Below are 54685 nucleotides of genomic sequence, written 5' to 3' on the forward strand. Positions count from 1 at the left end.
TCGATAAGAATAAATCCGTTGCCAATCAGGCGCTTGCCCCGTTAACGGCGGTTTCCTTCTCCCGCTTTATCCACACCCATCATCCTTCCCGCATAATCCGTCTCAGCAGCTTGCCAGCGGGAACGGGTGTGCACACTCGAGCATCCAGGCAAGTGTGGCGCCGGGTGTGTTATCCGTAACAGTGAACGGAACCGCCCGGCCCGAACCGGACCTGNCGTTGCTCGCGCCCGCAAATGGGCGATGGGCCGGGAAAGGCAAGGGTAGAAACGCCGGCGGGCGCGGACAACCGTGCCATATCATTAAACTTAGGAGGTACGGCCCCGCGCCCGCTTCCCGACCTTTCAGCCAGAAAGGTCCGTTCTTTGAAAGAGCCAGACGGCATTTGCCGGGCGTGGCAATGAATAAGTGCGACCTCAAGCCGGCGTCTGGCCATACCGGGGTCCCCGCCAGCGACGAGCGACAGCGAGCGAGCTTAAGGGCGGGGCAAAAGACAAGCAGGGCCGAAAGGCAGCGTGGCAACGGTGAAGTGCGCGCCGGTGCTATTCGATCAGCGCGCCCAGCCCTGCCATCAGCCCCATGAATTCAGGGAAGGAGGTGGCGATCATGTTGGCGTCGTCCACCGTCACCGGCTTTTCCGCAGCCAGGCCCATAATCAGAAAACTCATGGCGATGCGATGATCGAGATGGGTGGCGACGGTTCCTCCTCCCAGCCCCTTGCCGCCGGGCCGGCCGCGCACGGCAAGCGCCGCCTCGCCTTCGGTGCAATCGACGCCATTGGCTTCAAGCCCGCGCGCCACCGCCGCCAACCGGTCGCTTTCCTTGACGCGCAGTTCCTCAAGGCCCTGCATCAGCGTCTCGCCCTCGGCGAAGCAAGCCGCCACGGCCAGCACCGGATATTCATCGATCATCGAAGGCGCGCGCTCCGGCGGCACGGCGACACCCTTGAGGTCGGAGGCGCGCACGCGCAGATCGGCGACGTCCTCGCCGCCCTCGTTGCGCGGGTTCAGCACCTCGATATTGCCGCCCATTTCCTGCAAGGTGAGCAACAGGCCGGTGCGGGTCGGGTTCATCAGAACGTTCTCGATGGTGATGTCGGAGCCGGGCACGACGAGCGCCGCCACCAGCGGGAAGGCAGCCGAGGACGGATCGCCCGGCACGGCGATGACCTGGCCGGTGAGCTTGCCCTGCCCATCGATGAAGATGTGGCGCACGCCGCGCTCGTCCGTCTCCACATGGATATTGGCGCCAAAACCCTTCAGCATCTTTTCGGTGTGGTCGCGCGTCATCACCGGCTCGACCACCGTGGTGATGCCCGGCGTATTAAGACCGGCCAGAAGCACAGCCGACTTGACCTGCGCCGAAGCCATCGGCACCCGGTAGGCGATGGGCGTGGCCTGCCTCGGTCCGCGCAGGGTGAGCGGCATGCGGTCGCCCGCGGCGCTCTTGAGAACCTGCACGCCCATCTGGCGCAGCGGATCGAGCACGCGGCCCATCGGCCTGCCGGACAGCGAAGCGTCGCCGACAAAGGTGGTTTCCATGTCATAGGTGCCGACCAGCCCCATGGTCAGGCGCGAGCCGGTGCCGGCATTGCCGAAATCGAGCGGCGCTTCGGGCTGGAGCAACGCGCCGTTTCCGGTGCCGCGTATGATCCACTCGCCGCCATGCTTTTCGATATGGGCGCCCATCGCCTTCATGGCGGCACCGGTGCGCAGCACGTCCTCGCCTTCGAGCAGGCCGGTGATGCGGGTTTCGCCGGAGGCCAGGCCGCCGAACATGAAGGAGCGGTGCGAGATCGACTTGTCGCCGGGCACGCGCGCAACGCCCGAAAGCGCGTTGGACCGGCGCGCGGTGGCGGGTTGCGGGGCAGCGTCGTGCGACATGATGTTTCCTTTATGCGAAAAGCCGGGAGCCGCCATTGGCTCTGCCGACGGGGCGTCTCCTATCACGCCGCACGAGCACGGTCATCCCCGGATAGCAGCCTGAGCGGCCGCCCGGCCGGTCTTCGCGGAGGCTTTTGAGACACAGCTTTTTGCCCCGGATTTGGCTTTGACAGAGCACCAAACAGCGGTTAAGGGGACGCGACTTTTCCATACGAGGCTTGCCGTGGCGAAATCCGACCTAGGTACAAAACGCATCGACCCGGAAACGGGCCGCAAGTTCTACGATCTGAACAAGGATCCGATCGTCTCTCCCTATACGGGCAAAAGCTATCCGCTCTCCTATTTCGAGGACAGCAAGAGCGCGCGCGAGGAAGAAGAGGAAGTCGACGAGAAGGAAATCGACTCGGAAGACGAAGGCGCCGAAGTCGTGTCTTTGGAAGAGGCTGACGACGAAGCCAAGGGCGACAGTGACAAACTTCCCGACCTCGGCGACGATGATGACGACGATGTCGATCTCGGTGACGACGACGACACTTTCCTGGCCGACGACGAGGAAGACGACGACGACGTCTCCGACATGATCGGCCATGGCGACGACGACGACGACAACTGATAAGGCAGGCCGGTCTCCGGCCTCGGCCGCGGCATTTGCCGCCGATCGAAAAAAGCGACGGACGCGGCTTGATATTGCAGGAATGCGGCGCTAGAAGCCGCCTGCACAGACGGTGGGAACCCAAGCCCGCCGACATGCCGGAAACGGCGCCGGCATTCGCCGGATGTGGGGCCATAGCTCAGTTGGGAGAGCGCTTGAATGGCATTCAAGAGGTCGTCGGTTCGATTCCGATTGGCTCCACCATTACCTTCCGGCAAGCAGTTGAAATGCTTGTCGTTTTTCTAAATGGCAAAATCCTTCCCCACTTCTTTCCCCACTTTGTCATCTTGTGACTGCCCTTTCAGAGCGGCAAAGTCCATGAAATAGGTTTTCGGTGAAATGGAGCATCGCGGGATGGGTTTTCGCGTCCACCTGGCTGCGGGGCAGGTCAATCAGAATGAAGAGCACCATCATCTCGATATTCTAAGACTGCAACAAAAAGCCTTGCTGCCCCTTGGATATCTGTCTGCACCTGCTCACGAAGCGGCAGGCTGGCCCATCTTTCCAATGGTTGGATAAGACTGGCACTGATTCGGCTGATTGGAAACGCTCTCACGGATAGGCCATCGAGGCTCAGGGTAAGAACGCCGATTTCGCTGTTCGTGTATCTGATGCCGGCAATCCGCTGATAATGTGGATCATCATCAAGCCGAATGTCGAACAGCATGCGCCCCGATATTTGGCGAGCTATCTCGTTGGCTTTTCCCGCGAATCCCAACGGAAGTCCCTGAACACTGTTCGCGGCCATTTCGAACAACACCGCTTCCAGTTCCACCGCCGCTCCTCATTATACCAACCCAGGCAGAGGGAGGCCTCAGACATGTTCGACTGGAATAACTGGCCGTGAAGGTGCCGCCCGAGCATGGTGCGGATGCGGCAATTGCCTGAGCCCGGCCGTGTCAGAGAGAAGGTTGCCCCCATCCCCCGCCAAGACCATGCCGCATCCATAGGCAGAAATACATTTACCGCCTGCAATATGAAGTCGAGGGGCCATCAAACATTGTGACGGCCCTGTTACGCTTATCCCAGACAGCGAAAGCCATGGACGGGGAACCAACCCGAATGGATTGAGGTTGATATCTCAAAGGGAGATCTAGCGATGCCCGACCCGCGCAAGCGAAATCCAGACGAAGATGTGCCGGTGCCAGGACGTGAGCCTGAACCGATTGAGGAACCTGACCCAGATCGGCTGCCCGACGAGGAACCAAATCCCAACCCTGATGAGACGAGAAATCCACCGCTGCACGGCATGAGGATGGTGCGAAACCGACGCGAGAAGGACGAGGCCGATAGGTCATAGGCCTTGCCCGCCATCGATAAAGCCCGGACTGTCATATTCGGCGGCGGCGTGCTCTAGCTCGTCCTGGGTGCCGATAGATGGTTCAAAATCATTATCAATCTCGCGGTCATCCATGAGCCGATGATCGAAGCCGGCAAGATCCGGCTCCACGTTCTCGTCACCATCGATTTCATCGAGCAGAAGAAGCAAATCCTCGATGACGTTCTCGATCAGGCCGCGCATGGCCGGTGTCACGGTGATAAATTCGAGGGGCTTGAGATGAGCGTTCATCCGTTTCGCCCTTCGCCTGTCATGCGGGTTGGCGCTTCCGACCCTCGGTTCCGGATCGAGTGGTAATGCGTGTCGGTGGCTACGCTGATCCGCTCGGAGAAATCCCGCGCAACCCGCAACATCGAGGCGACGCGGTCAAGCTCATCGTCACGCTTGCCGTCACGCTCGTACGGCATCTCATGAATGATATCGTAGGTGGTGATCAGAAGCCGATGAAGATCCCAAACATCTATCTGGAGGTCGTCCAGGGTGTAGGCCGCGCTCATGCTGCACCGCCTTTCGCATAGCGCAGAATTGATGCGGCCAACTGGCTGTGCCATTCACGCCCAATTGCTAGGCGATCACCCCATCGTGTTCCGACGCGATCCCATTCGGCCAACGCCTGGGCCTTGATGATGATGCCCTCCATGGTGAAATCGGGTTCGTCCATAATGGCGCTGACGTGCTTTTCCAGTGCATCACGTAGGGCAGTCTTCGGCCGGCTGGCCTTTTCATGCCAAGCATGTGCCTGCGCTTTGATATCCCTAAATTTCCGCTCGTAGGCGTTCGCAGTCGCATAGAGCTTTTTCAGCCGCTTGATCTCCGCCTCTGCATCCATGAAGTCGGCTAGGTTGCCGGCCTTTTTGGCAGCACGCTTCTTCCTGCGAAGGCCAGTGATCTGCCAATCCACCTCCCAAGCCCTCAGGATTATCCTGCGCGGATAATTATCCCCCACCCGCCAGAGATATCCACCCAAGGCTTTCATCTCAGGTTCGCCCGGCTGTTTGGGAGCGTTTTCCTCGTATGGCCACGCAATTCCCCGGAGGGTAAGCTCATCGGGTGCCCAGGGTGTCTTCGCATCCCAAGCCTTGTACTCGGCCTCGTAGACGTCGTTGACCTCATGAAAGGCGGCGGCAACAGCCGGAAGTTCTTCGAACAGCGCAATCAGCTTCGGATTTTCTGTCGGTGTCGCTGCCTTCGCCTCGATACTGATCGTTGCCGTAGCGGCGGCTGTGGAAGCCGCAGCAAGCCCGAGGAGCATCCGGCGGCGGTTAATTCCAGGCAAAGCTTCAGCGGTCGCCCGCGTGGCGTCGTTCGTCATGATGGTTTCTCCTATCGTTGATAATTGAGGGGTTAGGCCGCCAGGCTGGCCAGTTCGGTTTCGAGACGGCGGCGGATCGGAATGATGTCGTAGCGGGCCGGCTTGTATTTCAGGCTGTCGATTTCAGCCCTGATGGAAGCTGCCAGTGCTGCGTTCGGCCCATTAGCGAGACGCCGCTCCTTTTCGGCCTTGGCGGCTTCTTCCTTCGCCAAGCGCCACGCGATGCGCAGAGCCGTGGCAAACGATGCGTCAAAGATGCCCTCGGCAATCTGCCAATCGGCATAACGGGCGCGGATAGAGCGATAACGGCTCCACGCCGCCTTCATGATTTCACTGAGATTGAACTTGGCTTTCGGCAAAGCTTCGCCGGTCGCCGGAACGATGATGTTCGGCATGGTGTTTCCTCAGAAATGCGATTACGATACCTCAGGTATTAAGCATGGCTATTGCATAGCTGTCAATACCTGAGGTATTATATAGTTCCTGAGGGTCTAAATTTTCATGTCGATTTCGAGCGAACAGATACGAGCCGCCAGGGCCCTGCTGAGGTGGGAACAGAAGGATTTGGCGACGGCGTCAAAGGTGTCGCTGCCGTCCGTGAAGCGGCTGGAATCCCAGCCAGGGCAACTGGCCGCTCAACCTCGAACTATCGATGCTCTGGTGGCTGCACTGGAAGAAGGCGGCGTGGTTTTCGTGGCGGAGAATGGCGAAGGACCGGGGGTTCGTTTGAAGAAGCGATGACGGTGTTTCCTAATCGGAATAGTCCCGCTTCTCCCATTCGAGGTCAGTCAGCAATTCGGCTTCCACAGTCGTATAATCATTGAATTTTGGGGCATGCTCCGCGAGCAGGCGGCGAACAACCAACACTGCATCATCACGGCTGCCACATTTCTCGAAATGGCGTTCTGCTGCCTCGCCTACGCCGTCACGCCACAGCATCACCTCGACCATCCCGTACCAAACGCCCTTTCCGGTGCGCTTTCGCTTTTGAACTTCAAGATACCAATCGGACATGTCGGCGATTGCACGATACAGGTGTCCAAAGTCGGGGTCCGTATGCGCACGCTCGCGTGCCTCGCATCCAAATGATTTTTGGCTCGGCTCCTTCAAGCGTTCAATGGCCATCGGTATTTTCCAGAAACTTGCTGAAACCTCATCAAGGGCCTGTCGAGCATCCCAAGTTAGTGCGGGCTTCCGCTTAGCGACACCGGTTACCGACTTCAGCCGATCTGCCTTCTTCTTGGGCCAGATGTCAGCAATGATAAGATCGATGTCAGATTTTTGCGGCTCCCATCGATACTCTTTCTCGAGCTTCTTTTTTTTCGTATGTGGCCGCAATTCTACGACAGTGTCATCAGTCTGAGGCGTGGGCATCAACTCCATCGCAAGTGCTAAGGCCTGATGTAGCCCTTCCCGAATGCCTCCTCTTTGGTCAAATTCCCAGATTGATGCTTCGGTTCTCCAAATTCGCGTCGGCTTGCCTGCATCAAGCTCCAGCATCGCCGAAAGCACACGTTGTCGAGTTCCGGCATATTGCGGCAGCGAGTCCTTACCAAATATCAGCCCCTCGACTAGTCGGCGGGACATGCGAAGTGGCTCGCCCTCATCAGGGAACAGGTAGTGTCGTGATGACATGTCGATTGGCCTCCCCAGGGTCCAATATCAAAACCGACAAATAGCCCGTGTGCAATCTTCTTGGTTGCTCGTACGCCATTTCCTAGATGCCGGAATTGCGAGCCCACGTTGCATGTTTTCTTTCCATGAACTTGGCCAAACGCCCAAACTCTGCGGTTTGAACGTTTAGATGAGGATATTTTGTCCACGTGGTTTCGCCCCGAACGATAATGCCTCAATCACGATTGGAGGCTTCCATGATACCGGTTCAGATTATTTTCTTCATCACCGTCTGTCTGACCATCGTCAGCGGATTGGCAGCAACGACGATTGTCATGTTTGGCGATACGCGCCGGAATGCCGGGCAACGCACGGTTGCCGAAAAGCTAGCTCAAATCGCACTGATCGGAGCGATGGCAATCACCGCGATGCTGGCTTCTTCATGAGGACCGGCCCCATCCCTGTCGCTCTGGCATACGAATGTTCAGCTTGCCGATCCGCGAAGATCGAGGCTTACTGGCGACGGGCAGTGCAGAAAATGGCTTGGGTAATGAAATTTGCGAGTTGGGCGGCGCGATCCGTCATCACCATATTAGGCGTTCTTGCGGCAACAATGCTGGCGGCCGGGGCGGCTCCTTCTGATGTTTCCAGTTCGGGAACAGGCTTCTTCGTCAATGCGCAGGGTTGGATCGTCACCAATGCCCATGTCGTGGAAGGCTGTACGAGTATCAGCGTCCCACGATTGGGGACCGGTACTGACCTGGCCATCGACAAGCAGAATGATCTGGCCGCGTTCAAACTCTACGACGGCGCAGGAAAGCCACATCTGCCCTTGCGTCGATCCCAGCCGAGACTGGGAGAAGATATTGCGGCCTACGGCTTTCCTCTCAACGGGCTGCTCTCCGATTCCATCAAGGTCACCACCGGCAACATCAACTCGCTTGTCGGAATGGACAACGATACCCGATATCTTCAAGTCTCGACGCCTCTCCAGCCGGGAAATTCAGGCGGCCCTGTCGTAGATCAATGGGGATCGATAGTGGGCGTCTCTACTGCCGTGCTCGGCTCAAAGTTCACCGACGCAACAGGCATCGCGGCGCAGAACGTCAATTTCGCGATCCGGTCAAACGTGGTCGAACTGTTCTTACAAAGCCGGAACATCCAGTTCGACACCGCCGATCCGGCACATGATGACAAACCGCTGTCCACGGCCGATCTGTCGGACAAAGCCGTTCCGGCCGTCGTGCAAGTTCTCTGTCACGGTGCGCCCGCAACCGTGGCCGATACCGAGACGCCTACGAAACCGACAATGTCGAGCACAATGCCTCGTCCGTCTTTTCGCTCGTTCACCCCCGCCAATAGCTACGATGTCATGGGTTTCGATTATGCGACCCTGAAGAACGTTTCCGAAGTCGAATGCGAGAACGCATGCCAGGGCGATCTATCGTGCAAGGCTACGACCTATAACAGGAAGGCCCATTTCTGCTTCCTGAAGAGCGACGCGAAGATCCTCGTCCGCAATGTCGATGCCGTAGCGAGCGTCCAAAGCAACCTTACGGGCAGCCTCATCTTTTCGACGTTCGTTATCAGGTCGGGCCGTGACATGGCCGGCGGCGATTATAGCCGGATTCGGAACACCAATTTCATCGCCTGCTATGCGGCTTGTGAGGTGGACTATCAGTGCCGGGCCTTCGCGTACGTTCGCAAGAAAAACGAATGCTGGCTGAAAAACCAGATCGGCTACGTCAGCACCAAGAGCGGCGTCGATCTGGGGCTTAAGTAAAGGGTTTTCAGAGAATTGTGGTGTGCGCCCGACACGGCCTTTACCTCCACGAAGCATAGCGGGTACCTTTTCATCCGGTTCAGCAGCGTGGTTGCAAAGCGGGCAATTTGATCTGACAGAACCGGGTCAGTAACGGCGGGTGGCAAGAGAGAGGAACACACAATGAGGGCTGCTGCCTTGCTTTTATCCGTCGCTCTGTCGATCCCGGCCGGTTCGGCTTCCGCTGCCCTCTCGGGCTATTGGGACAGTACCAAAATCATCCATGCGGTCTTGGGTCGGAGCGAGGTCGGTGACGCACTGAAGCAACAGCCCATTGAATCCATCGTGGAAACGGACTCAGGTTACCGAGTCAAAAGCCGCGATTGTACGGTAGATGTACGGGTTGACCGCCATAACGCATCAAAGCCGGGGCCGGGCTCATTCAAGCTCCATGTCGGTCAGGGACGCTGCCATTGACATGAGGAAAGCACTGGCAACGGCATTGCTGATCCTGTTGGGCAGCGTGTCGGCATCTCCAGCATCCGAACGGTTGTGCGGCTGGCTTGAAGCTACGTCGTTCGGGCCGAACTGGAAAAACAACTATGTTCGCCTGTTCTTGAGCGACCGCGATGGGCATCATTCGGTCGAAGAAGCCGGCGGCACGCTTCCAGACCTGTCAAACCCATCCGTGCACCATGGTGAGATTATTAGAGATCGATCTGTCGAGTATTTGTACGGTGAAGGATGGAGCGGCAATTTTTGCGCCTGCATGACCGCCCGTATGGATGGACGAACGATTGTTGAGTTCCGAAATTTCAAGATTCAGAATATTGCGATTTGCCGTGCGGATCCGGATATTCAACGGTACGCGCCACGGTAACCAATGCCAGGCGAAGCCCATCACGAGGGATATTCACTCATGCAGCATCGGAGACTGGTTACGTCAGGGTCGCCCCTTGAACCCGAAATAGGGTTCAGCCGCGCCGTAAGGGTCGGATCATTTCTTGCGGTATCCGGAACTGCCCCAATCGGATCAGATGGCCACGCCGCTCATCTGGGCGATGTTTATGCGCAAACCAAGCTATGTTTGGATATCGCGCGCCGCGCAATCGAAGATGCGGGCGGCACACTGGAACAAGTAATTCGCACGCGCATCATGTTGACCAACATCGAGCAATGGCGGGATGCTGCGCGTGCCCACGGCGAGGTGTTTGGGTCGATACGGCCAGCCTGCACATTCGTGCAGGTTTCGCGCTTCATTGACCCGGATTGGCTGGTCGAAATCGAAGCCGATTGCGTCGTAAATGACGCCGGAACCTAGTCAGCATCGCAACAGGGCTTTCCCTGGCGTGACAGCCCGCCTTGCAAAAGCCTCAATCGCGCGCTAGTGCTTACGCATCGATTTTGCTTGTCGAGCTTGTTTCTGCGCTTTGGCGCTCAACCGACCTTCCTCTCAATTTCGACGACTGCGGCGCATGGCATTCAGCCACGCGACGACCTCTTGTGCCGATTTGAAAGGAAAATCGCCATGACCACTGGAACAGTAAAGTTCTTCAATTCTACCAAGGGCTTCGGCTTCATCGCTCCAGAAGATGGGAGCACGGATGTATTCGTGCACATCTCAGCTGTGGAACGCGCCGGCATGCACACCATCGTCGAGGGCCAGAAGCTCTCGTTCGACGTCGTGAAGGATCAAAGCAGGGGCAAGTCCTCTGCCGAGAACCTCCAGACTGCCTAAGGATATCGCTTCTGGTTTTTGACCACGGATGTACTGGCACTGACCATTGAGGCGATCAGAAGAAGGCTGGGCATTGTCCTGGCCTTTTTCATTTTTGGAAGGAGGAAAGATGCAGAATATTCCTGACGGCGTTTTCAAGCCGAAGCCCACCAGCGCAGAAAATAAGAATGCCACCACCACGCATGTGGCGCGCTCAATCATCGAAGGTGAAGCCACCAAGCGCGCTGCCAAAACTGAGCGCTTGCGCAACGCTAGGCTCGCAAAAGAGGCGCAGGAAGTTACTACTCCGATGAAGCTAAAGCCTGCTAAGCGAAGCCCAAAATCACGAGGTCGCCATGAAACTGCCTAGCTTGGTGAAGTCCTCTACACAAAAAAGCATCACACCGATCCCGCCAAGGGCACTGCTCAAACCTCGCTTTAATGAGGCCCTTCGCCGGATTGCCAATGATTGCGTTGGGGTTAGGCGGCGTGCTGAAGAAGCAAGGCAGAGGCATCGGCTGATCTGATCGGACACGTAGCCGCCTCCCTACCACTTCGTCTGTGCCGCTTCCAGCTTCTCAAGGCCCTCTAAAACCACAAGGAGCCCTATAACCGGGCAATCTGCTCTTTCGCCACTCGTACCAAGGCAGAGATAATGCGCCGCTGCTGCACAGCCTCGCATGTGAATTTTCCGTGGCGATAACGACCGTGGGCAGTTCCCTTGGGTGCGCCACCTCTGGCCCCGTGAAAGCGGCAGACGGACCACCCCTTCATTGCCGGAGCTTGGCAAGGCATCCCTGTCCGCTTCGATGTCGCATGGCAGCGGGGGGCTTGGTTCATGCGGTTAACGCGGGGATCGCTCATGCCCCCTCCCCATGAGAGACGTTGCCGACAACGGCCTGCCCACCTTCCCGTACATCGACGCGCTCGACATAAACACGCTGTTCGCCCTTGCTGCGATGGCGCTTCAGAGCTTCGATCTGAGCGGTGAACGTGCGGGCAAGCCGGTTCATCGCCTTTTCGTAGCTTTCCAGTTGCGGGAGGTTATCCGCCATGTTCACCCTGCGTGCATAGGTGATCGTCGCCATGTGGATAGCCGCCATTTGCGTTGCGAGCATGGTTTCGACCTGATCGCGCGGCTCCATGCCGGTGATGATGGATCTCGCGAAATTCACATCGGCTTCGCGCGGCAAGCCTCTCTGCGGAGAGAGATTGTAAATCTGAGCCAGGATGCCGGCGGCAAAGTCTGCATCGGATGTTGCCATGGCCTCCATGAGCAAGGTGTATGCAGCCGTGCCATCATGGTGCTCGAACGAGATTTCCTGTTTCCCCTCGTTGGAAACCTTCAGCGCCGGAGCGGGCTTGGCCTTCTTCCGGCGCTCATGTTGCTGGACCAGCGCCGCCATCTCCCGTTCGTTGACCGGCTGGTAAACCTCACCCAGCTTGCGTTCGACGGTTTTCCGAGGTGTTTCGGCCTGAGCCTTCTGTTTCAGCGGTACGACGCTCAATGCCGGGTCTCCCCAAGATGCTCGATACCCGACACGGCTAGTCTGCCGATCAGCCTGACAGCTTCCTCAAGCATGATCTGCCCGAAATAGTGAAAGCAGAGCGCCGTACCGTCGTCGTCACGCGCGCGGCGCTCCTCGGCAACCGTGTGGCACCCGCGAGCGAAAGCGATCAGCTTGAATAGATCATCTGCGGTTGACGGCGAAGTATCGAGAAGCCGGTCAACCTCTGCCCTAAGGTCGGCCGGGATATCGGCCCCGTCGGCACGTTCGGTCATCCACTGTTCGATACCGTGCATGAGATCTGGGAGCGTGGGAATGGTGATCTGCTGATCTGTCATCTTCCGTTTCTCCTGCATTTCCGATAATGTGCACCGCAATGAGCTATGACCATTTCAAACCGCCGGAGCATTTTTCGCCCACTGCGAAATTTACCTACCGCGCTGTGCTTACCGTGCTGTTCGTGGCCATCATGATTGCTTTCATCTATTTCGTAGCACCGCTGATTGATCGATATGCCGGCGCTCCATTTGCCGACTGGTTTACCAATCTGATCTTCGGCCCTAAGGGCGCTTAAATACCGAAACCTTCCCCTTGTTCTGATCGACCAGCATCGGCAGTGCGCCGCCCCTGAGAACAGCACCTCCGACGCCGCTGGAATTGGCTGGCACGGGCATGCGCACTGCGGCACTGGCGCGAGACGCATTTGCCAGCCCAGAGAGGCCCCGCAGAGAGGTTGTGGCTATTGCACCGACGCCGGAAGCTTCCAGCGGCCCCAAGCCGCCATACAGGGCACCCCCTGCTGATAGCGCGCCCATGATGCCACTCGCATATTTCCTCAAAGTCGGCATGAGCCTGTTTGCCGTGTTCGAGCCGTTCAATCCGGCTTTGGCAGGAGACAACACGCGCATGACGTTGGAATAGGCAGTCATCATCTTGCGCTCCGCTTCCGAGAACAGGACGTCGGCCACGCCCTTGCCATCGCCTTTCAGAAAACCATGGAGGTTTTTGGCAATCTGCGAAGGATTCATCTCCTGATCGCCGGCTCGCGTTGCCCTGAGCCAGAAGGATTGCCGGATTGCATTCCATTGCGGGCTGTCAGGTCCAAGAACCTTGCGAAGCTCCAGCGCGGTCATGTGAGCGCTGGCCTTCGGGGATGCAACGGACGTGCCCCACAGGATCTTGCCGATTTCCTCCGGGCTCATGTCCTTGTCCATGATGGAGCGAACCCGCGCCTGAGCCTCGTATCGAGGATTGAGACGATTGCCGATTTTGGAACGCGGCTCCGACATGCCCTTGTATTCCGACCATTTGGAGCGGGCTGTTTTCAACTTCTGCAAGACATCATCCGAACCGCTGACAAGCCCGCGCTCGAAAACATCGTCGGTCCAGTCGTCTATCGCGCTGGAAATAGCCTTGAGGCCCGGCGCGTCCTGCCCAACAGGTGGGAAATTCTTGCGAAGCCCGGCCCGAAGGTTCTCGATCCACCGCAACTGCGCATCAACCGATTTCACTTCGCCGGCAGGGCCAGAAAGCATGGGCGTGGCACTATCGGAAGATTTGGCGGCGGTGGGGAGGCGGGCAAGGTAATCGTTCACGAACCTGAGCGCGCGTGCGGCCCCGGTATGGTACATCGGATCAATCAGGATGTTGTCGGCATCAAGCTTGCCACGAATGAAATCCGGCAGGGAACGAACCGCTTCACCATCGACCAGAACATTCGGGTTGTTCACCGATGCCTCGTAGGCGTCCTGGCTGGCGGCTTTCAGCGCATCTCGCTTTCGGCGAAGGGAAGATGCCACATCATCATAAGGTGCGGCCTGACCCGAAATAGCTGGCGCGCCATTGGCAAGTCTCGACTGCACATCGTCAACTGACTGCCCCACGGCCCGGCGCTGGGCATCGTCAAAGCCCTGCATGGCTCCCTGACTGCGCAACTGGTTCTCGATATTGGCCTGGGGAACGGAGCGCGTTGCCTGGGCGCGCGACAGCGGAATGCCGAATTGTTGGGCCTCGGCAACATTCGCGGCGAGATTTGCACCGGGAGCAACTTCACTGGAACCCCGAAACACACGACCCGCGAGATTGCCAAGGCCTGTTGCAACACCTTCTCCTACGGTGCCGAGGGCCATGCCTGTCGGAACGTTCCGAGCAGCATTCCAAACGCGGTTTCTTGCTCCATCTTCGCCCGACCCAAATCCGTGGGCTGCCATCGCGATGCCACCATCAGCCGCACCACCAAGCAGGCGGGCCATCCAGCCCTTGCCGGATTGGGCGGCGTTGGCTGCGAGTGACAGGCCGCCTTTGGCTAGTGCCACGCCGCTGCCTACGCCGCCGGCAAGTTGTCCGCCTAGCCGATAGGCGAACCGGTCTTTCGCGTCGGAGCGGTCAATATCGCGCTGTTCTGCAAGATTGCGGTCATAGCGCTCCGAAAAGCTGTCGCCGTCGTTACCGGTCCCGAAAACAGGATTGAACAGCGCATCGCCACCTGCAGAAATTTCGTCAGCTAGTCCGGCACTGAGAATGTCAGCAGCACCGCGCATTACGGTATCAACCTTGCCCATGGTCGAGTTTCGGTCCTCATGGGCATTTTCCGGCTGCATCATCTCAAAACCCGGAGGCGGTGGAGGCACGGAGCTATCAGAAGGCTGGTCTCCGTCGATGAGTTCAAAACCCGGAGGCGGAGGCGGAGCCGCCTGCAAGCGATCCCGTTTCGGCGCTGCACTGCTCATTGGACCGGCCTCCACTGGTTGCCATCCCATTCGACCGTTTCGCCGGTCTGCGGATTGCGAGCACGCTGGCGGCCCGTTGCACCACCGGACCCACGCGTGGCTCCCGATCCCTGTGGCTGCTCGGGGAACAACGGGTTGGCCTTGGCATAATTCCGAACGTCCTGATTAAATCCGGCGTCGAGTTTGCCGTGATCCTGCACATACTGATCGGCAAGTTGGGCAATCTCGATCTTGCGCTGCTCCATTGCCCGATAGGCTTCCAGCATCTTCCGATTGCCTTCCGGGGAGCGGTCAAGGCCGATCTGTGCATCCTTGAGGAATTTGATATCCCTGTCGGAAAGTGCACCGGGCATGCCCATGCCGCCGCTGGGAGAGCGCATCAGGAGCGCCATGCGGTTCTGGATGGAGCGGATCAGTTCCCCACCCGCAAGCTTATCCGGGTCGGTATCGATGCCCATGGATGCGCCAAGCTGGCGCAGGTTCAGTTCCGTCTCGGCACCGAAACCTGTCCTGACACCGCTGGTGAGGGCCTGCTCCGCCAGGTCGTACATGCTGAGCATGTCCTGCGCATTTCCCGCCTGCCGGGAGATATCGTCGTAGCGCTTGGCCTGAAGTTTAGCGCTTTCCTTGTTCCAGGCACTATCACCGGAATTGACATTCACGCTCGTTGCGCCGGCCCGCTTCATGTCCAGCATGTAATTCTGGAACGAGCCGTTATAGCCTTGATCGCGGGCAAGCTCATATTCGCGCATGTCGTCGGTGGGCTTAACCTGCGGATTGCGCAATTGGTTCAGCTTCTCGACGGCTGTCTGGTATTCAACCCGCTTCATCGGGTCGTTCTGGTCCTGAAGGGCTGCACGACGTGACTTTGCGGCCTCGATTGCATAGGGGCGCGTGATGGGGTTGGCGAACAGCTTTCGCATCGTTTCGCCATCAGGCAGGGAGGGGACGGTCCCCACAGGCATACCGTCCTGCGGGTACATCGATCCGCTGGCATCAGCGACCCGTACAGGGCCACCAGAGCCCATCGGCATGGATTGACCAACCGCAAGCCCTTCGAGCCCTTGCTGGGAAGGCGAACCGCCGAACTGCTGCGCATAGGAATTGGCTGAGGCCATCCGTTCCGCCGTCTCTCCGCCGGGCTGATCGTATCCGGCATAGCGCCAGGCATTGTTCATCAACTGCTGGGCCTCCTCCGGGCTGCGAGCCTGTTGCAGCTTCTGGATAAGGCCAGGGTCTTCGGCCAACAGGAATTTCCCCTGCGTCTGAGGAGACGGCGCGTTCGGATTGTCGCCATTCTGCTTTGCGAAAGCCTGCAATGCCTGCAAGCGAGGTCCGCGCCAGGACATGATGCCGCCTGCCGTTCCAGCCTGCCCGCTCTGCGAAGGGTCGGACCATGTGCCGGCGGCGTTCTTCGGGTCAAATCCGCTTTCAGCTTTCCCGGTGGCTGCAATCGCCGCGAGGGCATAGGGATTGGTCACGCCACCATCGCGAATGGCTTTGAGGAAGCGACCCGCAATCTGGTTGCTCGAAAGTGGCTGATTGCGACCCTGCCCCTGTGCGGCGAAAGCCTGCTCCACCCTTGCTGTTGCGGGGTCCATTGGAGCGGGCAAGGGCGAGCGCTGAATATTGCTCTGGGGTGGGTCCGTATCGAACTTGTCGCCCAAATCAGAGAGCATCAGCGGCTTGTTTGCCTGTTGGCCTCCGCCGAAGAGATTTGACAGCCCATCGGAGAGCCGGTCCATGAGGCTTGGCGGCTGTGGAGGCAAATTGATGCCGTACAGCTTTGCCAGCGTCTGCGGCGCTTCTTTCTCATTCCGCCAATTCCGACCGGCTTCATAGCCGTCGTTGGTCGCCTTCATGATGCCTTTGTAATCAACGGCATCGGGCAAGGTGGGATACCGGATCGGAATCATGGGACTACCTTTCGCATCGCGGACAACGCCGCCTTGTGGTCTGTCACGGCGAATCCGTATCCGCTTGGGAATGGCTCAACGCCTGGGAGCTTCCCGGCACGGGCATCCGCGACAATGCCGCCAACGCCTCGGCACTCGCGTTTATGGGACTGCCAAAGCCCCATCAGCGTCGCGGGAGGGGCGGCGATATCGGTCACGCGGCAATCTCCTGCGCCGCAGTGCTTGTTGCCTGTCGGATATATTCCGAGATTGTCATGCCCTGACGACGGGCAGCGCGGCGCAATGCGCCTTCCTGTTTTCGCGTCATGCGGACATGAATTAGCCCTTCAAGTCTTTCGGGTCTTTGCATCGGCCTGTCTCCAAATCGACACGCCGAATATAACATTCAATAAGGGAGATGTCACACAATAATGTAATTAAATCATATAGTTATGTATTCGACCGGTTCCGTCCGGCTCTGTCCCAATGCGTCCAGAATGCGAACCCGATTGGTTGCACGCAGCAAAGAAACATGCGTAATGTGAGTTGTTGCTCTGGGGAGGGCTTGGGAGGAAATCATGACGAAGGATCAGTTGCCGGTGGCTGTCTATAGCGGCACGCTACCGATTGGGGATATTGAGATTGACTGCGCTGTTTTGGAAGATGGCACGCGAGTTCTGTCAGAGCGGGCGGTTCATCGTGCCTTTGGCAGCAAACGCGGAGGGTCACACTGGCGGCGGGTGAAGGCGAACCCCAATGGCGCCAATTTGCCCTCTTTTCTATCCGCGACGAACCTTTCTGCTTTTATAGACAACGACTTAGCAGTGGCGCTAAGAATACCTTTATCCTATGTATCTGTTTCAGGCGGGGCGCCTGCCAATGGGATGAGGGCAGAGCTCTTGCCCGAAATTTGCGGAGTATACTTGGCCGCTCGACGCGCCGGTAAACTTCACCCTTCGCAAGATCATTTGGCTGAACAGGCCGAAGTCCTCATGCAAGCCTTCGCAAAGGTTGGCATTGTGGCGCTGGTTGACGAAGCAACCGGCTATCAGCGAGATAGAGCGCACGACGCACTGCGCCTATTGCTCTCAAAATATATCGCTGAGGGCCTTCAAAAGTGGCTCAAGACGTTTCCTGACACCTTCTTTGCCGAGCTCGATAGGCTTTACGACAACGCCAAAACCCACTCGAGAAACCGGCCGCAGTACTATGGCAAATTCATTAATCGATACGTCTACAACCCGCTTGAAAACGGCTACGTCAAGGCCGAACTAGACCGTCTGAACATTGACGACGGCGGGAAACGCAAAGCGCGCTTCCATCAATGGCTAAGCGACGAAGGTCGAAATATGCTAATACATCAGATAGGCCGCGTTCAAGGTTTGATGGAGATGTGTACCGATATCGAGTACTTTAAGAAAACCGCACAACGGCAGCGGAGCGTATCAATCGCTCCATACCTCTTCGATGACATGAATAAAATAATCGAATAGCATCAGCCGCCCACTCTCCCCAATCCCGCTCCGGCGGGGTTTTTTTTGTTGCGCTGATGCAGCAGCAATGGTGAGATGCTTGCGGGCAAACAGAGGGGTTTGGAATGGCATTGACGCAGCACGATGCTCGCATGGTCTTTGGAATGGTCGCGCGCGGCGACAAGCACCACGACGTAGCAGCTTACTTCGGAGAGAACCCGGCTCGCGTGGCCGAGGTCTTGTCTGGCGAAGCCTTTGGGTTCCTTGACGCCCTTCCGCCGGCCGAGTTGCCGCCGAAGGGATCGCCAGGCTTGAAGGGTCGTAAACTTCTGGCTTTCGTGGAAAAGGCCATTGGCCAGCTTGCAAACGGTGAGGCCAAAGATGCCGCCGAAACCTTGGCGGCGGGCGTAAAACGCTACAACCTCAGCGAGGGATAATCACCTTCTCGCTCCAGTCCTCGCCGGCATGGCGGAACCCACGCCAACCGGGGAGTTGCATCGCGGTCTAACTGCCACACGAACCAAGCGTAGCCGGTGGCCGTTGATGCCTTAGGATCAACGCGACCTTTCACCATGGGGACGCGCTCGCTGAACTGCGCGAAGACGGACGGCGGACACCTGCTGAAAATATTCTCGTAGCGCCCGACGCTTTCGAGGAAGACGGTGCGGGCAAGGATTGCCACCCCCTTTCGAGCAACGCCAAGGGCGCGCTCGACAAATTCCTCCGCAAGCCGGAACGGGGGGTTGGTAATCACCCAGTCGTGTGACTTCGCCTCATAAGGATAGGTCAGGAAGTCTCGAACCGGCGCATGGCCGTAGTGAAAGGCATCAGCGGCGTCCACCGTGCCGAAATATTCCGCCAGCGGCCTTGCCATGTAGCCGCGTCCGCAAGCCGGTTCCAAGCACGATAGACCGCGCACCTCATCAGCCCCAATCACCTGCTCGATAAGCGCCCTCGTCGCCCACGGCGGTGTCGGGAAGTCATCGGGGCTGTCGGCTGCCTCGTGCCGCTGCGCCATGACTGCATGTGACGTGTTTTGCATTTTGATCTCCCGCCTTCGGCGGGCAGCATACTCCGCTTCCCTTGAAAAAGATTCTCCTAATTTCGCAAACGGAAGCTGCCTGCTTCAGGATGATGGGGGTCTGACCGGCGTTCATATGCCACCTCCATTTCCCCAGCCCCGGTAAGATCGGTATGAAGGTAAGAAGCGCCGACCTTTCCATCGTCTACGCCGCAATGAGCGCGATGTGGGTTACGTCGGTAATCTACCGCATGGCAGCCGTGTCCAGCGCAACCGCTTGCTCGGCTGATCCGTCTCTCCCATTGCCTTTGAGGCTCTGCCCCCGAGATATAGAGGTAGTGATGGTTTCCGCACTATGGACAGTAGTGATGGTTTCCGCACCATAGATTTCGCCGTTGTGGTGCGGTTTCCGCACTGAGTTGTGGTGCGGTTTCCGGCACTGGTGTTTTGTTTTTCGTGCCTGATCCGCAATCGCTTCGGCCTCGGGTACGGTGCTGATTTTGCGCCATTCATCAGTCGGCTCCGTCAGCTTGGTGTGACGATATGTGAGACGGAACAATGTCGGCCGCCGCCATGCTGCATTGCCGGCACGGCCTGCCTCTGTGACCTCTACGAAGCCCAAGGCAACAGTTTCTCGGATTGCTGGTGCAATTGCGTGGCGGTGGATGCCGTACTCGGCAAAATGGTCAAACGTACAGGGCAGCTTTCCATTATCTTCGCCACCGTGGTGAGCATGTTCGATTTCCAAGCGAGCGAGTATGCGATGCGCCGACAAGGACAGCGCCCGGTAGGCGGGAGACTCCATCATCTCGACCAGCCGCCAGGCGAACTGGCCGGCGATCTGTGTCCGCTTTCCTTTGCGGGCTCTGCCGGTTTCATTCATGACCGACTCCTGAGCGCCCCGGCGAACACGACGCCGGGGCATTGATGATCATAGCAATGGGCATCAGTCGCACGCCTCCGCCTTAAGCCGACGGTGCTCGGCTTTGTGATGTAAACGGCAGAGCCATATAACATCAGCCGGTTTCGAATAATCGGGATGATGCGCCTCAGCGTCAGATGAACCGCACACCGCGCATGGCTGACGCTCCACTATGCCGCGTTTGACTGCCGACCGCAGGGCCGCCTGAGCCCATACCTTCATCGGGTTGCGGCCACGCCAGCGTGCCTGGCTTTGGTGCTTCGTGTCACTCATGCTGCACCCCGCGTCGAATAAGCGAGCGTGGCCACAAGTTTTGCCAGAGGATCCGAAAGTCCGTACCTGTGGCGGAGCCTCGCGACTTGCAGTGTGAGAACAGAATAGCTATTGTTGGAAACGTCAGATGCCGGGAAGCTTTTGACAATTTCCTTGGAAGGCTCAGCGTCGCTAGCGCTGGGCCTTTCTGCCTTCATGGGCATAATCACACCCCCTTTGCGGAGGGCAGTTTCTCGATATAGCGGCGAAGGTCGTCCGCCAAAATGATGGTACGCCGACCGGCCTTACGTGCCGTCAGATCGCCCTTCTTCATGGCTTCGTAGAGATGCGACCGCGTGAGCCCGCTCGCCTCGACCGCCTGCCTGACATTCAGGGAGAGTGTCATGTTTGCATCGTCCTTTCGTTTGGCGGCTGGTTTGATCCAGTTGCGCCGGTTGGAAACGATGCGAAGATGAGAGAGTGAAATTTCGCCGGCTAATTCTGCAATTTCGCGGCCGAAAGAAAATCGCTGAATTCGTCTAGTTCATTGTTTCTGTTTGGGTTACGTGCGCCTTGTGGGCCTGATCGGTGCGGCAATAGCGGAATAATCTCGCTGTCTCCGAAGACCCGCCGAATTTTCTCGCGGCTCGTACCCCCATAGACATGCTGGATGATCGAAACGAGTTCAGTTCGGCTTAGGGCCGCCAACCCGCGTTCATCTGCGAGCTTCTTACAAGCTACGATTGCTTTTTTGATAGCTGCGTCCGATGCCGGCCGCCTTGCAGGCGTTCGCGATGCTGCCTGCTGCTTTTCCGCCTCGGTTTCTGCGCCTGCAACTTCGCCGTGAAGGAGCGCGTGTAGGCTCGCAGCAGCGATATAAGGAAGGCCCGATATGACTGGAGGCCCTGTGTCTACAACTATTACGCGGCCCCTTCTGTGGCAGTACCCATTCATCTCCTTTCCCCACATCAGCGGCGGCACTTCAAGGTCGATTGCAGCGGCCCTTGCGCAGTGCCCTACGATCCTTCCGTCAACAAGTGCTTGTCGAACAACTCCCCAAGCCTCTTCTTTTAGGCCCTCTTGTTTATCAAGTTTCTTTCTTGCAGACGCCGTGATGCCATTTTCGAGGCTATTGGACCAAACCTCTGGTGGAAGTTCACTGTATCGAGGGGGCGCCGTCTGTTCGAATAGCTTGCTTTGGCTGTTGAGAGAGCCGAAGTCTCCAAACTTGATGTCCGATAGGTAATCGTTGCCCTCAGAAGTGAGTGGGTCCGGGACAGCGCTGTCAATCATCTTTAGCGCGGCATCACGTTTGGCTGTCGCCTCGGCTTCCTCACCCGTCAATTCCGTAGCGGCCCACCTGTCCTGAGATTGTTGTTTGGCAACGATTTCTACGGACTCTGGCAGCCAGACAAACCCGGTAGGAAGAATAATAGTCATCGCGCACCTCGCGATGCACCCTGAGGACCGCAGGGAAACCGGGAGGTGCACCCCGGCTTGTCGGCTGGCCAGCCTATCCCTGCGGGTTCGGTCAATGCTCCCGCCAAAGGGAGTGTTCGATAGCGCTCGATGTGAACACGTTGTGATTTTTCACGACGCCCGCGCCTTTCTCGCATCGCTGAGCTTCGAAACGTTGCCGCTCTTGGAAGCAGCCAGATAATCGGCCCATGCCTGCATGAGCTTCCGGCGCTTCTCAAGCGCATCGGAGCGACGATAGGCACGCTCGACCTCATTCCCGACCTTATGCGCCAATGCGGCCTCTGCCACATCACGGGGGAAGCTCGTCACGTCGCCAGCCCAGTCGCGGAAAGCAGAACGGAAGCCGTGAACAGTGATATCCGTGAACTTCATCCGCCGAAGCAGCATCATCATAGCCATGTTGGACAATGGTCGGCCGTGCTCCGCGTCTTGCTTGTTTCCGGGCCGTGGATTACCGGCAAATATGAAATCGCCGCCGGTATGAACTTCCTGCAAGCGCTGGAGAAGATCGACGGCAACCGAGGACAGAGCAACTACATGGGTTTCACCCCCCTTCATCCGTTCAGCCGGTACGGTCCACACCTTGCGGTCAAAATCGATCTCCTGCCACTTGGCTCCAAGGGTTTCGCCGGATCGGGCGGCTGTCAGAATTGTGAATTCTAGCGCCCTTGCGGCCATGGCCTTCAATGACCGCAGCCGCACCATGAAGGCAGGTACATCGCCGTAGAGCATGGCGGGCTGGTGACCTCGTTGGAGTTTCTGCCGCCTGGGCAGAAGATTGCGGAGGTTACCGCGCCATGCTGCCGGGTTCTCCCCTGAGCGCCAGCCCTTCACCTTGGCATATTCGAGGACGCGCTCTATCCGACCACGAAGACGGGAGGCTGTTTCGCTCTTGGCCGTCCATACCGGAGTCAGAACCTTCAACACGTCTTCCGTGGTGATCTGCGACACGCGCTTGGACCGGAGAAGCTGGCAATAGCTATCCCCGAGCGTCTGCCGCCACTGGTATTCGTGCTTATCGTTACGCCATTCAGCCTTGATGCTCTCAATGAACCTGTCGGCGCATTCCCCGAAGGTCGGTTCGGCTTCCTTCGCCTTCTCCACTATCGGATCGCGACCGTCAGCTATTGCCTCACGGTATTTGCCGGAATTTGTTCTCGCCTTGGCAAGCGGGACAGCAGGGTAGGACCCCAAGCCCATCTCCCGCCGCTTGCCTTCGACCACCCACATGAACAGCCAAGACTTACTCCCGGTCGAGGAGATGTTGAGATACAGGCCGCCGCCGTCAGAGAGCCGCCCAGGCTTCTTCGCTGCCTTCACGGCTACATCGGATAGCTTATGGAGCGTCCGGGCCATCTAAATCCTTCCCCACTTCCTTCCCCACTTTGAAGTGGGGATGATACCGGACAGAGCCGGACAGTGCGAGACATATAATTCTGATTACCCTTATTTTTCAATGGTGAATTGGATGATGCGGGACGCACCCGGACGACAGTTCGACGGAGATTGGCTCCACCAGTTTCCTGTCTCACGCCAGTTCGCTTCGCTCACGCCTCCGATGGGGCGGGCGAAAGCCCGAGCCACCCGCGTCCATGACCGCGCGGCTGAGATTCGCCCGATTTTCACCGCCTGTGGGCACATGCGATGATGGCGACGACAGCGCGCGAATGTTTGCGTAAACTGCCCGATATGGTGGATGTGAACCCGAAATTCGCGCGAGGGCTGCCGGGAATGATCCGAATTTCAGTCTCAAGGCACTAGGTCGGGACTCTGGCATGTGGACCCTGCTCGTCGCCTATTGGCCACACATTCTTGCCACCGCCTCGGTGCTGATCGCGGCGGTTGCCGCCGCGCATGCGACAATGACGAAGGATGAAGTTCGTGCGGCAACGGGGTGGGTGGGGGTCATTGTCCTGTCGCCGTTCGTCGGCGCGCTGGTCTATGCCATTGCCGGAATCAATCGGATCCGGCGCGTTTCCATGGCCACGGAGCGGTCGGCTGCCGGGCATGCGACGATTGAGCATCCGCGTTTCGACGTTCCCGACGATCTGGTCCCCAGCCGCTTCGGCTACCGGTTTGCGGCATTGAAAAGCGTCGGCGACCGCATAACCCACCATGCGCTGACCAGCGCCAACACCATTGAAATTCTGGAGACCGGCGATGCGGCCTATGCGGCGATGGTCGCAGCGATCCACGATGCGCAGCGCAGCATCATCCTGGAAACCTATATCTTCGATCGCGACCCAGTCGGATTGCGCATTGCCGATGCGCTGATCGACGCCGTGCGGCGCGGGGTCAGCGTGCGGGTGCTGATCGACGCGGTGGGCGCACGTTACTCGACCCCCAGCATCGTCGGCTACCTCCGCGACGGGCACGTCCCGACCGACATATTCAACGGCAGCATCATCATGGGCCTGCGCCTGCCTTACGCCAATTTGCGGACACACCGCAAAATCCTGGTGGCTGATGGGGTGCGCGCCTTTGTCGGCGGCATGAATATACGGCAAGGCTTCACGCAGGAATTCAGCGGCGCAGACATGGCGCACGACACGCATTTTTGTGTCGAAGGCCCTGTGGTCGCCGACATCTTCTCGATTGCCGCCGAGGACTGGTACTTCGCCAGCGGCGAGCGGTTGCACGGCGAGGCATGGGACATCGAACCGGAGACCGGCGGCGAGCCCGGTTCGCAGATGCTCATGCGCGCGCTTCCCTCCGGGCCGGATGCAAGCCTCGAGGCCAATCACAAGATGTTGATGGGGGCGTTCTCGGTGGCGCGGCGCTCCATCCGCATCAGGTCGCCCTATTTCCTGCCCGACCGGGAACTGATCAGCGCCTTGACGACAGCCGCCCGCCGGGGCGTCGAAATCGACATTGTCGTGCCCTCCGTCAACAATCTCGTTCTGGTGGACCGGGCCATGACGGCCCAGTTCGATCAGGTCCTCAGAAGCTATTGTCGGGTCTGGCGCGCGCAAGGCGCTTTCGACCACTCCAAACTGCTGGTCGTCGATTCCAGTTGGGCCTTTGTCGGCTCTTCCAATCTCGACCCGAGGTCGCTGAGACTGAACTTCGAGATCGACCTGGAAGTTCTCGATGCCGGCTTCGCCGGAAAAATCGAAGCACGCATCGAAGCCGCCCTGCGCACAGCCGTGGAAGTAACGCTGCCCGAATTGCGCGCCCGCCCGTTCGTCACACGTCTGATCGACCGTATCCTGTGGCTCGGATCACCTTATCTTTGACAAGCGAGCGCTCAAGGTGTTTGCATCGGTTGCAGGGGAAGCGGTCATGCCCTAGCTAAACAGGGCAGGTTGTGAGGGTCGTGGCGGATGAAGGCAAGGAGACAGGACGGATCATGCAAAGGCTGAACGCCGGTCTTCCTGCGGTCATCCTTGAGCGGATCCGATCGCGCCGGAAACTTGCAGAGCAAGCTCCGCCGGCACAAGATGAGGCGCAATCGGGCATTCTTGTTGCCTCGTACAACGTCCACAAATGCGTCGGCACGGACGGGCGTTTCGACCCGGAGCGCACCGCGCAGGTCATCCGTGAAATCGATGCCGATGTCATCGCCTTGCAGGAAGCCGACAAGCGCTTCGGCGAACGCGACGGATTGCTGGATCTTTCCCGTCTCGAACGCGAGGCGGGGCTCACCCACGTCCCCGTTCCGGGCCGCGCCAAGGCGCATGGCTGGCATGGAAATGTCGTGCTTTTCAGGCGCGGCAGCGTCCGGGACGTGCATCAGATCAAGCTGCCGGGTCTGGAGCCGCGTGGCGCAGTGGTTGCGGAAATCGAATTGGAAGCAGGCGGAGCAATCAGGATCGTTGCCGCGCATTTCGGCTTGCTGCGCCGCTCGCGGACCCGACAGGTCAGCACGATCCTGGACATCATGAGTGGCAGCGACGAGACGCCGTCCTTGCTGATGGGCGATCTCAACGAATGGCGTCTCAACGGCCGTTCGGCGCTAAGCCTGTTCGAAACCGCCTTTGGCGGATTGCCGCCTCCAGTGCCTAGCTTCCCCTCGCGATTGCCGTTTCTGGCGCTAGACCGCATCATCTCCAATCGCAACGCGATCGTGTCACCCATCATCGTTCATGACACGCCGCTCGCCCGCATGGCTTCAGACCATCTGCCCATCAAGGCGTTCGTTACACCCGCATCGACGCGCGGCAGCGGGGAACGCGAAGCCGCGTGAACTCTGGAGTCGCAATCAGGAAACCGCACCGGGCCGATCAGGCGTCATCTCGATCAGTATTTATCGTGCAGCCTTAGCCAACTCATCGTGCCGCCGGTCTCGTTGCGACCCTTGGGGGCGAGATCGAGCCAATTGAAGGCGCCCATCAGCAGTTCGGTTCCACGGTGATAGGTCGAGTAGCTGTGGAACACGTCTCCAGCCTCGTCTTTCACGAAAATGCTGACGCCGAACATGTCAGGACTGTTACGGATGGGCGTGAGACCGTAATTATAGGCCGCGCGTCCGGCGACCCGATCCTCTTCCTTGAACGACACGCCGAAATCATAATTGAAATCGCCCTCGCCGGAGGACACCCAGGGGAAGGTCCAGCCCATGCGCTTCTTCACCGCCTCGATCCTCTGGATCGGCGCACGCGATACGGCGGCAAATGACAAATCGGCCTGTTCGAAATGCTGGCGGGCGCCATCGACATGATCGACCGTATAGGAACAGCCGGGACAGATGTGGTCTGATCCGGGCGTCAGCATGAAGTGGTAGATCGCGAGTTGGCTGCGGCCCGCGAACAGGTCGCTTAACGTACGCTCGCCCTCAGCGCCCTCGAAGCGGTAGGGCTTGTCGACTCGAACCCACGGCATTTGCCGGCGCTCGGCCCGCAATGCGTCGAGTTCGTGGGTCATGGCGCGCTCTCTGGCAAAAAGCTTCTTGCGCGCGGTCAACCATTCTTCGCGTGAAACAACTGGATGGGTCATTTTCTGTCTCCGTCGGTTATCGGTTCAATGGGTCCGGTATGGGCTGACGAGCTTCAGCCAGGGCGGCAGGTGAAAAAGGCTCATCAGCAGATACATCATGGTCATGCCGTCGATCGGCAGCAGGCCGGGGTTGGCTGAACAAAGCATCGTTGCATTTGTCCCGTATGCCGTAGCCAGCGCCATGAGCGCGAAGATCGGCGAAGGCGCGTAGGCAAGTACACCGGCCACGCCGCTCAGTTGCTGCGCGGGAAGCTTTTCGTTCTGGGCTGACATTGTCATTTTTCGGCTCCCGGTCGATTGTCGCTGTTCCTGCCAAGCGGGAACAGGTGAAGCGTAAGCCGGGAAAGCGGTCAGGTGAGAGTTACAAGTTTGACGGGATTTCAATGGACTCGCTGATCACGGCCGCCGCCCGCGCGCTGGCGGGCGGAGATATGCTGACGGCGCTGAAGCATGTTGCGCTGCGCAATGACGCGCCGGCACTGGCCCTGCGTGGCATCGCAATGGCGCAACTTGGCGATTTCGCCCGCGCGAAAGACCTGTTGCGAAGTGCTGCCCGCGCGTTCAGTTCCCATGAAGCGGCGGCCCGCGCCAGATGTACCGTGGCCGAAGCGGAAATCGCGCTGGTTTCCCGCGATCTGAACCACCCCATGCGAACGCTCGGCCCGGCACAGGCTGTCCTTGAAGCCCATGGAGATCGGACAAATGCCGCTCACGCCGGTTATCTCGGCGCGCGCCTGCATCTGCTTGTCGGCCATCTTGCAGAGGCGGAGCGAATATTGGCGGAACTCGATCCCGAGATGCTGCTCCCGGCCTCCCGCTCCGGCTATTGGCTTGTTGCGGCCGGCCTCGCGATGCGACGCATCCGGACCAGGGCGGCGCGGGCGGCGCTTGACAGAGCGAAACAGGCCGCGCGCGAGGCCGGGATCCCGGCTCTCGATGTGGAGATCGATCGTGCCTCAAGCCTGCTCCAAGCCCCCGCGGCTCGCCTGAGTTCGCACAATCAGGAACGGCTGCTCGTCCTTGCCGATGTCGAAACGCTGATCGCTTCGGACACGCTCGTCATCGATGCTGGTCGCGCCGTTGTGCGCCGTGGCCCGACGGTCGTTCCACTCGCAAGCCGTCCGGTGCTGTTTGCACTGGCCCGCACGCTCGCCGAAGCGTGGCCCGCAGATGTTACGCGGGAAAGGCTGCTTGCACGCGCTTTTCGGGCGCATCATGCCGACGACTCGCATCGCGCACGGCTACGTGTCGAAATCGGGCGGCTGCGAAAGGCGTTGTTGCCATTGGCCGGCCTGACCGCCACAAATCGAGGGTTCCTGCTGAAGCCACACCGCGCGGGACCGGTCGCCGTGATCGCGCCGCCGATCGAGGACGACCACACCGATGTTCTGGCACTGCTTGCCGATGGCGAGGCGTGGTCGAGTTCGGCGCTTGCTCTGGCGCTTGGCGTCGGTCCCCGCACCGTCCAGCGGGCACTCGAATCGCTCGCGGCAGCCGGGAAGGCCGAGCGTTTCGGGCGCGGCCGTGCCTGCCGCTGGATCGCGACAAACGTTCCGGGTTTCCCGACAGGCTTGTTACTCCCCGCGCGGCTGATATCGGCGTAGTATGCGGACATGAAACACAGACAGGCTGAAATCCTCCGCGAATATGGCCCCTTTGCCGAAATAGACGGCGTGCATGGGGTCAGTTTCGACGGACAGAAAATCTGGTTCGCCTCCGGCGACAGGCTGAACGCGCTCGATCCCGAAAGCGGCGACGTCCTGAGTACGCTCAGCCTTGCCGCAGATGCCGGAACAGCCTTCGACGGCGACCATCTGTTCCAGATCGCGGAAGCCGTGATTCGCAAGATCGACCCCGAGACAGGGGCAATCCTGAAGACGATCCCCGCGCCGGGCAATGGCGGAGACTCCGGCCTCGCATGGGCGGAAGGAACGCTCTGGGTCGGCGAATACCGCAATCGCAGGATACATCAGGTCGATCCGGAAACGGGCGCCGTTTTGCGCACGATTCAATCCGATCGCTTTGTCACCGGGGTCACCTGGGTCGGTGACGAGTTGTGGCATGGCACATGGGAGGGCGAAGAAAGCGATGTCCGACATATCGATCCCGCTACCGGCGAGGTGATCGAGCGGCTGGAAATGCCATCCGGAACCGGCATATCGGGGCTTGAATCCGATAAGGGTGACCGGTTTTTCTGTGGCGGCGGAAACGACCGCAAAGTGAGGGTCGTGCGCCGGACACCATGAAACGCCTTTGCCGCGCATGCACAAGGCGGCGTCTGGACAGAGCGTGCCTGCATCCGCGATTGATTCGCACCGCGGCAGTGTGGATCATGGAAATTCCGGCGGCTGAACCTGCACGAACCGCGTGCAAAACAGCCATTGCGGCGATCATTTGGATGAAGACTCCAGATGGACTATAACACGTCAGCCAACCGCGCTTGAGTGCACTCTGGAATGACATCCGCAGGACGACCGAAACCAGGCATGGAAACCAGCGCCGAACGGATGCGATCGAGGCTTGCTGCCCGCCATGCCAGATAGCGACCTGCCAGATATCATCGATGTCGTCATGGAAATGGGCCGCCAGGCGGATGAAGCGCCTATCCCTTCCCTGCCGGCTGCTCCGGCGGCACCCGACGCCGCTTTGCCCGCACATCTGGAGCAGTTGGCGGATCGCGCGCGCGTCTATGTCGATGCCGCAAGCTCCGCCAATACGCGCCGCGCCTACGCTGCCGACTGGAAACATTTTTGCGCCTGGTGCCGCCGGCAGGGGGTGGAGGCGCTGCCGGCAGACCCGCAGATCGTCGGCCTCTACATCACCGCATGCGCCTCCGGTAAAGCCGATGGCACGGGACGGAAGGGACGCAAGCCCAACGCCGTTTCGACCATAGAGCGGCGGCTTTCCTCGCTGGCCTGGAACTACGCCCAGCGCGGCCTTTCCCTCGACCGCAGGGATCGCGCTATCGCCACGGTCATGGCCGGCATTCGCAACACCCATGCCGCGCCACCCCGGCAGAAGGAAGCCATCCTGCCGGAAGACCTGATCGCCATGCTGGAAACACTCGACCGGGCCAGTTTGCGCGGGCTGCGCGACCGCGCCATGCTGCTCATCGGCTTTGCCGGTGCCCTGCGCCGGTCGGAAATCGTCGGGCTGGATTGCGGACGCGACCAGACCGAGGACGGGAACGGCTGGGTCGAGGTGCTGGACAAGGGCATTCTGGTGACACTGCGCGGCAAGACCGGCTGGCGAGAAGTCGAGATCGGTCGTGGCTCAGCCGACGCCACCTGCCCCGTGGTGGCTCTGGAGACATGGCTGAAGTTCGCCCGCATCGGCCATGGTCCGTTATTTCGGCGCGTGACCGGCCAGGGCAAGAAAGTCGGCGCCGAACGCCTGAAGGATCAGGAAATAGCCCGGCTGGTCAAGCGCACCGCGCTGGCCGCCGGCGTGCGCAGCGACCTCAACGAAGGTGAGCGGCGCCAGAAGTTTTCCGGCCATTCGCTACGTGCCGGCCTTGCCTCATCGGCCGAAGTCGACGAACGCTATGTACAAAAGCAGCTCGGCCATGCTTCGGCCGAGATGACCCGCAAATACCAGCGCAGGCGCGACCGCTTCCGCGTCAATCTCACCAAGGCGTCCGGGCTGTAGGGAAAGCACTCGATTGGCGGGCTTCAGAATCCGCTGATCAGTTCGATCTTCGAGCCGTCGGAAAAACGCGAAAAGCGGAAATTCTTCGGATCGACCAGCGGGGTGCCGCCGGTCACCAGATCGGCCATCAGCCGCCCCGCCGCCGGGCCTATGCCGAACCCGTGCCCGGAAAAGCCGGTGGCGATGAAAAATCCCGGCAAGCTGTCCACACCCGAAATAACCGGAACGGCGTCCGGCGAAACATCGATATAGCCGCCCCAACGCTGCGCGATCTCGGCCTTCTCGAAAACGGGAAAGGCCGTCTTCAAATTGGCGAGCGCCTGGTTCGAGAGTTTTGCCGACGGCTTCGGGTCGAGCACCCGGCAATATTCGAACGGGCTCGCCTCATCCAGCGCCCAGCGCCGGGCAATGCGCGCCTCGTCGAAGAAACGGCTGCCAATCCGCAGATTCAGCGAGCGCCATTCCTTGGCCAGCGCCGGCAGGAAGGCGGCAGCGAAACGAAATGAATCCGGCACGATATCGACCATGTTTTCATGGCCCGAAGCCACCGTATAGCCGCCGTCCTGACGCTTGCGCATGGCGAAGCCATTCGCCCAGATGGCCTGTTCCGGCCCGCCCTCGATCGGTTTGGTGCGCAATACCGTGTTCATGACCTTGAGTTGCGGCAACCGCACGCCATGGAAGCCGGCAAACAGGCTCGACCACGCGCCGCCGGCCAGCACCACGGCCTTGCAGGCAATCGCGCCGCGCTCCGTCACCACGCCGGTAATTGCGCCGCCGGCGGTCTCGACGCCACGCACGGCGCATTCGGTAAGGATCGCAGCGCCCTTCTCGCGGGCCGCTTCGGCAACGGCTGGCGCGGCCTTCTGCGGCTCGGCGCGGCCATCGGCTGCGGTATAAAGCGCACCCTTGAGCCGCATGTTGGCGCCGGCAAACATGGTGTCGAATTCCGCCGCGCTCAACATGCGCGAATCGAGCTGATAGCCGTCGAGGTTGCGGTTCCAGCGGTCGTGCTCGTCATATTCCTTGTCGTCGGCGCAGGTGAAGACGATGCCGGCGCGCTTGTAGCCGGTGTCGCGACCGGTGCGCCGGTCGAGGTCGGCCCAGATGCGCAGCGCTTCCGCCATCAATGGCACCTCACGCGGATCGCGGCGGGAAATACGCACCCATCCCCAATTGCGGCTGGATTGCTCCTGGCCGATGCCGCCCTTTTCGCACAGCGCTACCCGCAGCCCACGCTCGGCCAGTTCCAGCGTTGTCGAAGCGCCGATAATGCCGCCACCGATAACGACCACGTCCACCGTCTGGGGCAGCGTCTCGTCGCCATGGACTGGCACGACATAGGGACCAGGCATTTCAGACAACCTCCTCGAACCGGTGAATGAGCTTTGTTCGCGCGGCCTTCATCGATCAGCAGCGATGCCGACGCAATGGCCAGGCGGGCCTCAATGCTTGCGGCAGGCAACGGCGCAAAAACGGCATGGCTTCACGTCAAGCAGCAGACGCATCAAGTTGCGCATTGCCGACCAGGCTGAATTGCGTCCGGCGTTTTTCGGGATCGGCGATGTCCAGCCGCACGCGGATCGCATCCGTCTCCTTCAGATCCTTGCTGGCGATCCGTGCCGTAACCGGCAGATCGATCAACTGGATATATGCACCGCGATCGCCGACTTCGGTGACGACGGCGGCGAACTCCTCGCCCTCGCGACCTTCGAGCAAAACCGCTTCGGCGAGGTCGAGAACGGCCCTGTCGAGCCGATGGGCCGTCTGCGATGCCATCTCCATCACCGGCGGTAATGTGCGAAAGGTCTCGGCCGCGCCATCCGGCCATTTACCAGTACGGCCAAGCGCGAGCGCGGCCTCGACCACATAGCGGTCGGCCAGCCGCCGCAGCGGCGCCGTGCCATGCACATAGCTTGCGGCAACGGCGGCATGCCATGGCTTCTCGCCTGCCGTCCACGGCGCATAGGAAGCACCACGGCTGGCCTTGCGGATTTCCAGCAGGAAGCCGGCCTCATGTAGATTGCCGACATCCAGCCGCCGTTCCAGAGCAGCCAAATTCTCCTGCTCGCCCCAGGCGATGCCGCGCATGCGCGCACTGATACGCAAGCGCGCAATCGCCCTGGCGTCAGGCTCCGCCAGCACCCGGAACAGGCCACCATGATGATCGATGAAAAGCTGCGCCACGGCCAGATTGGCGGCAAGCGACAGGGCGGCATTGTCCTGTTCGGCGGGTAGCGACGGCCTCAACATCAAGGTGTAGCGGCCGCTCGCGTCACGCGTCAATTCCTGTTCGGGCGCCTCCAGCCGCTCCGCGCCACGGGCATGCTCGGCCGCCCTGATACGCCGTGCAAGATCGCCGAGCAGCGGCGGCAAATCTTTCGGCCGAACCGTCTCGTAACCCAGCTTGGCGCGGCTGCGGATGATGGACCGCTCAACGCCCTCGATACGGCTTTTGCCGTCGCTGGCAATCGCCACGGAAAACACAACCGCAGGGCGTGGCCCGTCGGGCAGCAGGCTGGCTGCATCCTCGCCCAGCATCGCCGGATAGAGCGGCACCCGTCCACCCGGCATATATTGGGTCGTACCGCGCCGCCAGGCCTCACGGTCAAGCGCACTGCCAGGGCGCACGAACCAGCCGACATCGGCAATGGCGTAATGCAGAAGAAGATCGCCGCCAGCCTGTTCGATGTGGAAAGCCTGGTCGAGATCGGTCGAACTTGCCGGATCGAGCGTGACGAACGGCCATTCGGTGCGGTCGCGATGATCCTGGGGCGGCCTGCCGGCGGCTTCGCGGGCCTCGGCGAGCACAGTTGCATCAAAGCCATCGGCGAGGTCGAGTTCGGCGCGCAGCCGCTTCAATCCTTCGGCAAGATAACCGCGTGGGTCGAGCAACGCCTTCATGTCGGACACCTTGCGTCGGCGCGATCTCGGTCAAGCATATCCAATCCTCGCTGTTTCCGGCTCGCAGACTACGAGGCGGCTTCCTAACGATATGTTTCAAGAAACGGAATAAAGGAGGCGCCGAGACGCGGTCAAAGCGACCCTCGACAATCGGCTGTCAGGATGACGGCCATTAGCAAAGGCGGCTTCGAGCCGCTACGCCCGTCGCGTATCGCGCGACTGTTCGCGCCTGGGTTACGCGGCCTGCGCCAATTGTTGCGGCGGCATGCGATAGGCGATCGCCTCGGCGATGTTGATACGCGAGACAGTTTCGCGGCCCTCCAGATCCGCCAATGTACGCGCCAGTTTCAGAACACGATGATAGGCGCGCGCCGAAAAGCCGAATTTTTCACTGGCATCGCCGAGCAGAGAGAGGCCTGCTTTGTCCGGCCTGGCAATCTCTTCGAGCAGGGCGGGAGGACAGTGCGCGTTGGCGCCGGCATTGTTGTCGTGGCCCAGCGCTGCGAAGCGCTCGCGCTGGATGCTACGCGCTCGTGCCACGCGTTCGGCCACCGTCTCGCTGGCTTCAGCCTTGGCCGGCCGCAACAGATCGCCGGCCGACACCGCCGGCACCTCGATGCGCATGTCGATGCGATCAAGCAATGGGCCGGAAATGCGCGCCTGATAGTCCGTGCGGCAGCGCGGCCCGCGCGCGCAACGATGGCCCGGCTCTCCGGCCATGCCGCAACGGCATGGGTTCATCGCGGCCACAAGCTGGATTCGCGATGGATAGGAGACACGGTGATTGGCGCGGGCAATCACGCATGAACCGGTTTCCAGCGGTTGCCTCAGCGCGTCCAGTGCCTGCGGCGTAAACTCCGGCAATTCATCCAAGAACAATACGCCTCGATGGGCGAGCGATGCCTCGCCCGGCCGTGCCCTCAAGCCACCACCGACGAGCGCCGCCATGGAGGCAGAATGATGCGGTGCGCGGAACGGCCTCCGGTCGCTCAATCTGCCATCGGCGAGTTCGCCCGCCACCGATGCGATCATCGAGACCTCAAGCAATTCCCTGGCGGTCAGCGCCGGCAGGATTGAAGGCAGGCGCTGCGCCAGCATCGATTTTCCGGCACCCGGCGGGCCGACCATGAGTAAATTATGCCCGCCTGCGGCCGCCACTTCCAGCGCGCGCTTGGCATTTTCCTGGCCCTTGATATCGGCGAGGTCGGGCAGCGTCGCCGCCTGCTGATGAACGCCGGCTTGCGGGCGCGACAATATCTGTGTCCCGCGAAAATGGTTGGCAATCGCGATCAGGCTGCGCGGGGCCAATATGTCGATGTCCGTGCCGGCCCAGGCGGCCTCTGGTCCGCTGGCATGCGGACAAATGAGGCCCTTGTCCTGCGCATTGGCGCCGATCGCCGCCGGCAATGCGCCGGTGACGGCGGTGATGGCGCCATCGAGCGAAAGTTCGCCCAGCACGACATAACCGTCCAGCGCATCGCCCGGTATCGCGCCGATTGCCGCCATCAAGCCGAGCGCGATCGGCAGATCGTAGTGGCTGCCTTCCTTTGGCAGGTCCGCCGGCGCGAGATTGATGGTCACCTTGCGTGCGGGCATGGAAAGGCCGGAAGCGTGAAGCGCGGCCTGCACTCGTTCGCGGCTTTCCGCCACGGCCTTGTCCGGCAGGCCGACGATCGACATGCCGACCTTGCCGGGCGCAACCATGACCTGGACATCGACGGGCACCGCTTCAATGCCCTGGAATGCGACCGTGCAAACGCGTGAAACCATCCCCTCGCCCCTCGATCCACCGACATTTGCTGGCCGTATTGCCGCAAAAAGCGCCGTGCGAATCCGCACCCGCTTGATAACCCCACTCTAAAGCAAGCACGAATAGCCGATCAAAGGCGATTATATATTTGACAAACCCAACGGATTGAGCGATAACGAATCCAAGGAGTTATCGCCATGTCCGTTCTGTCCCGCCCCTACTTCCACGACGAAGCCGCCGCTTTCGAGCATGTCGAAGAAATCATGTGGCCGCAGGGTCCGGTTTGCCCCAAATGCGGATCAATGGAAAAGCATTACGCCTTGAAAGGCGTTCGCTCCAAGCCGTCGAAAAAGAACCCGCACGGTGTGGAACGTCACGGCCTTTACAAATGCGCTGCATGCCGTGGCCAGTTCACCGTTCGCATGGGTACGATCTTCGAGGAAACCCACCTGCCTCTGCACAAGTGGTTGCAGGCCATCCATCTGATGTGTTCCAGCAAGAAGGGCATTTCCGCCCATCAGCTTCACCGCGTTCTGGAATGCACTTACAAGACGGCTTGGTTCCTCGCCCATCGCATCCGCGAAGCCATGCGTTCTGATGATTTCACCCCCATGGGCGGCAACGGCAAGGCCGTAGAAGTCGATGAAACCTTCATTGGCCGCCTATACGGTGTCGAGAAGTGCAAGGCGTCCCGCGCTCACAAGAACACGGTTCTTACCCTTGTGGAGCGTGGTGGCATCGCCCGTTCATTCCATATCGACGGCACGACCGTTGCCAAGATCGTTCCGATTGTTCGCGCCAACATCGCCAAGGAAAGCCATCTTATGACCGACGAGGCCCGCCATTATCAGCGCGTCGGTAAGGAGTTCTCTTTCCATGGCCGCGTCGAGCATTCGGCTGATGAATATGGCCGCACGGAATATGTCGAAGGCGTCAAGGTGAAGGTCAACACCAATACCGTCGAAGGCTTCTATTCGATCTTCAAGCGCGGCATGAAGGGCGTTTACCAGCACTGTGCAGAACACCACCTGCACCGCTACCTTGCCGAGTTCGATTTCCGCTACACAAACCGCGCCGCGCGTGGCGTTGATGACGCCGTGCGTTCGCTGATCGCGTTGAAAGGTGCCAAGGGCAAGCGCCTCACCTATCGCAGACCTGTTGAACTCTAGGCACGAGCATTACCGCAAACCCGTCCAATTGCAGTTTCCGTTCTGGCGTTATTGCCAACGTAAGAAAAAGCCGGGGAAGTGATTCCCCGGCAGTTGAGTTGATCGGAAGGATGAAGCGGCCTACGCCGCCGTTATCCGCTCACGGCAAGCCGCGCCAGTGTCCGCAGACGTATTCAGTGCGTCCGAACCGGCAGCGCGTATAGGGATTAACCCATACCATCGTCATCTCCTTTTTCAGGGCAATGGACCTTGAAAAGAGACGGTGGAAATGCGAATCTAGGGGTGGAAGCGTCCTAGCATCGCGAGGCTCACCGCCTCTTTTCGATTGCTTGGTCATCTAGAGCCGCCATCTCGTCTCACCGGGATTGGCGGCTTTCTCTTAGTCTCCCCTCTGACGCCAATGGCCAGAGCGTGAGGGGCTAATCAACTCTCATTAGGCGGTGTGGACGAATTGACTCAGGTATAAATTTGAGGGTTCCGCGAAAGAATCCGGTCTGATTCATGGATTGCCGACTGATTCTGGAGGTCGGCGATGTCCACGAAGATGACGGAAACGGATTGGGCGGTGGCGCTGGAGGTCTTCCGGGCCTCGCTGCCACGGCGCGGAGCCAAGGGCCGGGACGACCGGCTGTTCCTGGAGGCCCTGCACTATTTCTCGGTCCACAACATCATCTGGCGGGCGCTGCCGGAGCGCTTCGGCAAATGGAACAGCGTCTGGAAACGGTTCGACCGGCTGAGCAAGGCGGGTGTGTTCGAAACCTTCTTCGACCACCTCGCCGCGCTCTCATCGTCGGCGCATCTGGTGCAGATGTTCGATTCCACCGTAGTGCGTGCGCATGTGTCGGCCGCAGGTGCAAAAGGGGGCAGGAAGGTCAGGCCCTCGGCCGCTCGCGCGGCGGCTTTTCGACCAAAATCCATCTGAAGACGGATTTCGACGGCCATCCCATCGCCTTCGACCTGACTGGCGGCGAGAAGGGGGACGCGCCACACTTTCCCATCCTGCTCGGCCTCGGTCCCGACGTCGAGCCACGCGCGGCGATCGGCGACAAGGGCTACGCCAGCAAGGCCAATCGCCAAGCCGCGCGAGACCGCGGCATCGTTCCCGTCATTCCACGCAAGGCCAATGAGAAGGAGAAGCCGGCCTTCTTCGCCAAGACGCTCTACAAAGGCCGTGCCCGCATCGAGCAGGCCGTAGGCAAGCTCAAACGCTTCAAGCGCGTCGCACTACGCTGCGAGAAGACGAAGCGAAACTTCGCTTCCTTCGTCGCCCTCGCCGCCGGCTTCGTCTTGGTCAAATCCGTCCACACGGCCTAACCTTCTCCTTCGTCGTTTTCTTGCTCGGCATATTGCTTTTGCTTCGGTCGATCATCGACAGGAAAGCAAAAGTCGAGAACGGCCCCAAAGGTATGGAGAAATCTGTCCCTGTCCTGTTTTTGCCAAGACTGCCCGCTAGACGGAAGGCTTGCCATCAGCCCAGAAAGTGCTGGAGGGAGGACAGAAAATGCCGTCCCTGCTGGGTTGCCGTTTCCCTGCTGCTTGCTTGCAGGTCCCTTTTGACGCGCCGCAGTCGGCTTGGCTGCGATTGTGCTCCGCTGTGGCTTTCTTGGTGTCGCCTTAGGCTTTTCCGGGGCGATACCCGCCGCCGAAAACAGACCTGTGAACAGAGTGACCATTCGGGATTGTTGACCGACCGGCGAATAACTGCGGAAAGCATCTCGTATGCGAACCTCGTCGTCAGTCGCAGGATCAACATAGGACAATGCATCGGCATAAGCCGCGTTGAGCCATTCTGCCAAGCGCGCTTTGAACTCACCTTCTGGAGCGAGTCGAAGTCCCTCCAGTATTGGAGTTGGCTTCGCATCATCCCCAATCAGATCCAGGGTTTGCAGGGCCTGCAAGGTGCGCGGTATCAGGCTGCCGGAAATACCGGAGCGCGCAAGAACATCGGTATCCACCGGCGTCTGGAGTCCTTTATTCCGATGCCGATCGATCAAAGCGAGAATTGCAGACGCAGGCGCGTATGGTGCGGGGTGATCAGCTGTAACCGGCATTGCGTAGTTCTCCGCCAGAATCGTTAAAACCACTCTGTACCGCCCTAGAGATCATGTCAATTATTGGTTTTGTTCGCGTTTTGAATTGTCGGGTATTAGAAATTGCACTATAAGCATTTGATTTTTAATGATAATTATTCTATCTTCCGAGTTGTATCGGAACCGTGCGAGGAACGCTTATGTCGAATTGTGTGGATAATTGCCGAATCATCAGGCGTGAATGCGGAGGATGGCTTGGATTTTCTGCTTGTGATGACGGCCTTAACGTTGGTGTCGTCGGGCAGTCGCAGGAGCAAACCGAAACGCTTCTCGCGCATGCTACAGAACGCTGGCGCTTTCTGCTAGGATCGCAGTCCGGCCAAGAAAAGGACGACCCGACTGATGGCGGACGTAAAGAGTAAGACCCAGCGCGAGAAATTCGAAGAAGCCGCCCGTGATCTGGAAACGGACGACTCGGAAGAAGCCTTCGACGCGAAGCTAAAGAAGATCGCGAAAACGCCGCCGCCCAAGGATGACAAGCGCAAGCCGTCGTGATTGCCTACGTCGTCAGCTTTCTGGCGTGTCTTTCTGCATTGTTGGCCGTCATGCGGCCTTCCACATGGTCGCTCATCGCAGCCGGTACGTTTAATGCCATTGCTGCATATGTTTGGCTGACTGGTTTGTCAAATATATAATCGCCCGATCAAATCAAGAACAATAAGAGAACAACCTATCGGGGAAGTTGCGCCCAGGTTGTATTCCGTTGTGCCCGCAGAACAAACACTGCCGAGGGAACGCGGCAATCGCGATTGCTATGGCCGCTTCGCCTCGACGACGTCCCAGAACAGCGCGGCAATGTCGGCTCCACCGAAACGCTTGATCTCGCGAATGCCGGTCGGCGACGTGACATTGATTTCGGTCATCCAGTCGCCAATCACGTCGATGCCAACAAGGATAAAACCCCGCTCCTTGAGGGAAGGCCCGATCGCGGCGCAAATCTCGCGTTCGCGCGGCGTCAGTTCGGCTTTTTCGGCCCGTCCGCCGATATGCATGTTGGAACGCGATTCGGTTTCGGCCGGCACGCGATTGACGGCGCCGACGGGTTCGCCGTCGATCAGGATGATGCGCTTGTCGCCCTTGCGAACGTCTTTCAGATAGCGCTGCACGATGAAGGGTTCCGGGAAGGCCTGCGCGAACATTTCAAGCAGCGAGGCAAGGTTGCGGTCGCCCTCATGCAGATGGAACACGCCGGCGCCGCCATTGCCGTAGAGCGGCTTGATGATGATGTCGCCATGCGCCTTGCGAAAGGCGGCGACCTCGCGCGGGTCCTTGGTGATCAGCGTTTCCGGCATCAGGCCCGAGAATTCGGTGACGAAGATTTTCTCCGGGCTGTTGCGCACCCAGGCCGGATCGTTCACCACCAGCGTCTTCGGATGAATGCGTTCGAGGATATGGGTTGTAGTGATGTAATTCATGTCGAAGGGCGGATCCTGGCGCAAAAGCACCACATCCATCTCCGACAGGTCGGTGCGCACCGGTTCGCCCAGCGTGAAATGGTTGCCCTGCTCGTCGCGCACCATCATCTCCTCGACACGGGCGAAGACCTCGCCGTCGAGCATCGAAAGGCGATCGGGCGTGTAGTGATAAAGGCTGTGCCCGCGCCTTTGCGCCTCGAGGCTAAGCGCGAATGTGGTGTCGCCGGCGATGGCCGTCTTTGCAATATGATCCATCTGGATGGCGATCTTGAGCGGCATGGCAATCTCCGGAAGCAAAGCTCGGCCCAAGCATGTATAGGCTTGCGGGCCAAGTGCCAATCCCGTCGCTGCAAGCACCGGGCCGTCCGGCCTCGCATCATGCGCCGTACGCGGGATTTGTAGCCGCTGCCTGCCTTGTGCCAGCCCTGCGCCATCGCTTCGGCCAGCGGCGATTGTCGGACAAAAGCCCCGCCGCCGATACCTTTCCTAAACGCTTTTGCTGCCACCGTCCGCCTCGCTTCGAGAAGAACGGCAGGAACGTCGATGCACATGCCTTTTGGCGCCGGAATGGCCGGCAGCGAAAGCACCGATCTGGCTTTTACCGACCCATTGACCGGATTGGGCAATCGCCGGCGCTTCTTCGACAAGACTTCTCGGCTGATCGAGGAGCGCGCCGACGATCCCGCGCCCTTTGCGATCGGCATTCTCGACCTGGACGGCTTCAAGCCGATCAACGACCTTTTCGGACACCGGGCAGGTGACGACATTCTGGCTCAGGCCGCCATGCGCCTGCGCGCCACCATCGACCATCATTCGGCGGTATGCCGCATCGGCGCGGATGAGTTCGCCTTCCTGTATCCGTTGGTATTCTCCGAAGATGCCGCGCTCGACAAGGCGCAGATGCTGATCGAGATCCTGTCGGCGCCCTACGATGTCGGAGAGCGCACGGCACGCCTTTCCGCTTCCATCGGCTGTTCGCTGTTCTATTCGGGCGACGAAACGACGGAAATTCTTGTCAGCAAGGCCGAGACGGCGCTGTATCACGCCAAGCGCTCCGGCCGGGGCAAGGTCGTCGTCTATAGCCGCGAGATGGAAGAGGCGGCGAAGCGGGTCACGCGCATCGAGCAGGCATTGCGCCGCGCCGTGGCGGCTGGCGAGGTGGAGCCGCATTTTCAACCTATCGTCGATCTCGCCACGCGGCGCATCATCGGTTTCGAGGCCCTGGCGCGCTGGACGGATCGCGATCTCGGTCCGGTGTCGCCGGTCGTTTTCATCCCGATTGCCGAGGAGCGCGGTATCATCGGACCGCTGTCGCAACTGGTGCTGCGCAAGGCCGCCGAAGTCGCCCGCGGCTGGCCAAAAGATTTGTTCCTGTCCTTCAACCTGTCGCCCTCGCAACTCGTTGACCAGAATACCGGCCTGCATATCCTGTCGATCCTCGACCGCACCGGCTTCGATCCGCGCCGGCTGGAAATCGAGATCACCGAGACCGGTCTGATGAACGATCCGGCGTCGGCCAAGAAGATCGTCGAGGATCTGCAACGCGTCGGAATTCGCGTCTCGCTCGACGATTTCGGCACCGGGCAGTCGTCACTCGGCCGGTTGCGCGAATTCAGTTTCGACAAGCTGAAGATCGACCGCGCCTTTATCTCCTCGCTGCTTAACGACAAGCCGTCGCAGCATATCATTCGCGCGATCCTGGCCATGTGCGAAGGGCTGGGCATGGATGTGGTGGCGGAAGGCATTGAGGATGAGGCGCAAGCCGACCGCCTCGTGCAGTTCGGCTGTGCCGGTGGACAGGGCTTTCTGTTCGGCAAGCCTGCCGATGCCGAAGCCACCCTCGGCTATCTGCATGACGCCCTTCGCGGCGCCAGGCGGCTAAGGGCGGTGTAAGGTCGAGCCGCTTCCATTTTTGTCGGACAAATCTGTTTGATGGTGCATTTTCCCGCTTGCTCCCACGGCGCGGGCGAATAGGATGCGCGGCGAAAAATCAGGAGAATCCGTCATGTTGCCATCGGTCCGCTTTGCCGATCTGGAAGGGGCGTCGGTATTGATCACCGGCGGCGGTTCGGGCATTGGCGCGGCGCTGACGGAGGGTTTTTGCCGGCAGGGCTCTAAAGTCGCCTTCATCGACATCGCCGATGCCGAAAGCCGTGCCCTATGCGACAGGCTCGAAGCGGGGACCAGGAATCGGCCGCTCTACATCAATGCCGATCTGCGCAACATCGATGCGCTGCGCGCGGCGGTGCAGAAAGCGGCGGCGGCACATGGGCCGGTGACGGTGCTGGTCAACGATGCCGCGCGTGATGACCGTCATACGCTCGAAGACATGACGCCTGAGGCTTGGGATGCCAATCAGGCCATCAATATCCGCCCGCATGCGTTCACCGCGCAAGCCGTGGTCGATGGCATGAAGGCGGCGGGCAAGGGATCGATCGTGAATTTCACCTCCACCTCCTTCATGCTGAATATCGGCGACATGCCGGCCTATACGGCGGCCAAGGCGGCGGTGATCGGGCTGACCAAGGGGCTGGCCGGCCGCTACGGCCAGTTCGGCATCCGGGTCAACGCCATTGCGCCCGGCTGGGTCATCACCGAACGGCAGCGCAAGCTGTGGGTCAAGGGCGATCAACTCGAAAAACATATCGAGCGCCAGGCGATCCCACGCGAGATGGCGGCGGACGACATGGTCGGTCCATGCCTGTTTCTCGCCTCCGATGCAGCAAGCATGCTGACGGCGCAAACCCTGATCGTCGATGGCGGCATATTGTGAGCGGCGCGCCGGCCGTTGCCATTGCCGATTGGGGCACGACGCGGCTGCGGGTCTGGCTGCTGGACGCCGCAGGCAAGGCGCTGGCGGAAAGACGTGCCGATGACGGCCTGATCGGCGCGCGCGTAAAAGGATTTGCTGCCGTGCTGGAGGCTCATCTTGCCGCCATGGGCGCGGCAACTGACCTGCCGGTGATGATTTGCGGCATGGCGGGTTCGCGCCAGGGATGGGTGGAGGCGGCCTATGTCGATGTTCCCTCGCCCATTGCGGCCATCCTCGAAGGCGCGGTGCGGGTTCCGGGCACGGCGCGCGATATCCGCATCGTGCCGGGACTGGCGCAGCGGCGCGAAGACCGCCCTGACGTCATCCGCGGCGAGGAAACCCAGCTTGCCGGCGCGGGCCTGCCCCCTACCGGCCGTCATCTTGTCTGCATGCCGGGCACACATTCCAAATGGATCGAAGTCGAAGACGGCGCGGTCGCAGGCTTCGGCACCTGGCCGACCGGCGAGCTTTATTCGGTGCTGGCGGACCATTCGATCCTGCGTCATTCGCTGGGCGAAAATCCGGCCGCGGTCGGCGCCGGAAACCCGGCCTTCCGGCGCTGGTGTGAAGCGGCTCTTGCCGAAGGCGGCGACATTGCCGGCAGGCTGTTTTCCATCCGCGCCGCCGGCCTTCTGCACGGGCTGGGCGAGGCAGATGCCGCCGCCTGCCTGTCCGGCCTGCTGATCGGCGGCGAGATCGCCTCGGCCAGCCGCCGCTATCGAATTGCGCAGGAACCGCTGGTGCTGATCGCTTCGGGCGCGCTTGGCGCGCTTTATGGTGCGGCATTGGGTTTCGCCGGGCACACGGTCAGGCTGGTCGATGCGGATGAGGCGGTCCGCGTCGGTCTGTTCGAGGCCGCGCGCCACAACGGCATGATTGCCGTCGAACCGACCGATGGAGACAGGCAATGACTGTTACCGCGCCCTACCCGAAGCTGAAGCGCGGCCTCGTCGCCATATTGCGCGGACTTGTGCCGCAAGAGGCGGTCGCCACGGCCAGCGCCATCTACGAGGCGGGCATTGAAGCGATCGAGGTACCGCTCAATTCGCCCGATCCATTCACCTCGATCGCCGCGATTGCCGAAGCACTGCCAGCAACCGCGCTGGTGGGCGCAGGCACGGTGCTGGCGCCGGCCGATGTCGACCGGCTGAACGATGCCGGTGGGAAACTGCTGGTCAGCCCCAATATCGACGCCGCCGTCATGGAACGCGCGGCGCGGCATGGGCTGGTAACGATGCCCGGCGTGTTCACGCCCTCCGAAGCCTTTCAGGCGCTGGCGCTCGGCGCGTCGGCGCTAAAGTTCTTCCCGGCCAGCGTGCTTGGCCCCGGCGGTATCGCGGCGATGCGCGCCGTGCTGCCGAAGGCGGCAATCGTCGGCGCGGTCGGCGGCGTCTCCGACAAGGATTTTGCCGGCTACAAGGCGGCGGGCGTCAGCGTCTTCGGCCTCGGCTCCAGCCTGTTCAAACCCGGTATGGGGCTGGACGAGGTTACCGAGCGGGCGCGTTCGGCGGCTGCGGCATGGAATGCCGCCTTCGACGCCGAATAGACTTTCCACCGATGCGGTGGCCTTTTCGGCAGGCCCAATGGCAGGGCGCAAGCTGCCGGCTTGAGCAAAGGTTGAAAAGGCGGCACAACAGTTTCCGACAGAGGAATTTCGCGGCTTTGCCGCCTTTTTCGGAGAATGGTGATGAACAATTCCGCCCTTTCAGATCGCAAGAACCAGGCAATCTCGCGCGGTGTCGGCATGACCACGCAGATCTATGCCGACCGCGCCGAGAATTCGGAAATCTGGGACGTCGAGGGCAATCGCTATATCGATTTCTCCTCCGGTATCGCGGTCCTCAACACCGGCCACCGCCATCCCAGGGTGATCGAGGCGGTCAAGGCGCAGATCGACCGCTTCACCCATACCTGCCATCAGGTGGTGCCTTATGAGAACTATGTGCGGCTGGCCGAGCGGCTGAACGGCATCACGCCGGGAAAATTCGACAAGAAAACCATTTTCGTCACCACCGGCGCCGAGGCGGTAGAGAACGCGATCAAGATCGCCCGCCATGCCACCGGCCGGCAGGCCGTCATCGCCTTCGCCGGCGGCTTCCACGGCCGCACCTTCATGGGCATGGCGCTGACCGGCAAGGTGCAGCCCTATAAGGCCGGCTTCGGCTCCATGCCGGGCGACGTCTTTCATGCGCCGTTCCCTGTCGAACTGCATGGCGTCTCGGTGGCCGATTCTCTGGCCGCGCTGGAAAAGCTGTTCAAGGCCGACGTCGATCCGGCGCGGGTGGCGGCCATCATCGTGGAGCCGGTGCAGGGCGAGGGCGGGTTCTATCAGGCCCCGCGCGAGTTCATGAGCGCCCTGCGCACGGTTTGCGACCAGCACGGCATATTGCTGATCGCCGACGAGGTTCAGACCGGCTTTGCCCGCACCGGCAAGATGTTCGCCATGGAGCATTATGACGTCGCGCCGGACCTGACCACGATGGCCAAGAGCCTGGCCGGCGGCTTTCCGCTTTCGGCTGTCACCGGGCGTGTGGAACTGATGGATTCGCCCAATCCAGGCGGGCTGGGCGGTACCTATGCCGGTAATCCGCTCGGCATCGCCGCCGCCAATGCGGTGCTGGACGTGATCGAGGAGGAAAAACTGGTCGATCGCGCCGATTTGCTCGGCAACCGCCTGAAGCAGCGGCTGGAATCGCTGCGCGCCGATGTGCCGGAGATTGTCGATATTCGCGGGCCGGGCTTCATGAACGCCATCGAGTTCAACGATGTGAAGACAAACCTGCCTTCGGCCGAGTTCGCCAATGCCGTGCGGCTCAAGGCGCTGGACAAGGGGCTGATCCTGCTCACCTGCGGCGTTTATTCCAACGTCATCCGCTTCCTTGCGCCGATCACCATCCAGGACAATGTGATGACCGAGGCGCTCGACAAGCTCGAAGCCTCGATCCGCGAAGCGCGGGTGTAATGGGGATTACTCCGCCGCCGGCTGGGCGGTCTCGGCGGCTTGGGTGGCGATTGCGGCCTTCAACGCCGGCGCGCCGCCTGCAATCATCTCGTCCGTCGGTGTGAAGCCCAGGCCGAGCATCTTGCGGCCGATCATATGGTCGGCCGGGCGGTTGACCGATTCGATGCCGATGAGCTTCGGTCCCGAGAAGTGGTAGACCGAAAACCGGTTGTCGTCCGGTTCGCCGGAAACGATATGCCGGTTGCTGGTTCCGGTCAGCCCGACCATTTGCAGTTTCATGTCGCCGATATCCGACCAGAACCACGGCACCGCTGAATAGGCGTCCTGATGGCCGAGGATCGTGCGTGCCGCAAGCTTGGCGTGGTCGGTGGCGTTCTGCACCGATTCCAGGCGCACATCCATTCCGGTAAACCAGTGCGGATAGCTGGCCGCGTCACCGATGGCGAGAATTTCGGGCACCGATGTGCGCATCTGCCGATCGACCCTGATGCCGTTGGCGATGGCGAGGCCGGCCATCTCGGCAAGTTCGACATTGGGCACCACGCCGATGCCGACGATGACCATGCGTGCCGGCAGTCGCTCGCCGGTGGAGATGAATGCGGCGCTGACATGGCCATTCTGGCTTTCCAGCCGGGTGACTGTCGTTGCGGTCAGCACGCGCACGCCGATCGATTCCAGCCGCTTGTGCACATGGGCGGCGATGACGGGCGCGATGGCGCGGCCAAGCAACCGGTCGGCCGCTTCGATCACGGTGACATTGCAGCCGCCGGCGCGCAGCGTCGCGGCGATCTCCAGTCCGATGAAGCCGCCGCCGAGGATGACGGCATCCTGGCAGTCGCCGCTCATGGCGCGGATTGCCCGCGCATCGGCTATCGAGCGCAGCGAGAAGATGCCGTCCAGATCGCCAGCAAGCGGAAGCGTGCGCGGCCGCGAGCCTGTCGCCAGGATCAGGCGGTCGAAGGAAAGCCCACCGCCACCGGCCAGTTCCAGCCGCCGCGCCAGGAGGTCGATGCGTTCGACATTCGTGCCCGGCCGGAAATCGATGGCGTTGCCGCTGTAAAAGACTTCCCCGCGCAGCGGTTGCGGCTTGGCTTTCGCGTCCTTGATGAAGGTTTTGGACAGCGGCGGCTTGTGATAGGGCAGTTCTTTCTCGTCGCCGAGCAGGACGACCGGACCGTCAAAGCCTTCTTCGCGCAGGCTGGCCGCGGCCTGCACGCCCGCATGCCCCGCGCCCACAATGACGACACCGTTTTTCATGACGACCCGCTTTCCGGTTTCATTCTAGAATTCTCCCACAATTGGCAATTGTCTGGTTTCGCCGCAAGTCGCTATGTCGAGGTCGCTTCCGGAATGATCCGCCGCGCGGACCGGCCAACCGGAGGCCGCAAAAGTTGACTTTTCTAGTTTAGAATAATTCTAAACTCTTGTTTCACTTATGTTTTCTTGACGATTCCAGTTGACTTTAGCGGCATCCGCGTTTTTATGAGGCCAAGCGCCTGGCGCTTACCCTTTGATGTCTGGGCCTTGAACCCGTTCGATTGGAGGCAACCCTGTCTTTTCCTGTGCGCGCCTCGGCGCGGTCGCGGGGCAATCGCAATCAAGTTCAAGCCGGACAACCAGTCCCTGTCTTACCAGACGGGGTTCGAACATATTGAATACCGGGGAGGCAAGAGTATGGGAAAAGCGATGTTCAAGGCGCGAAGCCGAGGCAAGATTGCAGCGATCGCGGCCACGGCCGCACTCACCGCGGCGGTGTTCGTGCTGCCGGCGCGTGCCGAAATCGACGCCAAGGCGGTCGTCAAGACCTATGCCGACATCGCGCTTGCCAAATATGAGGATTCGCTGACCACGGCCGAGGCGCTCGACAAGGCCGTCGATGCGCTGATCGCCAAACCGTCGCAGGAAACGCTGGACGCGGCGCGCGAAGCCTGGAAGGCGGCGCGCATCCCCTATCAGCAGACCGAGGTGTACCGCTTCGGCAACGCCATCGTCGACGATTGGGAAGGCAAGGTGAATGCCTGGCCGCTCGACGAGGGGCTGATCGATTATGTCGACAAGGGCTACGGCACCGAGTCGGACAACAATTCGCTCTACACGGCCAATGTCATCGCCAACAAGACGATCGAGATCGACGGCAAGGAGATCGACGCGTCGAAGCTGACGCCGGAGTTCCTTTCGAGCACGTTGCAGGAGGCCGGCGACATCGAAGCCAATGTTGCCACCGGCTATCACGCCATCGAGTTCCTGCTTTGGGGGCAGGATCTGAACGGCACCGGGCCAGGCGCGGGCGAGCGCCCCTATACCGATTACGATACCGCCAACTGCACCGGCGGCAATTGCGACCGCCGCGCCGAGTATCTGAAATCGGCCAGCGATCTGCTGGTGTCCGATCTTCAGGAGATGGTCGGCGACTGGAAGGAGGGCGGCGCGGCACGCAAGGCATTGGAAGACGAAAGCCCGAACGCCGGACTCTCGACCATCCTGACCGGCATGGGCTCGCTCTCCTACGGCGAACTGGCCGGCGAGCGCATGAAACTCGGCCTGCTCCTGCACGACCCGGAAGAAGAACACGACTGCTTCTCCGACAACACGCACATCTCGCACCTTTATGACGCGGTCGGCATCCGCGCGGCCTACCACGCCGACTACAAGCGCATTGACGGTACCGAAGTGTCCGGCCCGTCGCTGTCCGATATGGTCAAGGCGCTCGATCCGGCGCTCGACAAGGAACTGTCCGGCAAGCTGGATGCCACCGTCGCCAAGATGGAAGCGATCAAGGCGCGCGCCGATGGCGGCGAGGCCTATGACCAGCAGATCGCCGAGGGCAATGCAGAGGGCAACGCCACCGTGCAGGCGGCCATCGACGCGCTGGTGGACCAGACCAAGTCGATCGAGCGTGTCGTAGGAACCCTGAAACTCGACTCGATCGCCTTCGAGGGCTCGGACAGCCTCGACGCGCCGGACAAGGTCTTCCAGTAACGCAAACCAACCCCTGCAGCCAGGCGGCACGGAGCCGTCAGCCACAGAGACGAACATGCTGATCTGTCATTGCAACATCATCACCGAGAAGGAGATCGAGGAAACGATCATCCGCCTTCTCGACCAGGATCGCTGGCAATTGATCGTGCCGGCAAAGGTCTATCATGCGATGAATAAGCGAGGTCGCTGTTGTAGCTGCTTCCCAAATGTGGTGGAAACGATCATTCGGGTCACCGAGGACTATCATACCCGTTCCGTGACGAGCGGCGCGGATATCGTTTCACACCTGGATCGCGTCAGGACGCTGCGCGACCAATACGGGAGGAAAGCCCATGAAAGGCGAACCGCAAGTCATCGAGCGGCTTAACGAGGCCCTGTTTCTCGAACTGGGTGCCGTCAATCAGTACTGGGTGCACTATCGCCTGCTCGAAGATTGGGGCTACCTGAAGCTGGCCAAGAAGGAACGCGAGGAATCGATCGAGGAGATGCATCATGCCGACAAGCTTGTCGCGCGCATCATCTTCCTCGAAGGCCACCCGAACCTTCAGCAGGTGGCGCCGCTGCGCATCGGGCAGAATGTCAAGGAAGTGCTGGAATCGGATCTTGCCGGCGAATATGACGCGCGCACGTCCTACAGCCGTTCACGCGAGATCTGCAACGAACTGGGCGACTACGTGACCATGAAGCTTTTCGAGGAACTGCTGGCCGACGAGGAAGGTCATATCGACTTCCTCGAAACGCAGCTCGACCTCCTCGCCTCTATAGGCGACGAAAAATATGGCCTGCTCAACGCCGCCTCGGCCAACGAGGCTGAATAGGACCAGGCATGCGGCGCATATTCGACAATTTGCGCCGCGCGCTGCGTGAAGGTTTTTTCTATCGGCCTGGCAGGGGTGAGCGCTGGCTTGCCCCTGCCTTCGCTATTTCAGCCGCGCTTTGCCTGTCGGGATACGCCAACCCTGTTCACGCTGACGACGCGACGCCAGCCGGCGGCCTTGCCACCGAACGCACCGATCTGACGCCGAAGGACCAGCGCCGCGTCAAGGCGGTGACAAAACCGACGACCGATTTTTCCAGGCCGGAACAGTTCGAATTGATGCAGGGCGGCGCCGGCACGTCGCGAAAGCGTGTCAATGCGGACGCCTTCTCGCACTCCTCCGCCAATATAACCTTCGAGGAAGAAGGCACCTTCAAGCTCGGCAACGCGCTGTTCCGCAAGAACTGGGTGTCGTCGCCCTCATCGACGCAGGCGTCGGACGGGTTGGGGCCGCTGTTCAACGCCCGCGCCTGCCAGAGCTGCCATTTGAAGGACGGCCGCGGCCACCCGCCGGAAGGGGCCGCCGACGCCACCTCGATGTTCCTGCGGCTGGCGCGCGAAGCCTCGAACGCCGAGGAAAAGGCCGCCGTGGCCGATCATCACGCGCTGAATTTCGCCGATCCCGTCTATGGCACCCAGCTTCAGGATCTCGCCGTTCCCGGCCTCGCCGGCGAAGGCAAGATGAAGATCACCTATCGGGAAGAGAGGATCGAACTGAATGACGGCAGCGTGGTGTCGCTGCGCAAGCCGTCCTATTCCGTCGAAGACCTCGCCTATGGGCCGCTCGATCCGCGCACGACGCTGTCGCCACGTATCGCCAACCCGATGATCGGGCTGGGGCTGGTCGAACAGATTCATCCTGCCGACATTCTCGCCCATGCCGACCCGGAAGACCGCGACAGTGACGGCATTTCCGGCAAGGCGGCGATCGTGCGCGATCCGGCGAGCGGCGAACTCACGCTTGGCCGTTTCGGCTGGAAAGGGCAAGCGCCATCGATCCGCGCGCAATCGGCCGATGCGCTGGCCGGCGATATCGGGATTTCCTCTCCTGAAGCACCTCGCCACCGAGGCGATTGCACCAAGGCACAGGCGGCCTGCCTCGCAATGTCGACCGGCGTGCAGGAACGGCTGGGCGACACCGAGGCGCCGCCGCCGATCATGGACCTCATCACCTTCTATTCGCAGAACCTCGCCGTACCGGCCCGGCGCGATCTGGACGATGCCAATGTGCTTCATGGCAAGAAGGTTTTCTACGACCTCGGCTGCACCTCCTGCCATACGCCGAAATTCGTCACCCGCCGCGATGCCCCCAACAAGGCACAGGCCTTTCAGTTGATCTGGCCCTATTCGGATTTTTTGCTGCACGACATGGGCGACGGACTGGCCGACGGCCAGCAGGTGGGCGTTGCCACGGGCCGCGAATGGCGCACGCCGCCGCTTTGGGGCATCGGCCTCACCGGCATCGTTGGCGGCAACGCGTTCTTCCTGCATGACGGGCGCGCCCGCAATCTGACTGAAGCGATCCTGTGGCATGGCGGCGAGGCCAAAAAAGCGCGCGATGGCTTCGCCGCAGCAGCAGCAGCGGATCGCGCAGCCCTGATCAAATTCCTGGAATCGCTCTGAGGTCTTTCATGCCAAAGCGTTTCGCGCTCGCCCTTGTCCTGCCGCTCCTGCTCGACGCCGCACCGCCCGCATCGGCTGCCGTTCAGGCGTCGGATGTGATCTCGCGAGCCGTCGATGGCTTCATACGGCCAGCCTATGCCGCGCTTTCCGAGAACGCCGCGGCAATGTCCGGCGGAATGGACGCATTGTGCGCCAAACCTTCCAGGCAAGACCTCGATGCCGCACGCAAGGATTATGCGGCGCTGGTCGGCGCATGGTCCAAAGTCGAGTTCATCCGCTTCGGCCCGATCACCAAGGACAATCGGCTGGAGCGCATTCTGTTTTGGCCCGACCGCAAATCCATCGGCTTGAGGCAGGTCCAGGCGGCCTTGGCGTCGCAGGATTCGACCGCCACCGACCCGGCTTCCATTGCCGGCAAAAGCGTTGCCATGCAGGGTCTCGGCGCGCTGGAATTCGTGCTTTACGGCACCGGCGCCGACGATCTTGCCGGCAAGGCGGGCACCTATCGCTGCGCCTATGGCCGCACGATTGCCGGAAACATCGAAAAGATGGCCGCTGAAGTCAGCGTCGAATGGCATGCGCCGGACGGTTTTGCCACGGTCTGGAAGCAGTCCGGGCCGGACAACGCCATCTACCGCGATGGCAATGAGGCGGTGACGGAACTGATGGGCGTCTTCATCGACGGGTTGGAGATGATCCGCGACGTGCGCGTAAAAGGCTTTCTCAGTGCGAACCCTGACGACGACAGGCCGAAAGGGGCGATCTATTGGCGCTCGACGCAAACGGCGGCTTCACTGGCCGCCAATCTGGAAGGCATGGCCGAACTGTTCAAGGCCTCCGAACTTGGTGAAGCCCTTCCGCCGGAGGCAGGCTGGATGGCGCAATCGGTCGATATCCTTCTCACCAACGGCATTGCCGACGCGAAAGCCGCAAGCGGCCCGATCAAGGACGTTCTGGCCGATCCGGCGCGCCGCGCTCGTCTCGAACATTATGCGCTTGTCACCTCTTCGCTTTCCGCGCTGATCGGCACGCGCATGTCTGCCGAATTCGGGCTGACCGCCGGCTTCTCCTCGCTGGACGGGGATTGACGATGACAGGATTGGCCGCGCGCACGCCGCTGATCGATCGCCGGGATTTCCTCAAAGCGGCCGGCGCCGGCTTTGCCGCGGCACTGGCGCCGAAAGCCTGGGCGGCGACACTTGCCGCCGACGCGGTTTTCGCCACCGCCTTCGTGCGTCGCGACGGCAGTTTCGGCGCCGGCATCCTGTCGGAAGAAGGAAAACTGCTCTATGCGGTGAAACTCCCCGATCGCGGCCATGACGTCACCTTCGATCCGGTCTCGCGGCGTTCCGTGGTTTTCCCGCGCAAGCCGGGCACCATCGCCGTCGTCTTCGACCATATGAAGCAAATCGAGCCGCTGACCATCACCAGCGGCCAGGGCCGGCATTTCTACGGTCATGGCGTGTTTTCGCCTGATGGCGCGCTACTTTATGCCACCGAAAACGACTTCGACAATGCCGCCGGCATGATCGGCATCTATGCAGCGAATGACGGCTTTCGCCGTGTCGGCGAGTTCGCGACCCATGGCACCGGGCCGCACGAGATGCTGCTTTTGGGCGATGGGCGCACGCTGGCCGTTGCCAATGGCGGTATCGAGACGCATCCCGATTACGGCAAGACCAAGCTGAACCTTGCGAGCATGCAGCCGTCCTATGTGCTGATCGACCGGCTGAAAGGCGACTTGATCGAAAAGCACCAATTGCCGGCAAATCTGCACCAGCTTTCCATCCGGCATATGGATGCCGACCAGACGGGCACTGTCTGGTTCTCCTGCCAGTATGAGGGCGCGACGATGGATCGCCCGCCCCTGGTTGGCCGCGCGCCGCGCGGCGAGGCGCTGGAGCTTCTCGAAATGCCGGAAACGGCGCTGAACAGCCTGCACAATTATATCGGCGCCATGGCGGCCAATCATGCAGCCGGCACGGTTGCCGTCTCATCGCCTGCCGGCAACAGCTATGTCGTGTTCGAGGCGCGGAGCGGCAAGGTGGTTGCGGCCACCGACATGACCGAAGTGTGCGGCATCGCGCCCGATGGCTCAGGCTATATAGCCTCGGCCGGCACTGGCCGGATTCAGCCGGCTGGCGGCGCGCCCGTGATGGAACCCGATTTCGTGTGGGATAACCACATGCACCGGATAGGGTAAGGCAGCGTCAGTCCCGCGTCCTGGTGTCCGCCGGCGTTTCCCCCTCCTGAGACGGCCCCTCCTGAGACGGCCCCTCCTGAGACGGCTTGTAGAGATAAAGATACTGCCACGCGCCGTAGCCCGCGAAGGCAAGCGCTATCATCGCCCAGGTCGGCGATCCGCCGAAAAATTCCAGCCCCGCCCAGCCAAGACAGATGGCGACAAGCGCGATGCGCCGCCACAGCGGCCGCAGGAAAGGATGGTCTTGATTCTGCATTTCCGGTTCCCGGCGGGTGATCGATCAGGTCAGGGCGCTAAAACAGGGTTTTCAACTCGGCCAGCCTGTCATTGACCAGCCAGCCATAATAGTTTTCCTCCGGCAGTTTTTCCGATTGGCCGGCCGCCTTGCGCCTTTTGTTTTCGGCTTTCAGCGCATAGGCGCGCTCTTCCGGGTTGCCGACATTGTAGAGCGTGGCGGTAAGACCCGGATTTTGCGAAATGTCGAAGCCTGCGATCCGGCGATAGGCGTCGATCGAGGTCTTTATCGTCGCCGCGACGTAGGGCAGTGTCAGGTCCGGATCCATGATGGTCTTGTAAACCTCGTTGGGATCCTTCACGTCGAGCTTCGGCAGGCCCGAGATCTTGTGAACCATGTCGCTCATCTTCAACGCGGTGAGCGGGTTCAGTTGGCCGAGGCCGAAGGTCTGCCCGGCATAATAGGGCTGGAAGAAGACGGCGCCGAAGCGGTTGTTCGGGAATTTCTCGCCGCCAACGGTCTTGCCACGAAACGACCGATTCCAGACCTGCTCCCGGCATTCCCACAAATCATAGCTGTCGCTCAGACTGTCGCAGCGGGAAAATTGCGGACGTCGCACGAAGGCGGTGACCTCCTCGCCTTCATAGGCAAAATGCAGGTTGCTCGAAAAATACGAAATCGCCTTGACGTAGTAGGTCTGGAGCCGGTCATAGGCGTCGACATTGTAGGTATGTTCGCCAACAATAGCCCCAACAATGTGAATCGGGGCAATTTGATAGATTGCCGCAACCTTCTTGATTTTCGCACGCAGCCGGGAATCGTTCTTCAGCAAGGCGTAGACCTTGCGGTACTTGGCTTCATAGGTGGTCTTGTTGGCGTGCGTGCGCCGTGCCGAGGCTCCCGGAATGGGCGGCTGCTCAACATTGCGATTGCCAATAGGAACGGCGATTGTTGCAAACGCCGGAGGCGACCATGCGGCCAACATCATGGCAAGAACGAGGGCAATTTTCTTCATGCGATGACGCGGACCCGCATAAGCTTCCTGTGTCCGGCAAATTATGGAAAGCGGCGGAGCAAGTCGAGCGCCACGTTGCGCCCGGCCGAGAAAGATGGCCGAATGCTTCCATTCGGCCACAGTCGAAGCTTGATTTTCCGTATGAATCTAAAGAATGAAGCGGGAAAGATCGGTATTCCTGGAAAGATCGCCGACGTGCTTCTGCACATAATCGGCATCTACCGTGACGGTCGTGCCGCCACGATCCGAAGCATCGTAGGAAATCTCGTCCAGAACGCGCTCCATCACCGTTTGCAGCCGCCGTGCGCCGATATTCTCCACGCTGTCATTCAGGTCGACCGCGATGCCGGCCAACGCATCGATGGCGTCGTCGGTGAACTCCAGCGTCACGCCTTCGGTGGCCATCAGCGCGATGTACTGCTTGATGAGGCTGGCCTCCGTCTCGGTCAGGATGCGGATAAAATCCTGCTTTTCCAAGGCTCTTAGCTCGACGCGGATCGGCAGACGGCCCTGCAATTCCGGCAAAAGGTCGGATGGTTTCGAGACATGGAAGGCACCAGAGGCAATGAACAAT

58 protein-coding genes, 1 tRNA gene and 1 pseudogene (1 of these 60 cut by a window edge) are annotated in these 54685 nt (G+C 60.4%); 32 read left to right on the forward strand and 28 right to left on the reverse strand.

Annotated features, from left to right (window positions below; genetic code table 11):
* Positions 1–539: 539 nt before the first annotated feature.
* A complete protein-coding gene (aroA, locus tag BFN67_RS05820; RefSeq protein WP_080918705.1) occupies positions 540–1880 on the reverse strand; it encodes a 3-phosphoshikimate 1-carboxyvinyltransferase in 1341 nt (446 codons plus the stop codon).
* A 223-nt stretch (positions 1881–2103) separates the two neighbouring features.
* Here aroA and BFN67_RS05825 point away from each other — a divergent pair, with 223 nt between their 5' ends.
* Positions 2104–2493 (forward strand): TIGR02300 family protein, encoded by a 390-nt coding sequence (locus tag BFN67_RS05825; protein ID WP_080918706.1) that lies wholly within the window; start codon positions 2104–2106, stop codon positions 2491–2493.
* A gap of 167 nt (positions 2494–2660) precedes the next feature.
* Positions 2661–2736 (forward strand) — tRNA-Ala (locus BFN67_RS05830).
* Between the two features lie 184 nt (positions 2737–2920).
* On the opposite strand, the gene BFN67_RS05835 is transcribed toward BFN67_RS05830, so the two are convergent.
* The 5 genes from BFN67_RS05835 to BFN67_RS05860 form a co-directional block, all read right to left on the reverse strand.
* Complete coding sequence (locus tag BFN67_RS05835) at positions 2921–3307, reverse strand: hypothetical protein (protein ID WP_080918707.1); 387 nt, start codon at positions 3305–3307, stop codon at positions 2921–2923.
* A 519-nt stretch (positions 3308–3826) separates the two neighbouring features.
* The gene (locus BFN67_RS05845) at positions 3827–4054 is read right to left on the reverse strand and encodes a hypothetical protein (RefSeq protein WP_139789040.1); all 228 of its coding nucleotides are present in this window, start codon (positions 4052–4054) and stop codon (positions 3827–3829) included.
* A gap of 44 nt (positions 4055–4098) precedes the next feature.
* Complete coding sequence (locus tag BFN67_RS05850) at positions 4099–4368, reverse strand: hypothetical protein (protein ID WP_080918710.1); 270 nt, start codon at positions 4366–4368, stop codon at positions 4099–4101.
* Entirely contained in the window at positions 4365–5183 is an 819-nt protein-coding gene (locus BFN67_RS05855; RefSeq protein WP_139789041.1) for a hypothetical protein, read from the reverse strand. Before BFN67_RS05855 ends, BFN67_RS05850 begins: the two co-directional genes overlap by 4 nt.
* 32 nt (positions 5184–5215) lie before the next feature.
* On the reverse strand, positions 5216–5578 hold the full coding sequence (locus BFN67_RS05860; protein ID WP_080918712.1) for a hypothetical protein: 363 nt from the start codon (positions 5576–5578) through the stop codon (positions 5216–5218).
* 106 nt (positions 5579–5684) lie between these two features.
* Here BFN67_RS05860 and BFN67_RS05865 point away from each other — a divergent pair, with 106 nt between their 5' ends.
* Positions 5685–5924, forward strand: a complete 240-nt coding sequence (locus BFN67_RS05865; RefSeq protein ID WP_080918713.1) for a helix-turn-helix domain-containing protein — start codon at positions 5685–5687, stop codon at positions 5922–5924.
* Positions 5925–5933: 9 nt separating this feature from the next.
* On the opposite strand, the gene BFN67_RS05870 is transcribed toward BFN67_RS05865, so the two are convergent.
* Positions 5934–6818, reverse strand: a complete 885-nt coding sequence (locus BFN67_RS05870) for a hypothetical protein (RefSeq protein WP_139789042.1) — start codon at positions 6816–6818, stop codon at positions 5934–5936.
* A 236-nt stretch (positions 6819–7054) separates the two neighbouring features.
* On the opposite strand from BFN67_RS05870, the gene BFN67_RS24290 reads away from it, so the two are divergent.
* The 6 genes from BFN67_RS24290 to BFN67_RS05895 all read left to right on the forward strand — a co-directional run bounded on the left by BFN67_RS24290 (position 7055) and on the right by BFN67_RS05895 (position 10646).
* A complete protein-coding gene (locus BFN67_RS24290; protein WP_158083476.1) occupies positions 7055–7243 on the forward strand; it encodes a hypothetical protein in 189 nt (62 codons plus the stop codon).
* A 92-nt stretch (positions 7244–7335) separates the two neighbouring features.
* The gene (locus BFN67_RS05880; protein ID WP_245295171.1) at positions 7336–8580 is read left to right on the forward strand and encodes a trypsin-like peptidase domain-containing protein; all 1245 of its coding nucleotides are present in this window, start codon (positions 7336–7338) and stop codon (positions 8578–8580) included.
* A gap of 457 nt (positions 8581–9037) precedes the next feature.
* On the forward strand, positions 9038–9439 hold the full coding sequence (locus tag BFN67_RS23885) for a DUF4087 domain-containing protein (protein ID WP_158083478.1): 402 nt from the start codon (positions 9038–9040) through the stop codon (positions 9437–9439).
* A 39-nt stretch (positions 9440–9478) separates the two neighbouring features.
* Entirely contained in the window at positions 9479–9880 is a 402-nt protein-coding gene (locus tag BFN67_RS05885; protein WP_080918808.1) for a RidA family protein, read from the forward strand.
* 207 nt (positions 9881–10087) lie between these two features.
* The gene (locus BFN67_RS05890) at positions 10088–10297 is read left to right on the forward strand and encodes a cold-shock protein (RefSeq protein WP_080918809.1); all 210 of its coding nucleotides are present in this window, start codon (positions 10088–10090) and stop codon (positions 10295–10297) included.
* Positions 10298–10406: 109 nt separating this feature from the next.
* Positions 10407–10646, forward strand: coding sequence for a hypothetical protein (locus BFN67_RS05895; RefSeq protein ID WP_080918717.1), 240 nt, complete (start codon positions 10407–10409; stop codon positions 10644–10646).
* Between the two features lie 490 nt (positions 10647–11136).
* Here BFN67_RS05895 and BFN67_RS05905 read toward each other — a convergent pair whose 3' ends face one another.
* Complete coding sequence (locus tag BFN67_RS05905; protein WP_080918719.1) at positions 11137–11784, reverse strand: hypothetical protein; 648 nt, start codon at positions 11782–11784, stop codon at positions 11137–11139.
* Positions 11781–12122: a hypothetical protein gene (locus BFN67_RS05910; protein ID WP_139789045.1), complete on the reverse strand. Its 342-nt coding sequence runs from the start codon at positions 12120–12122 to the stop codon at positions 11781–11783. The genes BFN67_RS05905 and BFN67_RS05910 overlap by 4 nt, the downstream gene beginning before the upstream one ends.
* A gap of 38 nt (positions 12123–12160) precedes the next feature.
* Here BFN67_RS05910 and BFN67_RS05915 point away from each other — a divergent pair, with 38 nt between their 5' ends.
* Entirely contained in the window at positions 12161–12358 is a 198-nt protein-coding gene (locus tag BFN67_RS05915; protein ID WP_080918721.1) for a hypothetical protein, read from the forward strand.
* Here BFN67_RS05915 and BFN67_RS05920 read toward each other — a convergent pair.
* From BFN67_RS05920 to BFN67_RS23890, 3 genes are all read right to left on the reverse strand, one after another.
* Positions 12345–14387, reverse strand: a complete 2043-nt coding sequence (locus tag BFN67_RS05920; RefSeq protein ID WP_080918722.1) for a hypothetical protein — start codon at positions 14385–14387, stop codon at positions 12345–12347. The genes BFN67_RS05915 and BFN67_RS05920 overlap by 14 nt on opposite strands.
* Positions 14388–14509: 122 nt before the next feature.
* Complete coding sequence (locus tag BFN67_RS05925; protein ID WP_080918723.1) at positions 14510–16429, reverse strand: phage tail tip lysozyme; 1920 nt, start codon at positions 16427–16429, stop codon at positions 14510–14512.
* A gap of 193 nt (positions 16430–16622) precedes the next feature.
* Complete coding sequence (locus BFN67_RS23890) at positions 16623–16778, reverse strand: plasmid mobilization protein (RefSeq protein WP_158083479.1); 156 nt, start codon at positions 16776–16778, stop codon at positions 16623–16625.
* Positions 16779–16986: 208 nt separating this feature from the next.
* Here BFN67_RS23890 and BFN67_RS05930 point away from each other — a divergent pair, with 208 nt between their 5' ends.
* Both BFN67_RS05930 and BFN67_RS05935 read left to right on the forward strand, forming a co-directional pair.
* Positions 16987–17901, forward strand: a complete 915-nt coding sequence (locus tag BFN67_RS05930; RefSeq protein ID WP_080918724.1) for a P63C domain-containing protein — start codon at positions 16987–16989, stop codon at positions 17899–17901.
* A 104-nt stretch (positions 17902–18005) separates the two neighbouring features.
* Positions 18006–18317 (forward strand): hypothetical protein, encoded by a 312-nt coding sequence (locus BFN67_RS05935; protein ID WP_139789047.1) that lies wholly within the window; start codon positions 18006–18008, stop codon positions 18315–18317.
* On the opposite strand, the gene BFN67_RS05940 is transcribed toward BFN67_RS05935, so the two are convergent.
* From BFN67_RS05940 to BFN67_RS05965, 5 genes are all read right to left on the reverse strand, one after another.
* Positions 18296–18922, reverse strand: a complete 627-nt coding sequence (locus BFN67_RS05940) for a class I SAM-dependent methyltransferase (protein WP_080918725.1) — start codon at positions 18920–18922, stop codon at positions 18296–18298. The two genes, BFN67_RS05935 and BFN67_RS05940, sit on opposite strands and share 22 nt — an antisense overlap.
* 223 nt (positions 18923–19145) lie before the next feature.
* Complete coding sequence (locus BFN67_RS05945) at positions 19146–19784, reverse strand: hypothetical protein (protein WP_080918726.1); 639 nt, start codon at positions 19782–19784, stop codon at positions 19146–19148.
* 517 nt (positions 19785–20301) lie between these two features.
* Positions 20302–20481, reverse strand: a complete 180-nt coding sequence (locus BFN67_RS05955; protein WP_080918728.1) for a helix-turn-helix domain-containing protein — start codon at positions 20479–20481, stop codon at positions 20302–20304.
* A gap of 89 nt (positions 20482–20570) precedes the next feature.
* On the reverse strand, positions 20571–21515 hold the full coding sequence (locus BFN67_RS05960; protein WP_080918729.1) for a hypothetical protein: 945 nt from the start codon (positions 21513–21515) through the stop codon (positions 20571–20573).
* 150 nt (positions 21516–21665) lie between these two features.
* Positions 21666–22910, reverse strand: coding sequence for a tyrosine-type recombinase/integrase (locus BFN67_RS05965; protein ID WP_080918730.1), 1245 nt, complete (start codon positions 22908–22910; stop codon positions 21666–21668).
* A 419-nt stretch (positions 22911–23329) separates the two neighbouring features.
* Here BFN67_RS05965 and BFN67_RS05970 point away from each other — a divergent pair, with 419 nt between their 5' ends.
* Positions 23330–24790, forward strand: coding sequence for a phospholipase D-like domain-containing protein (locus BFN67_RS05970; protein ID WP_080918731.1), 1461 nt, complete (start codon positions 23330–23332; stop codon positions 24788–24790).
* A 113-nt stretch (positions 24791–24903) separates the two neighbouring features.
* Positions 24904–25740, forward strand: coding sequence for an endonuclease/exonuclease/phosphatase family protein (locus tag BFN67_RS05975; protein WP_080918810.1), 837 nt, complete (start codon positions 24904–24906; stop codon positions 25738–25740).
* A gap of 53 nt (positions 25741–25793) precedes the next feature.
* Here BFN67_RS05975 and BFN67_RS05980 read toward each other — a convergent pair whose 3' ends face one another.
* Positions 25794–26489 (reverse strand): DUF899 domain-containing protein, encoded by a 696-nt coding sequence (locus BFN67_RS05980; RefSeq protein WP_080918732.1) that lies wholly within the window; start codon positions 26487–26489, stop codon positions 25794–25796.
* Positions 26490–26513: 24 nt separating this feature from the next.
* Entirely contained in the window at positions 26514–26768 is a 255-nt protein-coding gene (locus BFN67_RS05985; RefSeq protein ID WP_080918733.1) for a hypothetical protein, read from the reverse strand.
* Positions 26769–26872: 104 nt separating this feature from the next.
* On the opposite strand from BFN67_RS05985, the gene BFN67_RS05990 reads away from it, so the two are divergent.
* The 3 genes from BFN67_RS05990 (at position 26873) to BFN67_RS06000 (ending at position 30137) form a co-directional block, all read left to right on the forward strand.
* Positions 26873–28093, forward strand: coding sequence for a helix-turn-helix domain-containing protein (locus BFN67_RS05990; protein WP_080918734.1), 1221 nt, complete (start codon positions 26873–26875; stop codon positions 28091–28093).
* A gap of 9 nt (positions 28094–28102) precedes the next feature.
* The gene (locus BFN67_RS05995; RefSeq protein WP_080918735.1) at positions 28103–28735 is read left to right on the forward strand and encodes a Vgb family protein; all 633 of its coding nucleotides are present in this window, start codon (positions 28103–28105) and stop codon (positions 28733–28735) included.
* Between the two features lie 286 nt (positions 28736–29021).
* Positions 29022–30137 (forward strand): site-specific integrase, encoded by a 1116-nt coding sequence (locus tag BFN67_RS06000; protein WP_080918811.1) that lies wholly within the window; start codon positions 29022–29024, stop codon positions 30135–30137.
* Between the two features lie 23 nt (positions 30138–30160).
* Here the strand turns inward: BFN67_RS06000 and BFN67_RS06005 are convergent, their stop codons facing one another.
* The 3 genes from BFN67_RS06005 to BFN67_RS06015 all read right to left on the reverse strand — a co-directional run bounded on the left by BFN67_RS06005 (position 30161) and on the right by BFN67_RS06015 (position 34811).
* The gene (locus BFN67_RS06005) at positions 30161–31492 is read right to left on the reverse strand and encodes an NAD(P)/FAD-dependent oxidoreductase (RefSeq protein WP_080918736.1); all 1332 of its coding nucleotides are present in this window, start codon (positions 31490–31492) and stop codon (positions 30161–30163) included.
* Positions 31493–31628: 136 nt separating this feature from the next.
* The gene (locus BFN67_RS06010) at positions 31629–33041 is read right to left on the reverse strand and encodes an RNB domain-containing ribonuclease (RefSeq protein ID WP_080918737.1); all 1413 of its coding nucleotides are present in this window, start codon (positions 33039–33041) and stop codon (positions 31629–31631) included.
* A gap of 234 nt (positions 33042–33275) precedes the next feature.
* Positions 33276–34811 (reverse strand): YifB family Mg chelatase-like AAA ATPase, encoded by a 1536-nt coding sequence (locus BFN67_RS06015; protein ID WP_080918738.1) that lies wholly within the window; start codon positions 34809–34811, stop codon positions 33276–33278.
* Between the two features lie 177 nt (positions 34812–34988).
* On the opposite strand from BFN67_RS06015, the gene BFN67_RS06020 reads away from it, so the two are divergent.
* The 3 genes and pseudogenes from BFN67_RS06020 (at position 34989) to BFN67_RS25170 (ending at position 37274) form a co-directional block, all read left to right on the forward strand.
* Positions 34989–35960 carry an IS1595 family transposase gene (locus BFN67_RS06020; protein WP_080918739.1) on the forward strand — a complete coding sequence of 324 codons (972 nt, stop codon included), beginning with the start codon at positions 34989–34991 and terminating at the stop codon, positions 35958–35960.
* A gap of 544 nt (positions 35961–36504) precedes the next feature.
* Positions 36505–36711: pseudogene (locus BFN67_RS25165) on the forward strand (transposase); the annotation flags it as partial.
* Complete coding sequence (locus BFN67_RS25170; RefSeq protein WP_158083480.1) at positions 36663–37274, forward strand: IS5 family transposase; 612 nt, start codon at positions 36663–36665, stop codon at positions 37272–37274. The pseudogene BFN67_RS25165 and the gene BFN67_RS25170, both read left to right, overlap by 49 nt.
* Here BFN67_RS25170 and BFN67_RS06035 read toward each other — a convergent pair.
* Complete coding sequence (locus BFN67_RS06035; protein ID WP_080918741.1) at positions 37271–38011, reverse strand: DUF5343 domain-containing protein; 741 nt, start codon at positions 38009–38011, stop codon at positions 37271–37273. The genes BFN67_RS25170 and BFN67_RS06035 overlap by 4 nt on opposite strands.
* Positions 38012–38392: 381 nt before the next feature.
* Between BFN67_RS06035 and BFN67_RS24480 the strand changes: the two genes are divergently transcribed.
* Positions 38393–38545, forward strand: a complete 153-nt coding sequence (locus tag BFN67_RS24480) for a hypothetical protein (RefSeq protein WP_192856766.1) — start codon at positions 38393–38395, stop codon at positions 38543–38545.
* Between the two features lie 257 nt (positions 38546–38802).
* Here the strand turns inward: BFN67_RS24480 and gshB are convergent, their stop codons facing one another.
* Complete coding sequence (gshB, locus tag BFN67_RS06040; RefSeq protein ID WP_080918813.1) at positions 38803–39744, reverse strand: glutathione synthase; 942 nt, start codon at positions 39742–39744, stop codon at positions 38803–38805.
* A 264-nt stretch (positions 39745–40008) separates the two neighbouring features.
* Here gshB and BFN67_RS06045 point away from each other — a divergent pair, with 264 nt between their 5' ends.
* From BFN67_RS06045 to BFN67_RS06065, 5 genes are all read left to right on the forward strand, one after another.
* Entirely contained in the window at positions 40009–41358 is a 1350-nt protein-coding gene (locus BFN67_RS06045; protein WP_080918742.1) for a putative bifunctional diguanylate cyclase/phosphodiesterase, read from the forward strand.
* A 112-nt stretch (positions 41359–41470) separates the two neighbouring features.
* Complete coding sequence (locus BFN67_RS06050; RefSeq protein WP_080918814.1) at positions 41471–42238, forward strand: SDR family NAD(P)-dependent oxidoreductase; 768 nt, start codon at positions 41471–41473, stop codon at positions 42236–42238.
* Positions 42235–43188 (forward strand): 2-dehydro-3-deoxygalactonokinase, encoded by a 954-nt coding sequence (locus tag BFN67_RS06055; RefSeq protein WP_245295164.1) that lies wholly within the window; start codon positions 42235–42237, stop codon positions 43186–43188. Before BFN67_RS06050 ends, BFN67_RS06055 begins: the two co-directional genes overlap by 4 nt.
* Positions 43185–43823 carry a 2-dehydro-3-deoxy-6-phosphogalactonate aldolase gene (locus tag BFN67_RS06060; RefSeq protein ID WP_080918744.1) on the forward strand — a complete coding sequence of 213 codons (639 nt, stop codon included), beginning with the start codon at positions 43185–43187 and terminating at the stop codon, positions 43821–43823. The genes BFN67_RS06055 and BFN67_RS06060 overlap by 4 nt, the downstream gene beginning before the upstream one ends.
* 141 nt (positions 43824–43964) lie before the next feature.
* Positions 43965–45239, forward strand: coding sequence for a 4-aminobutyrate--2-oxoglutarate transaminase (locus tag BFN67_RS06065; RefSeq protein ID WP_080918815.1), 1275 nt, complete (start codon positions 43965–43967; stop codon positions 45237–45239).
* 6 nt (positions 45240–45245) lie between these two features.
* Here BFN67_RS06065 and BFN67_RS06070 read toward each other — a convergent pair whose 3' ends face one another.
* Entirely contained in the window at positions 45246–46496 is a 1251-nt protein-coding gene (locus BFN67_RS06070) for an NAD(P)/FAD-dependent oxidoreductase (protein WP_080918745.1), read from the reverse strand.
* Between the two features lie 429 nt (positions 46497–46925).
* Between BFN67_RS06070 and BFN67_RS06075 the strand changes: the two genes are divergently transcribed.
* From BFN67_RS06075 to BFN67_RS06100, 6 genes are read left to right on the forward strand one after another with little or no spacing between them, the layout of a single operon-like run.
* Positions 46926–48218: an imelysin family protein gene (locus tag BFN67_RS06075; protein ID WP_080918816.1), complete on the forward strand. Its 1293-nt coding sequence runs from the start codon at positions 46926–46928 to the stop codon at positions 48216–48218.
* 55 nt (positions 48219–48273) lie between these two features.
* A complete protein-coding gene (locus BFN67_RS06080) occupies positions 48274–48585 on the forward strand; it encodes a (2Fe-2S)-binding protein (RefSeq protein ID WP_080918746.1) in 312 nt (103 codons plus the stop codon).
* Entirely contained in the window at positions 48551–49036 is a 486-nt protein-coding gene (gene bfr / locus BFN67_RS06085) for a bacterioferritin (RefSeq protein ID WP_080918747.1), read from the forward strand. The genes BFN67_RS06080 and bfr overlap by 35 nt, the downstream gene beginning before the upstream one ends.
* Before the next feature lie 8 nt (positions 49037–49044).
* Positions 49045–50658: a di-heme oxidoreductase family protein gene (locus tag BFN67_RS06090; RefSeq protein ID WP_080918748.1), complete on the forward strand. Its 1614-nt coding sequence runs from the start codon at positions 49045–49047 to the stop codon at positions 50656–50658.
* Positions 50659–50666: 8 nt separating this feature from the next.
* Positions 50667–51746 (forward strand): imelysin family protein, encoded by a 1080-nt coding sequence (locus BFN67_RS06095; protein WP_080918749.1) that lies wholly within the window; start codon positions 50667–50669, stop codon positions 51744–51746.
* A 2-nt stretch (positions 51747–51748) separates the two neighbouring features.
* Positions 51749–52861, forward strand: coding sequence for a DUF1513 domain-containing protein (locus BFN67_RS06100; protein ID WP_080918750.1), 1113 nt, complete (start codon positions 51749–51751; stop codon positions 52859–52861).
* Positions 52862–52868: 7 nt separating this feature from the next.
* On the opposite strand, the gene BFN67_RS06105 is transcribed toward BFN67_RS06100, so the two are convergent.
* From BFN67_RS06105 to hslU, 3 genes are all read right to left on the reverse strand, one after another.
* Positions 52869–53117 carry a DUF3329 domain-containing protein gene (locus tag BFN67_RS06105; RefSeq protein ID WP_080918751.1) on the reverse strand — a complete coding sequence of 83 codons (249 nt, stop codon included), beginning with the start codon at positions 53115–53117 and terminating at the stop codon, positions 52869–52871.
* 37 nt (positions 53118–53154) lie between these two features.
* The gene (locus BFN67_RS06110; RefSeq protein ID WP_080918817.1) at positions 53155–54111 is read right to left on the reverse strand and encodes a DUF1402 family protein; all 957 of its coding nucleotides are present in this window, start codon (positions 54109–54111) and stop codon (positions 53155–53157) included.
* Between the two features lie 147 nt (positions 54112–54258).
* Positions 54259–54685: the final stretch of an ATP-dependent protease ATPase subunit HslU gene (gene hslU, locus BFN67_RS06115; RefSeq protein WP_080918752.1), read on the reverse strand. 884 nt of this gene lie beyond the right edge of the window; the window shows 427 of its 1311 coding nt (coding positions 885–1311); its start codon lies beyond the right edge, outside the window; the stop codon is at positions 54259–54261.

The sequence above is a fragment of the Manganibacter manganicus genome, assembly GCF_002075885.1.
GTDB classification, from domain to species: Bacteria; Pseudomonadota; Alphaproteobacteria; order Rhizobiales; family Rhizobiaceae; genus Mesorhizobium; species Mesorhizobium manganicum.

Coding starts and splice junctions, on each gene's coding strand:
- aroA (WP_080918705.1), bottom strand. CDS start 1,880: ATGTCGCACGACGCTGCCCCGCAACCCGCCACCGCGCGCCGGTCCAAC.
- BFN67_RS05845 (WP_139789040.1), bottom strand. CDS start 4,054: ATGCGCGGCCTGATCGAGAACGTCATCGAGGATTTGCTTCTTCTGCTC.
- BFN67_RS05850 (WP_080918710.1), bottom strand. CDS start 4,368: ATGAGCGCGGCCTACACCCTGGACGACCTCCAGATAGATGTTTGGGAT.
- BFN67_RS05855 (WP_139789041.1), bottom strand. CDS start 5,183: ATGACGAACGACGCCACGCGGGCGACCGCTGAAGCTTTGCCTGGAATT.
- BFN67_RS05860 (WP_080918712.1), bottom strand. CDS start 5,578: ATGCCGAACATCATCGTTCCGGCGACCGGCGAAGCTTTGCCGAAAGCC.
- BFN67_RS05865 (WP_080918713.1), top strand. CDS start 5,685: ATGTCGATTTCGAGCGAACAGATACGAGCCGCCAGGGCCCTGCTGAGG.
- BFN67_RS05870 (WP_139789042.1), bottom strand. CDS start 6,818: ATGTCATCACGACACTACCTGTTCCCTGATGAGGGCGAGCCACTTCGC.
- BFN67_RS24290 (WP_158083476.1), top strand. CDS start 7,055: ATGATACCGGTTCAGATTATTTTCTTCATCACCGTCTGTCTGACCATC.
- BFN67_RS05880 (WP_245295171.1), top strand. CDS start 7,336: ATGGCTTGGGTAATGAAATTTGCGAGTTGGGCGGCGCGATCCGTCATC.
- BFN67_RS23885 (WP_158083478.1), top strand. CDS start 9,038: ATGAGGAAAGCACTGGCAACGGCATTGCTGATCCTGTTGGGCAGCGTG.
- BFN67_RS05885 (WP_080918808.1), top strand. CDS start 9,479: ATGCAGCATCGGAGACTGGTTACGTCAGGGTCGCCCCTTGAACCCGAA.
- BFN67_RS05890 (WP_080918809.1), top strand. CDS start 10,088: ATGACCACTGGAACAGTAAAGTTCTTCAATTCTACCAAGGGCTTCGGC.
- BFN67_RS05895 (WP_080918717.1), top strand. CDS start 10,407: ATGCAGAATATTCCTGACGGCGTTTTCAAGCCGAAGCCCACCAGCGCA.
- BFN67_RS05910 (WP_139789045.1), bottom strand. CDS start 12,122: ATGACAGATCAGCAGATCACCATTCCCACGCTCCCAGATCTCATGCAC.
- BFN67_RS05915 (WP_080918721.1), top strand. CDS start 12,161: ATGAGCTATGACCATTTCAAACCGCCGGAGCATTTTTCGCCCACTGCG.
- BFN67_RS05920 (WP_080918722.1), bottom strand. CDS start 14,387: ATGATGCAGCCGGAAAATGCCCATGAGGACCGAAACTCGACCATGGGC.
- BFN67_RS05925 (WP_080918723.1), bottom strand. CDS start 16,429: ATGATTCCGATCCGGTATCCCACCTTGCCCGATGCCGTTGATTACAAA.
- BFN67_RS23890 (WP_158083479.1), bottom strand. CDS start 16,778: ATGCAAAGACCCGAAAGACTTGAAGGGCTAATTCATGTCCGCATGACG.
- BFN67_RS05930 (WP_080918724.1), top strand. CDS start 16,987: ATGACGAAGGATCAGTTGCCGGTGGCTGTCTATAGCGGCACGCTACCG.
- BFN67_RS05935 (WP_139789047.1), top strand. CDS start 18,006: ATGGCATTGACGCAGCACGATGCTCGCATGGTCTTTGGAATGGTCGCG.
- BFN67_RS05940 (WP_080918725.1), bottom strand. CDS start 18,922: ATGCAAAACACGTCACATGCAGTCATGGCGCAGCGGCACGAGGCAGCC.
- BFN67_RS05945 (WP_080918726.1), bottom strand. CDS start 19,784: ATGAATGAAACCGGCAGAGCCCGCAAAGGAAAGCGGACACAGATCGCC.
- BFN67_RS05955 (WP_080918728.1), bottom strand. CDS start 20,481: ATGACACTCTCCCTGAATGTCAGGCAGGCGGTCGAGGCGAGCGGGCTC.
- BFN67_RS05960 (WP_080918729.1), bottom strand. CDS start 21,515: ATGACTATTATTCTTCCTACCGGGTTTGTCTGGCTGCCAGAGTCCGTA.
- BFN67_RS05965 (WP_080918730.1), bottom strand. CDS start 22,910: ATGGCCCGGACGCTCCATAAGCTATCCGATGTAGCCGTGAAGGCAGCG.
- BFN67_RS05970 (WP_080918731.1), top strand. CDS start 23,330: ATGTGGACCCTGCTCGTCGCCTATTGGCCACACATTCTTGCCACCGCC.
- BFN67_RS05975 (WP_080918810.1), top strand. CDS start 24,904: ATGCAAAGGCTGAACGCCGGTCTTCCTGCGGTCATCCTTGAGCGGATC.
- BFN67_RS05980 (WP_080918732.1), bottom strand. CDS start 26,489: ATGACCCATCCAGTTGTTTCACGCGAAGAATGGTTGACCGCGCGCAAG.
- BFN67_RS05985 (WP_080918733.1), bottom strand. CDS start 26,768: ATGACAATGTCAGCCCAGAACGAAAAGCTTCCCGCGCAGCAACTGAGC.
- BFN67_RS05990 (WP_080918734.1), top strand. CDS start 26,873: ATGGACTCGCTGATCACGGCCGCCGCCCGCGCGCTGGCGGGCGGAGAT.
- BFN67_RS05995 (WP_080918735.1), top strand. CDS start 28,103: ATGAAACACAGACAGGCTGAAATCCTCCGCGAATATGGCCCCTTTGCC.
- BFN67_RS06000 (WP_080918811.1), top strand. CDS start 29,022: ATGCCAGATAGCGACCTGCCAGATATCATCGATGTCGTCATGGAAATG.
- BFN67_RS06005 (WP_080918736.1), bottom strand. CDS start 31,492: ATGCCTGGTCCCTATGTCGTGCCAGTCCATGGCGACGAGACGCTGCCC.
- BFN67_RS06010 (WP_080918737.1), bottom strand. CDS start 33,041: ATGAAGGCGTTGCTCGACCCACGCGGTTATCTTGCCGAAGGATTGAAG.
- BFN67_RS06015 (WP_080918738.1), bottom strand. CDS start 34,811: ATGGTTTCACGCGTTTGCACGGTCGCATTCCAGGGCATTGAAGCGGTG.
- BFN67_RS06020 (WP_080918739.1), top strand. CDS start 34,989: ATGTCCGTTCTGTCCCGCCCCTACTTCCACGACGAAGCCGCCGCTTTC.
- BFN67_RS25170 (WP_158083480.1), top strand. CDS start 36,663: ATGGAACAGCGTCTGGAAACGGTTCGACCGGCTGAGCAAGGCGGGTGT.
- BFN67_RS06035 (WP_080918741.1), bottom strand. CDS start 38,011: ATGCCGGTTACAGCTGATCACCCCGCACCATACGCGCCTGCGTCTGCA.
- BFN67_RS24480 (WP_192856766.1), top strand. CDS start 38,393: ATGGCGGACGTAAAGAGTAAGACCCAGCGCGAGAAATTCGAAGAAGCC.
- gshB (WP_080918813.1), bottom strand. CDS start 39,744: ATGCCGCTCAAGATCGCCATCCAGATGGATCATATTGCAAAGACGGCC.
- BFN67_RS06045 (WP_080918742.1), top strand. CDS start 40,009: ATGCACATGCCTTTTGGCGCCGGAATGGCCGGCAGCGAAAGCACCGAT.
- BFN67_RS06050 (WP_080918814.1), top strand. CDS start 41,471: ATGTTGCCATCGGTCCGCTTTGCCGATCTGGAAGGGGCGTCGGTATTG.
- BFN67_RS06060 (WP_080918744.1), top strand. CDS start 43,185: ATGACTGTTACCGCGCCCTACCCGAAGCTGAAGCGCGGCCTCGTCGCC.
- BFN67_RS06065 (WP_080918815.1), top strand. CDS start 43,965: ATGAACAATTCCGCCCTTTCAGATCGCAAGAACCAGGCAATCTCGCGC.
- BFN67_RS06070 (WP_080918745.1), bottom strand. CDS start 46,496: ATGAAAAACGGTGTCGTCATTGTGGGCGCGGGGCATGCGGGCGTGCAG.
- BFN67_RS06075 (WP_080918816.1), top strand. CDS start 46,926: ATGTTCAAGGCGCGAAGCCGAGGCAAGATTGCAGCGATCGCGGCCACG.
- BFN67_RS06080 (WP_080918746.1), top strand. CDS start 48,274: ATGCTGATCTGTCATTGCAACATCATCACCGAGAAGGAGATCGAGGAA.
- bfr (WP_080918747.1), top strand. CDS start 48,551: ATGAAAGGCGAACCGCAAGTCATCGAGCGGCTTAACGAGGCCCTGTTT.
- BFN67_RS06090 (WP_080918748.1), top strand. CDS start 49,045: ATGCGGCGCATATTCGACAATTTGCGCCGCGCGCTGCGTGAAGGTTTT.
- BFN67_RS06095 (WP_080918749.1), top strand. CDS start 50,667: ATGCCAAAGCGTTTCGCGCTCGCCCTTGTCCTGCCGCTCCTGCTCGAC.
- BFN67_RS06100 (WP_080918750.1), top strand. CDS start 51,749: ATGACAGGATTGGCCGCGCGCACGCCGCTGATCGATCGCCGGGATTTC.
- BFN67_RS06105 (WP_080918751.1), bottom strand. CDS start 53,117: ATGCAGAATCAAGACCATCCTTTCCTGCGGCCGCTGTGGCGGCGCATC.
- BFN67_RS06110 (WP_080918817.1), bottom strand. CDS start 54,111: ATGAAGAAAATTGCCCTCGTTCTTGCCATGATGTTGGCCGCATGGTCG.